The organism is Nioella ostreopsis, assembly GCF_004000255.1.
In the GTDB taxonomy this organism is placed as follows: domain Bacteria; phylum Pseudomonadota; class Alphaproteobacteria; order Rhodobacterales; family Rhodobacteraceae; genus Nioella; species Nioella ostreopsis.
Genome location: NZ_RCIQ01000009.1, coordinates 55,392 through 111,277, shown reverse-complemented (window position 1 = coordinate 111,277; position 55,886 = coordinate 55,392). Strand labels below are relative to the sequence as shown.

The 55,886-nt window shown below is 64.4% G+C and carries 55 protein-coding genes (2 of these 55 cut by a window edge); 43 read left to right on the top strand and 12 right to left on the bottom strand.

What is annotated here, in order from left to right; all coding sequences use genetic code 11:
* The 12 genes from EP237_RS11375 to EP237_RS11320 form a co-directional block, all read left to right on the top strand.
* Positions 1–206: the 3' end of a metallophosphoesterase family protein gene (locus EP237_RS11375; RefSeq protein ID WP_127561012.1), read on the top strand. Its footprint begins 394 nt before the window's first position; the window shows 206 of its 600 coding nt (coding positions 395–600); its start codon lies beyond the left edge, outside the window; it ends in the stop codon at positions 204–206.
* Entirely contained in the window at positions 203–745 is a 543-nt protein-coding gene (gene moaB, locus EP237_RS11370; RefSeq protein WP_127561011.1) for a molybdenum cofactor biosynthesis protein B, read from the top strand. The genes EP237_RS11375 and moaB overlap by 4 nt, the downstream gene beginning before the upstream one ends.
* 85 nt (positions 746–830) lie before the next feature.
* Positions 831–2,297, top strand: coding sequence for an efflux RND transporter periplasmic adaptor subunit (locus tag EP237_RS11365; protein ID WP_127561010.1), 1,467 nt, complete (start codon positions 831–833; stop codon positions 2,295–2,297).
* Positions 2,294–5,695: an efflux RND transporter permease subunit gene (locus EP237_RS11360; RefSeq protein WP_127561009.1), complete on the top strand. Its 3,402-nt coding sequence runs from the start codon at positions 2,294–2,296 to the stop codon at positions 5,693–5,695. The genes EP237_RS11365 and EP237_RS11360 overlap by 4 nt, the downstream gene beginning before the upstream one ends.
* Before the next feature lie 128 nt (positions 5,696–5,823).
* Complete coding sequence (locus EP237_RS11355) at positions 5,824–6,720, top strand: Hint domain-containing protein (RefSeq protein ID WP_164744687.1); 897 nt, start codon at positions 5,824–5,826, stop codon at positions 6,718–6,720.
* A gap of 68 nt (positions 6,721–6,788) precedes the next feature.
* Positions 6,789–7,031 carry a hypothetical protein gene (locus EP237_RS11350; protein ID WP_127561007.1) on the top strand — a complete coding sequence of 81 codons (243 nt, stop codon included), beginning with the start codon at positions 6,789–6,791 and terminating at the stop codon, positions 7,029–7,031.
* Between the two features lie 125 nt (positions 7,032–7,156).
* The gene (locus EP237_RS11345; protein WP_127561006.1) at positions 7,157–8,089 is read left to right on the top strand and encodes a Hint domain-containing protein; all 933 of its coding nucleotides are present in this window, start codon (positions 7,157–7,159) and stop codon (positions 8,087–8,089) included.
* 118 nt (positions 8,090–8,207) lie between these two features.
* Positions 8,208–9,089 carry a Hint domain-containing protein gene (locus EP237_RS11340; protein ID WP_127561005.1) on the top strand — a complete coding sequence of 294 codons (882 nt, stop codon included), beginning with the start codon at positions 8,208–8,210 and terminating at the stop codon, positions 9,087–9,089.
* A gap of 116 nt (positions 9,090–9,205) precedes the next feature.
* Positions 9,206–10,138, top strand: coding sequence for a Hint domain-containing protein (locus tag EP237_RS11335; protein ID WP_127561004.1), 933 nt, complete (start codon positions 9,206–9,208; stop codon positions 10,136–10,138).
* A gap of 208 nt (positions 10,139–10,346) precedes the next feature.
* Positions 10,347–11,264, top strand: a complete 918-nt coding sequence (locus EP237_RS11330; RefSeq protein ID WP_127561003.1) for a Hint domain-containing protein — start codon at positions 10,347–10,349, stop codon at positions 11,262–11,264.
* A 244-nt stretch (positions 11,265–11,508) separates the two neighbouring features.
* Positions 11,509–12,423, top strand: coding sequence for a Hint domain-containing protein (locus EP237_RS11325; protein WP_164744686.1), 915 nt, complete (start codon positions 11,509–11,511; stop codon positions 12,421–12,423).
* A gap of 230 nt (positions 12,424–12,653) precedes the next feature.
* Entirely contained in the window at positions 12,654–13,619 is a 966-nt protein-coding gene (locus EP237_RS11320; protein ID WP_127561001.1) for a Hint domain-containing protein, read from the top strand.
* A 21-nt stretch (positions 13,620–13,640) separates the two neighbouring features.
* Here the strand turns inward: EP237_RS11320 and EP237_RS11315 are convergent, their stop codons facing one another.
* Positions 13,641–14,471 (bottom strand): protein-disulfide reductase DsbD domain-containing protein, encoded by an 831-nt coding sequence (locus tag EP237_RS11315; RefSeq protein ID WP_164744685.1) that lies wholly within the window; start codon positions 14,469–14,471, stop codon positions 13,641–13,643.
* Between the two features lie 136 nt (positions 14,472–14,607).
* Between EP237_RS11315 and EP237_RS11310 the strand changes: the two genes are divergently transcribed.
* Positions 14,608–15,165 carry a YqgE/AlgH family protein gene (locus tag EP237_RS11310; RefSeq protein WP_127561000.1) on the top strand — a complete coding sequence of 186 codons (558 nt, stop codon included), beginning with the start codon at positions 14,608–14,610 and terminating at the stop codon, positions 15,163–15,165.
* A 170-nt stretch (positions 15,166–15,335) separates the two neighbouring features.
* Here the strand turns inward: EP237_RS11310 and EP237_RS11305 are convergent, their stop codons facing one another.
* Entirely contained in the window at positions 15,336–16,295 is a 960-nt protein-coding gene (locus EP237_RS11305) for an L-threonylcarbamoyladenylate synthase (RefSeq protein WP_127560999.1), read from the bottom strand.
* 104 nt (positions 16,296–16,399) lie between these two features.
* On the opposite strand from EP237_RS11305, the gene EP237_RS11300 reads away from it, so the two are divergent.
* From EP237_RS11300 to EP237_RS11275, 6 genes are all read left to right on the top strand, one after another.
* Entirely contained in the window at positions 16,400–18,097 is a 1,698-nt protein-coding gene (locus tag EP237_RS11300; RefSeq protein WP_127560998.1) for an acyl-CoA dehydrogenase, read from the top strand.
* 41 nt (positions 18,098–18,138) lie between these two features.
* Positions 18,139–19,122: an MBL fold metallo-hydrolase gene (locus EP237_RS11295; protein WP_127561063.1), complete on the top strand. Its 984-nt coding sequence runs from the start codon at positions 18,139–18,141 to the stop codon at positions 19,120–19,122.
* Positions 19,119–19,586 (top strand): DUF6173 family protein, encoded by a 468-nt coding sequence (locus EP237_RS11290; protein ID WP_206052283.1) that lies wholly within the window; start codon positions 19,119–19,121, stop codon positions 19,584–19,586. Before EP237_RS11295 ends, EP237_RS11290 begins: the two co-directional genes overlap by 4 nt.
* Positions 19,586–20,422, top strand: a complete 837-nt coding sequence (locus EP237_RS11285; RefSeq protein WP_127560997.1) for an endonuclease/exonuclease/phosphatase family protein — start codon at positions 19,586–19,588, stop codon at positions 20,420–20,422. Before EP237_RS11290 ends, EP237_RS11285 begins: the two co-directional genes overlap by 1 nt.
* Positions 20,423–20,509: 87 nt before the next feature.
* A complete protein-coding gene (locus tag EP237_RS11280) occupies positions 20,510–20,650 on the top strand; it encodes an aa3-type cytochrome c oxidase subunit IV (RefSeq protein WP_127560996.1) in 141 nt (46 codons plus the stop codon).
* The gene (locus tag EP237_RS11275; protein WP_127560995.1) at positions 20,647–21,297 is read left to right on the top strand and encodes a hypothetical protein; all 651 of its coding nucleotides are present in this window, start codon (positions 20,647–20,649) and stop codon (positions 21,295–21,297) included. The genes EP237_RS11280 and EP237_RS11275 overlap by 4 nt, the downstream gene beginning before the upstream one ends.
* Before the next feature lie 185 nt (positions 21,298–21,482).
* Here EP237_RS11275 and rpsU read toward each other — a convergent pair whose 3' ends face one another.
* Positions 21,483–21,689: a 30S ribosomal protein S21 gene (gene rpsU, locus EP237_RS11270; RefSeq protein WP_071673777.1), complete on the bottom strand. Its 207-nt coding sequence runs from the start codon at positions 21,687–21,689 to the stop codon at positions 21,483–21,485.
* Between the two features lie 113 nt (positions 21,690–21,802).
* Between rpsU and EP237_RS11265 the strand changes: the two genes are divergently transcribed.
* The 3 genes from EP237_RS11265 (at position 21,803) to EP237_RS11255 (ending at position 25,065) form a co-directional block, all read left to right on the top strand.
* Complete coding sequence (locus tag EP237_RS11265; protein ID WP_127560994.1) at positions 21,803–22,504, top strand: COQ9 family protein; 702 nt, start codon at positions 21,803–21,805, stop codon at positions 22,502–22,504.
* A gap of 3 nt (positions 22,505–22,507) precedes the next feature.
* Positions 22,508–23,497 carry an NAD(P)H-quinone oxidoreductase gene (locus tag EP237_RS11260; RefSeq protein ID WP_206052282.1) on the top strand — a complete coding sequence of 330 codons (990 nt, stop codon included), beginning with the start codon at positions 22,508–22,510 and terminating at the stop codon, positions 23,495–23,497.
* A gap of 239 nt (positions 23,498–23,736) precedes the next feature.
* A complete protein-coding gene (locus EP237_RS11255; protein WP_127560993.1) occupies positions 23,737–25,065 on the top strand; it encodes an MFS transporter in 1,329 nt (442 codons plus the stop codon).
* A 128-nt stretch (positions 25,066–25,193) separates the two neighbouring features.
* Here the strand turns inward: EP237_RS11255 and EP237_RS11250 are convergent, their stop codons facing one another.
* Positions 25,194–25,898 (bottom strand): HAD family hydrolase, encoded by a 705-nt coding sequence (locus EP237_RS11250; RefSeq protein WP_127560992.1) that lies wholly within the window; start codon positions 25,896–25,898, stop codon positions 25,194–25,196.
* 107 nt (positions 25,899–26,005) lie between these two features.
* Here EP237_RS11250 and clpS point away from each other — a divergent pair, with 107 nt between their 5' ends.
* From clpS to EP237_RS11235, 3 genes are read left to right on the top strand one after another with little or no spacing between them, the layout of a single operon-like run.
* Entirely contained in the window at positions 26,006–26,350 is a 345-nt protein-coding gene (gene clpS / locus EP237_RS11245; RefSeq protein WP_127560991.1) for an ATP-dependent Clp protease adapter ClpS, read from the top strand.
* Positions 26,351–26,373: 23 nt separating this feature from the next.
* Positions 26,374–27,381, top strand: coding sequence for a class I SAM-dependent methyltransferase (locus EP237_RS11240; protein WP_127560990.1), 1,008 nt, complete (start codon positions 26,374–26,376; stop codon positions 27,379–27,381).
* Between the two features lie 20 nt (positions 27,382–27,401).
* A complete protein-coding gene (locus EP237_RS11235) occupies positions 27,402–28,211 on the top strand; it encodes an SDR family NAD(P)-dependent oxidoreductase (RefSeq protein ID WP_071691284.1) in 810 nt (269 codons plus the stop codon).
* An 18-nt stretch (positions 28,212–28,229) separates the two neighbouring features.
* On the opposite strand, the gene EP237_RS11230 is transcribed toward EP237_RS11235, so the two are convergent.
* The 3 genes from EP237_RS11230 to EP237_RS11220 form a co-directional block, all read right to left on the bottom strand.
* The gene (locus EP237_RS11230; protein WP_127560989.1) at positions 28,230–28,808 is read right to left on the bottom strand and encodes a YARHG domain-containing protein; all 579 of its coding nucleotides are present in this window, start codon (positions 28,806–28,808) and stop codon (positions 28,230–28,232) included.
* Between the two features lie 102 nt (positions 28,809–28,910).
* Entirely contained in the window at positions 28,911–29,486 is a 576-nt protein-coding gene (locus tag EP237_RS11225) for a DUF4453 domain-containing protein (RefSeq protein ID WP_127560988.1), read from the bottom strand.
* A 109-nt stretch (positions 29,487–29,595) separates the two neighbouring features.
* Positions 29,596–30,348 carry a DUF1013 domain-containing protein gene (locus EP237_RS11220; RefSeq protein WP_127560987.1) on the bottom strand — a complete coding sequence of 251 codons (753 nt, stop codon included), beginning with the start codon at positions 30,346–30,348 and terminating at the stop codon, positions 29,596–29,598.
* Positions 30,349–30,479: 131 nt separating this feature from the next.
* On the opposite strand from EP237_RS11220, the gene EP237_RS11215 reads away from it, so the two are divergent.
* Entirely contained in the window at positions 30,480–31,112 is a 633-nt protein-coding gene (locus EP237_RS11215) for a ribonuclease T2 family protein (RefSeq protein WP_127560986.1), read from the top strand.
* A 6-nt stretch (positions 31,113–31,118) separates the two neighbouring features.
* Here EP237_RS11215 and EP237_RS11210 read toward each other — a convergent pair whose 3' ends face one another.
* Together EP237_RS11210 and EP237_RS11205 are read right to left on the bottom strand one after the other, a co-directional pair.
* Positions 31,119–32,027 carry a sugar kinase gene (locus tag EP237_RS11210; protein WP_127560985.1) on the bottom strand — a complete coding sequence of 303 codons (909 nt, stop codon included), beginning with the start codon at positions 32,025–32,027 and terminating at the stop codon, positions 31,119–31,121.
* Entirely contained in the window at positions 32,024–32,713 is a 690-nt protein-coding gene (locus EP237_RS11205; RefSeq protein WP_127560984.1) for a GntR family transcriptional regulator, read from the bottom strand. Before EP237_RS11205 ends, EP237_RS11210 begins: the two co-directional genes overlap by 4 nt.
* A 74-nt stretch (positions 32,714–32,787) precedes the next feature.
* On the opposite strand from EP237_RS11205, the gene uxaC reads away from it, so the two are divergent.
* Positions 32,788–34,194: a glucuronate isomerase gene (uxaC, locus tag EP237_RS11200; RefSeq protein WP_127560983.1), complete on the top strand. Its 1,407-nt coding sequence runs from the start codon at positions 32,788–32,790 to the stop codon at positions 34,192–34,194.
* Positions 34,191–35,627 (top strand): mannitol dehydrogenase family protein, encoded by a 1,437-nt coding sequence (locus EP237_RS11195; protein WP_127560982.1) that lies wholly within the window; start codon positions 34,191–34,193, stop codon positions 35,625–35,627. The genes uxaC and EP237_RS11195 overlap by 4 nt, the downstream gene beginning before the upstream one ends.
* Before the next feature lie 8 nt (positions 35,628–35,635).
* Here the strand turns inward: EP237_RS11195 and EP237_RS11190 are convergent, their stop codons facing one another.
* Positions 35,636–36,799, bottom strand: coding sequence for an amidohydrolase (locus EP237_RS11190; protein WP_338068170.1), 1,164 nt, complete (start codon positions 36,797–36,799; stop codon positions 35,636–35,638).
* Positions 36,800–36,904: 105 nt separating this feature from the next.
* On the opposite strand from EP237_RS11190, the gene EP237_RS11185 reads away from it, so the two are divergent.
* The 5 genes from EP237_RS11185 (at position 36,905) to EP237_RS11165 (ending at position 43,732) form a co-directional block, all read left to right on the top strand.
* Positions 36,905–37,801, top strand: coding sequence for a LysR family transcriptional regulator (locus EP237_RS11185; protein WP_127560981.1), 897 nt, complete (start codon positions 36,905–36,907; stop codon positions 37,799–37,801).
* A gap of 82 nt (positions 37,802–37,883) precedes the next feature.
* Positions 37,884–39,971 carry a hydantoinase/oxoprolinase family protein gene (locus tag EP237_RS11180; protein WP_127560980.1) on the top strand — a complete coding sequence of 696 codons (2,088 nt, stop codon included), beginning with the start codon at positions 37,884–37,886 and terminating at the stop codon, positions 39,969–39,971.
* Positions 39,964–41,670 (top strand): hydantoinase B/oxoprolinase family protein, encoded by a 1,707-nt coding sequence (locus tag EP237_RS11175; protein ID WP_206052281.1) that lies wholly within the window; start codon positions 39,964–39,966, stop codon positions 41,668–41,670. Before EP237_RS11180 ends, EP237_RS11175 begins: the two co-directional genes overlap by 8 nt.
* Positions 41,670–42,887: an NAD(P)/FAD-dependent oxidoreductase gene (locus tag EP237_RS11170; protein WP_127560979.1), complete on the top strand. Its 1,218-nt coding sequence runs from the start codon at positions 41,670–41,672 to the stop codon at positions 42,885–42,887. The genes EP237_RS11175 and EP237_RS11170 overlap by 1 nt, the downstream gene beginning before the upstream one ends.
* 17 nt (positions 42,888–42,904) lie before the next feature.
* Positions 42,905–43,732 carry an NAD-dependent epimerase/dehydratase family protein gene (locus EP237_RS11165; RefSeq protein WP_127560978.1) on the top strand — a complete coding sequence of 276 codons (828 nt, stop codon included), beginning with the start codon at positions 42,905–42,907 and terminating at the stop codon, positions 43,730–43,732.
* A gap of 88 nt (positions 43,733–43,820) precedes the next feature.
* On the opposite strand, the gene EP237_RS11160 is transcribed toward EP237_RS11165, so the two are convergent.
* Positions 43,821–44,873: an ABC transporter ATP-binding protein gene (locus EP237_RS11160; protein WP_127560977.1), complete on the bottom strand. Its 1,053-nt coding sequence runs from the start codon at positions 44,871–44,873 to the stop codon at positions 43,821–43,823.
* A gap of 24 nt (positions 44,874–44,897) precedes the next feature.
* Positions 44,898–45,677, bottom strand: a complete 780-nt coding sequence (locus EP237_RS11155; protein WP_127560976.1) for an IclR family transcriptional regulator — start codon at positions 45,675–45,677, stop codon at positions 44,898–44,900.
* Positions 45,678–45,814: 137 nt separating this feature from the next.
* Between EP237_RS11155 and EP237_RS11150 the strand changes: the two genes are divergently transcribed.
* The 10 genes from EP237_RS11150 to EP237_RS11105 form a co-directional block, all read left to right on the top strand.
* On the top strand, positions 45,815–47,077 hold the full coding sequence (locus EP237_RS11150; RefSeq protein WP_127560975.1) for an ABC transporter substrate-binding protein: 1,263 nt from the start codon (positions 45,815–45,817) through the stop codon (positions 47,075–47,077).
* A 124-nt stretch (positions 47,078–47,201) separates the two neighbouring features.
* Positions 47,202–48,113, top strand: coding sequence for a carbohydrate ABC transporter permease (locus tag EP237_RS11145; protein ID WP_127560974.1), 912 nt, complete (start codon positions 47,202–47,204; stop codon positions 48,111–48,113).
* 14 nt (positions 48,114–48,127) lie between these two features.
* Entirely contained in the window at positions 48,128–48,976 is an 849-nt protein-coding gene (locus EP237_RS11140; RefSeq protein ID WP_127560973.1) for a carbohydrate ABC transporter permease, read from the top strand.
* Positions 48,973–50,316 carry an alpha-glucosidase/alpha-galactosidase gene (gene melA / locus EP237_RS11135; RefSeq protein ID WP_127560972.1) on the top strand — a complete coding sequence of 448 codons (1,344 nt, stop codon included), beginning with the start codon at positions 48,973–48,975 and terminating at the stop codon, positions 50,314–50,316. Before EP237_RS11140 ends, melA begins: the two co-directional genes overlap by 4 nt.
* Positions 50,317–50,338: 22 nt before the next feature.
* Positions 50,339–52,048: an IlvD/Edd family dehydratase gene (locus EP237_RS11130; RefSeq protein WP_127560971.1), complete on the top strand. Its 1,710-nt coding sequence runs from the start codon at positions 50,339–50,341 to the stop codon at positions 52,046–52,048.
* A gap of 171 nt (positions 52,049–52,219) precedes the next feature.
* Positions 52,220–52,987, top strand: coding sequence for an SDR family NAD(P)-dependent oxidoreductase (locus EP237_RS11125; protein WP_127560970.1), 768 nt, complete (start codon positions 52,220–52,222; stop codon positions 52,985–52,987).
* On the top strand, positions 52,984–53,886 hold the full coding sequence (locus EP237_RS11120; protein ID WP_127560969.1) for a 2-dehydro-3-deoxygalactonokinase: 903 nt from the start codon (positions 52,984–52,986) through the stop codon (positions 53,884–53,886). Before EP237_RS11125 ends, EP237_RS11120 begins: the two co-directional genes overlap by 4 nt.
* Positions 53,883–54,488 carry a 2-dehydro-3-deoxy-6-phosphogalactonate aldolase gene (locus tag EP237_RS11115; protein WP_127560968.1) on the top strand — a complete coding sequence of 202 codons (606 nt, stop codon included), beginning with the start codon at positions 53,883–53,885 and terminating at the stop codon, positions 54,486–54,488. Before EP237_RS11120 ends, EP237_RS11115 begins: the two co-directional genes overlap by 4 nt.
* The gene (locus tag EP237_RS11110) at positions 54,485–55,336 is read left to right on the top strand and encodes an SMP-30/gluconolactonase/LRE family protein (RefSeq protein WP_127560967.1); all 852 of its coding nucleotides are present in this window, start codon (positions 54,485–54,487) and stop codon (positions 55,334–55,336) included. The genes EP237_RS11115 and EP237_RS11110 overlap by 4 nt, the downstream gene beginning before the upstream one ends.
* Positions 55,333–55,886, top strand: the 5' portion of a protein-coding gene (locus EP237_RS11105; RefSeq protein ID WP_127560966.1) for a beta-galactosidase. 1,342 nt of this gene lie beyond the right edge of the window; 554 of the gene's 1,896 nt are visible here — the first part of the coding sequence; the start codon lies at positions 55,333–55,335; its stop codon lies off the right edge, out of view. Before EP237_RS11110 ends, EP237_RS11105 begins: the two co-directional genes overlap by 4 nt.

Genomic DNA, 55,886 nt, shown 5'->3' with positions numbered 1-55,886 from the left:
ATTCGCCGCCCAAGGGTGTGGCGGATCGCACATCGGCGGGGCAGTCGGTGGGCTCGACCGCCATCCGCGCGGCGATAGAACGCATCCGGCCCCGGCTGGCGTTTTGCGGGCATATCCATGACAGTTGGGGGCAGGAAGGCCGGATCGGCGCGACGCGTGTCGTGAATCTCGGCCCGTGCGTCAACTGGTTTGAGATCGACCCATGAGCCGTATCGACGAGAGCAAGGACTTCATCCCGGTGCGCATCGCGGTGCTGGCCGTGTCGGACACCCGCAGTCTGGCCGATGACAAGTCGGGCGACGTACTGGAAGGGCGCATCCGCGAGGCGGGGCATGTGCTGGCCGACCGCAGGATCCTGCGCGATGAACGGGGCGAGATCGCCGATCAGCTGCGCGCCTGGTGCGCGGACCCGGAGATTGACGTGATCCTCACCACCGGGGGCACTGGTCTGACCGGGCGCGATGTGACGGTCGAGGCGCATCGGGACGTCTATGAGAAGGAGATTGAGGCCTTCGCCACGGTCTTTACCATGGTCTCCTACCAGAAGATCGGCACGAGCGCGGTGCAAAGCCGGGCGACGGGGGGCGTGGCCAATGGCACCTACCTCTTTGCGCTGCCGGGATCGTCGGGGGCCTGCAAGGATGCCTGGGATGAAATACTGCGCTGGCAGCTCGATTACCGGCACCGGCCTTGCAACTTTGTCGAAATTTTTCCGCGTCTGGACGAGCACAAGCGCCGGAAATGATCTGTTTGCCCGTGTCAGCTAATACTTGGCGGTTTTGCGCCGCCGCTCTATCTAGCTAGACAGGACGTCCATAAGGCCACGGCCCATGCGCTTTTTTCGCCGCTCCCTTGCGGGGCTTTTCCTCATTTCGCTCACGCTCGGGCTTCTGGTCTGGGCGGGGTCCACGATCTATGCGTCGTTGCAGGCGCGCTGGGCCGAGGAAGGCCGCCCCTCGATCGCGCGCGAGAGGGTGTTTTCGGCCGAGGTCGTGACTTTGACCTTGCAGGACGCAACGCCGGTTCTGACCGCCTTCGGAGAGATCAACAGCCGCCGCACGCTGGAATTGCGCGCCCCGGCAGCGGGTACGGTGCTGGAACTGGCCGACGGGTTCGAGAACGGCGGCGAGGTGGCCGAGGGCGCGCTGTTGCTGCGCATCGACCCGGCAGAGGCGCAATCGGCGCTTGATGTGACCGCGACGGATTTGCGAGAGGCGGAGAACACGCTGGCCGAGGCTGAAGCTGCCGTGGAACTGGCCCGTGAGGATGTGGAGGCCGCGCGCGCGCAGGCGGAGCTGCGCGACCGGGCCCTGGTGCGCCAGCAGGACCTGCTGGAACGCGGCGTCGGGTCGGCGGCGACGGTGGAAACGGCGGAACTGGCTGCGGCCAGCGCCCATCAGGCGGTGCTGTCGCGCAGGCAGGCTCTGGCGCAGGCCGAGGCGCAGCTGGATCAGGCGGGCACCGCGCTGGATCGCCGCCGGATCGCCTTGGCCGAGGCCGAGCGGGTGCTGGCGGAAACCGAGCTGCGCGCGGAGTTCGCGGGCGTGCTGGCCGATGTGACCGTCGTTCAGGGCGGGCTGGTCAATCGCAATGAACAGGTGGCAACGCTGATCGACGCGCAGGCGCTGGAGGTGTCGTTCCGCGTCTCGACCGCGCAATATGCGCGGCTGCTGGACGAGGCGGGCCGCTTGCCGCAAGCCGATGTGACGGTGGTGCTGGATGTGCTGGGGGTGGATATCACCGCCCCCGCCCGCCTGACCCGCGAAAGCGGTGCGGTGGAGGAGGGGCAGTCGGGCCGGTTGCTCTTTGCCGAGATGCTGGAAACGCGTGGCTTTCGGGCCGGGGATTTCGTGACCGTGCGGTTGCAGGAGCCCGAGTTGCAACAGGTCGCCATCCTGCCCGCCACCGCGCTGGATGCGGAATCGCGGGTGCTGGTCCTGGGTGAGGAAGATCGCCTTGAAGAGGTGCAGGTGAGTCTGCTGCGCCGTCAGGGCGACAACGTGATCATCCGCGCGCCGCCGCAGCTGGAAGGGGCCGAGGTGGTCAGCGCCCGCTCGCCCGCGCTGGGGGCTGGTATTCGTGTGAACCCGCTGCGCCCGGCGGTGGAGGGGGCAGAGGCCCCGGCGGAACCTGACACCATCGCGCTCGACCCTGAACGCCGGGCGCGGCTGATTGCCTTCGTGGAGGGCAACGGGTTTATCCCCGCCGATGTCAAGGAACGCATGCTGCGCCAGTTGCGAGAGGATGAGGTGCCGCTGCGCATGGTCAACCGTCTTGAAAGCCGGATGGGCGGATGAGACAGCTGCCCGACAGCGCCGGGGGGATCCTCTCCTACTTCACGCGCCACGCGACGGCGGCGAACCTTCTGCTGGTGGTTCTGATTGTCGTCGGGCTGGCAGTGTTTCCGCGCATGCGGGCGCAGTTCTTCCCTGATGTGGTGGTCGATAATGTCAGCGTCTCTGTCGCCTGGGACGGGGCGGGGGCAGAGGATGTGGATCAGGCGATTGTCGCGGTGCTGGAACCGGTGCTGCTGGCGGTCGAGGGTGTCACGGAAAGCAGCGCCACCAGCCGCGAGGGGCGGGCCAGCATAAGGCTGGAATTCGAGCCAAGCTGGGACATGGGACGCGCCGCCGATGACGTGCAGGTTGCGGTGGACAGTGTGTCCACGCTGCCCGAGGATGCAGACGACCCCGTGGTCCGGCGTGGGGTCTGGCGTGATCGGGTCACCGATGTGGTGATCTCGGGCCCCGTGGGCGTCGATCAGCTGGGGCGCTTTGCCGATGAGTTCATCGCGCGGCTGTTCGATCAGGGGGTGACGCGCACGACCATCCGGGGCGTGGCGGCGCCCGAGATCGTGGTCGAGGTGCCCTCGGCCGAACTGATCCGCAACGATATCTCCATGGCCGAGATTGCCGCTGCCATCGAAGCGGAGGTCGATACCTCGCCTGCTGGCGACGTGACCGGCGCGAATGCCCGTGTGCGCACCGGGGTGGCGCGGCGCTCGGCGGTCGATATCGCGGGGATCGTGCTGCGCTATAACGATGACGGATCGGCCCTGACCATCGGCGATGTGGCGACCGTGACCGAGGAAGGCATCGACCGGGAACGCGCCTATTTCGTGGGCGAGAACTCCGCGATCTCCATCCGCGTGGACCGGTCCGACCGGGGCGATGCCATCGGCATTCAGCGCACGGTGGAAGAGGTCGCTGCCGAGATGGAATTGACCCTGCCGGAAGGCGTTGCCATCGAGCTGATCCGCACCCGCGCCGAGGCCATTACCGGGCGTCTGAACATCCTGATGGATAACGGGCTGATGGGGCTGGGGCTGGTGGTTCTGCTGCTGTTCCTCTTTCTCAACGCCCGCACGGCCTTCTGGGTGGCGGCGGGGATTCCCGTGGCGATGCTGTCGGCGATCACGCTGATGTATATCGCCGGGCTGACGATCAACATGATCTCGCTTTTTGCGCTAATCATCACGTTGGGCATCGTGGTGGATGACGCCATCGTGGTGGGCGAACACGCCGATTTTCGCGTGCGGCGGTTGGGGGAAACCCCGGTTCAGGCGGCTGAGAACGCCGCTCGCCGCATGGCCGCGCCGGTGTTTTCGGCGACTGTCACGACGGTTCTGGCCTTTGCCGGGCTGGTGGCCATCGGGGGCCGGTTTGGCGAGTTGATCGCCGATATTCCTTTCACCGTCATCGCGGTGCTGATCGCGAGCCTTGTGGAATGCTTCCTGATCCTGCCCAATCACATGGCCCATGCGCTGGCCCATTCCGGCAAGCAGCACTGGTATGACTGGCCAAGCCGGGTGGTGAACCGGGGCTTCGGCTGGTTCCGCGATACACTCTTCCGCCCGTTGATGCGGCTGGTGATCTGGGCGCGCTACCCGGTGCTGGCGGGGGTGATCCTGATCCTGGCCAGCCAGATCGCAGTTTTCGTGCGGGGCGATGTGACCTGGCGGTTCTTCAACTCGCCGGAACAGGCGTCGGTTTCCGGCAATTTCGCCATGCTGGAAGGGGCCAACCGCGACGACAGCCTGGAAATGATGCGCGAGATGCAGCGCGCCACCGCCGCTGTTGCCGCCCGCTACGAAGAGGAATACGGGCTGAGCCCGCTTTTGTTCGTGCTGGCAGAGGTCGGCGGGAACACCGGGTTTGGCCTGTCGATTGCCGACAACAAGGATGCGGACCTGCTGGGCTCCATCGCTATCGAACTGATCGAGGCCGATCTGCGGCCCTATTCCAGCTTTCAGTTCGTGGCCGATCTGCAGGACGAGGTGCAGCAGCACCCGCTGGCCGAGGCCGTCAGCTTCCGTGGCTGGCGTGGCGGGCCCGGGGGCGATGCGCTGGACATCCAGCTGTTCGGGGCCGAGGCCGAGGTGCTGAAATCCGCCGCCATGGCGATCCAGACGGCGCTGGCCGCCTACCCGGAAGTGTCGGGGCTGGAGGACACGCTGGCCTATGACCGCGAGGAACTGATCCTGGAACTGACCCCGCAGGGGCAGGCGCTGGGCTTCGATATCGGGTCTTTGGGCAGGGTGCTGCGCAACCGTCTGAACGGGGTGGAGGCCGCGACCTTCCCCTCTGGTGTGCGCACGGCGTCGATCCGGGTGGAGCTGCCGCAGGATGAGCTGACCGCCGATTTCCTGGACCGCACCCTGCTGCGCACCGCGACGGGGGAATATGTGCCGCTGGCCGATCTGGTGTCCGTCACCTCGCGGATCGGCTTTTCCACCATCGAACGGGAAAACGGGCTGCGGTTGGTCTCGGTCACCGGCGATTTGTCAGAGGACGACCCGGCCCGCGCCGAACAGGTGATGCAAGAGCTGCGAGAGGTGATCCTGCCGCAGATCGAGGCCGATTACGGCGTCGGTTACCGGCTGGCCGGACTGGCAGAGCAGGAAAACGATTTCCTGAATGACGCGATGCTGGGCTTCGGCCTGTGTCTTGTCGGGATCTATCTGGTGCTGGCCTGGATCTTCGCCAGTTGGACGCGACCGGTTGTGGTGATGGCGATCATCCCCTTCGGGTTGGTGGGCACAATCTATGGCCATGCTGCGTGGGACGTGCCCTTGAGCATGTTCACCGTGGTCGGGCTGATCGGCATGACCGGTATCATCATCAACGATTCCATCGTGCTGATCACAACCGTGGACGATTACGCCCGCGACCGGGGGCTGGTGCCCGCGATTGTCGACGCGGTGGCCGACCGTCTGCGGCCCGTTTTGCTGACCACGCTGACGACGGTTCTGGGGCTGGCGCCGCTGCTTTATGAACGCTCTGCCGATGCGCAGTTCCTGAAACCGACGGTGATCACGCTGGTCTATGGGCTTGGCTTCGGGTTGTTCATCGTGCTGCTGGTGGTGCCGTCCATTCTGGCCATGCAACAGGACCTGGCGCGGCAGATGCAGGCGCTGCGCCGGGGGTTGAGAACGGCCGCCCGCGCACCGGTGATGACGGCGGCGGTCGGGCTGGCGGTTCTGGCGGTTGCCGGGGCCTTTGCCGCGACGCTTGGGGCTTTTGTGGCCACGGGGCAGGTGTGGGGGCCGCTGGCCGATCTGTTGCCAGAGCAAGGCGCCCGTGGCGCGCTGTTCGGGTTTGTCGCGGCTGCGGCGGCGATCTGCCTTACGTTGTGGCTGTCTAGCCTTCTGCTGGCGGGGGGACTTGCGCTGCGGCGACGGCTGGAGCGCGGCTGAGCCTTTCTCCAGGCTTTCCCCTGCACCTGGGATTTCAACTCGCCGAGCCGAACTTGTTGACGGAATGTGAAGGCCTCGGTAGCGTTTTTTTAAGTTATTCCAACTTTTTGTCGAAGGAATCGCTGGCCGTGGAAACCTACGATTATGACTATTTGATCAACTATAATCCTGTCTCGGGAACCAGTTACTCCCAATCCTACTCGTCAGGCCCACAGCCTCGCAGCCTAGGTGCCGGGCCGGATTCCACCTTCCAACTGGGCGAGCTGACATTCAATTCAAACTACCCGTTTCTTGGCAGTATCACTATCCCGCTGAGCGCAGGCGGTACGATCGAACTGCCGGTGACCGGAGGGGACGGTACCGAAATCCACCTTTACTTGCCCGCTGGCTTGACCCCGGCGGATGTCACGCTTCCAGCCTTTATCGACACCTCCACGCTGAACACCGCGAATCTCCCGGTCTGTTTCCTGGCCGGAAGCCTGGTCTCGATTCCGGGTGGAGCGCGGGCCGTTGAGGACTTGCAGATTGGCGATGAGGTGCTGGCATTGGATGGCCGGAAGGTGTCGATCAAATGGATTGGTCGACAGACGGTTTCTACACGCTTTGGCCCTGCCGAGCGCCTGATGCCGGTGCGCTTTGCCGCCGGGTCTCTGGGCGATGGTCTGCCGCAGTCCGACCTGACAGTGACCGCCGATCACGGCATGCTGGTGGATGGCGTGATCTGCCACGCGGGTGCTTTGGTGGACGGGACGACGATCACACGGGTGCCGCTGGAGGAGATGGGCGAGCGCTATACGGTCTATCATATCGAGACCGAGGCCCACGAGATCATCCTCGCCAATGGTGCCCCAGCCGAGACGTTTATCGACAATGTCTCACGCCGGACCTTCGACAATTATGCCGAGTTCGAGGCACTCTACGGCGATGTGCCCGAGATGGAGGAACTGCCCTATCCCCGCGCCATGAGCGCGCGGCAGGTGCCAGTGCGAATACTGGACGCGCTGGACACTCCGCGGTGCGCCTGATGGCGTGACGGAGAGGGAGGGGTGCAATCACCCATCCTGCACCAAACTGGGCGACGCGCGCACCGGTGATGGCGGCGGCGGTCGGGCTGGCGGTTCTGGCGGTTGCCGGGGCCTTTGCCGCCACGCTTGGGGCTTTTGTGGTCACGGGGCAGGTGTGGGGGCCGCTGGCGGGCCTTGTTCCAATGGAAGGCGCGCGCGGCGCTTTCCTGAGCTTCATGGCGGGGGCTACGGTTATCAGCCTGCTAATCTGGGTGCTTGGGTTGCTGGTTGCCGGTGGTCTTGTCCTGCGGCGGCGTCTTTCAGGTGTGTGAGCCATTGGCTGGATACTGCAGACTCGAAAAGCCTCGACTTCCATCACCATTGTTGACTTGGGGGCCAATGTCTTTACTGGATTTGCCCTGAGACGGACAATGGCAAAAAAGCAGGGAACGATGGGATGGCGGTCAACTACAGCACGGAAGGATACGTCGTTCTCCAAGGGGTTACGACTAGCGGTACGTTTGGAACATCTGGCAGCACAATCTCCTGGACTGGCGTAACGACCGGTGGGGATTCTGATTTCAATCACAACATCACCGACGATGACGAAGACGGGCTTCTGGATGTTGGAGTTGATACCTTTGCAAATCCGATCTTCGTTTTCTCAGGCTATACGATTGAGTCCGGGGGCGTTGACTACCCGGTATTTTATTACAGCACCACCAACGCATATCTCGTCGCACTGCCTCAGAACGGAACAACCCAGACCCTGATCTCTGCCCCGGGCACCTCCAATGTCTACCAGCCTGAGGCACCCGCCTATCTGTGCTTCGCCGCCGGATCACGGATTGCTACGCCAGAGTGTGAGCGGGTGGTGGAAGATTTGCAGATCGGTGACACTATCCTTACCAGCGATGGCCGGTCGGTGCACGTCAAATGGATCGGCTGTCAGACCGTGTCGACCCGCTTTGGCCCCGCCGAACGGCTGATGCCGGTGCGGTTCGCCGCCGGGTCTCTGGGTGAGGGTCTGCCGCATGCGAACCTGACAGTCACTGCCGACCATGGCATGTTGGTGGATGGCGTGATCTGCCACGCGGGGGCCTTGGTGAACGGGACGACGATCGCACGGGTGCCCTTGGACGAGATGGGCGAGACCTACACCGTCTATCACATCGAGACCGAGGCCCATGAGATCATCCTTGCGAATGGCGCGCCTGCCGAGACGTTTATCGATAATGTCTCGCGCCGGGTCTTCGACAACTTTGCAGAGTTCGAAGCCCTCTACGGTGACGTGCCCGAAATGGAAGAACTGCCCTATCCCCGCGCGATGAGCGCAAGGCAGGTGCCGGGACATCTACGCAATCGTCTCGCGGTTTTGTTGACGGCCTGAGTGTTCGCTCGCTAGACTGCATTTCGTCACATTCAAAGGTCGTACGGCGAGGACAGTCTCGCCAGCGCTCCTTTTCCGGTGTTGAGACGCACCACAGGCTTCGAAACGGGGGACGACCATGGCGAGCTACAGTTTTGCTTTCATCCATTTCATTGGGAGCAGCACGAACCTCCTAGAAGGGCCGGCATACAACATTACCGGCGCCTCCACGCCCACGACACCCCTAACCGAGGCGGACGTTACGATTGATGGATCGACCGCCGTCGGGGACGCCGTGGAATACAGCGGCTCCACCTTCTACTACAGGGGCACGACCGATCAGGGCGGTGTGATGATCTCGACCAGCCCGACCGGCGCAGGGCAGACATGGCTTCTGGCTGACAGCAACCTGTCTGGGCAGAACGTGTTCTTTGAGGCGACGGGCCCATACCTCTACTGCTTCCTTGCAGGGAGCCAGATCGCGACTCCAGCTGGGGAAGTGGCGGTGGAAGCCCTGCGCATCGGTGACACGATCCTGACTGCATGCGGTCGAGAGGTTCCCGTCAAATGGATCGGTCGCCAGGCCGTTGCGACCCGCTTCGGACCTGCCGAACGGTTGATGCCTATCCGCTTCGCCGCTGGGGCTCTTGGGGACGGCCTGCCTCATACCGACCTGACGGTCACGGCGGATCATGGGATGCTGGTCGACTGGGTCATCTGTCACGCAGGTGCGTTGGTGAATGGCGCGACCATCACCCGCGTGCCTTTGGCCGATATGGGCGAGACCTATACCGTCTATCATATCGAGACCGAGGAACACGAAATCATCCTCGCCAATGGTGCCCCAGCCGAGACGTTTATCGACAATGTCTCGCGCCGGAGCTTCGACAACTACGCGGAGTTCGAGGCCCTCTACGGTGACGTGCCGGAGATGGAAGAGCTGCCCTATCCCCGCGCCATGTCCGCGCGGCAGGTGCCGGAATGGATCCGGGACCGGATTTCGGGCCGCTGCGCGGCGTAGCCACCGCCTTGTTTTCAACTGACTCGGTGCCTGCGCCGGGTCGCTTCGATTGACAGACGGGTCCCTTCGCGGGCACTGTCGGCGCATATTTTTCTGGAAACCCGGGACGGGACGCCATGGCGAGTTTTCAATTCTACAGCAGTGCCTATTACGATCCGGGAACCGGCACCGTTCCCCTTGGCGGGTCGGGTACGAACGCGACGCTGCTTGAATTCGAGGAATGGACCGGCGACGGGTCGTCGGACGGCACGTTCCAGAGCACCGACACGATCATCTACAAGGTCAACGGGGTGAACAGCAGCAACGCCACCTATCTGGGCGACGTCGATATCTCCTTGCAGGGGGGCGGCACGGCGAACCTGCCGGTGCTGCAACTGGCGAACGGCTACACGGTGATCCCGGTCCCGGCAGGGGCGAACTTGGCGGATTACATCTTCCCCGCGACGCTCGATCTCAACGCGCTGACCGGAGATCCCTACCTGATCTGCTTCGCGGAAGGCACGATGATCGCAACGGAAGCGGGTCCGGTCGCAGTGGAGGGTCTGCGGATCGGGGACGTGGTGCTAACGGCAGATGGCCGGGATGTCCCCGTGAAGTGGATCGGGCGCCAGACCGTGTCCACCCGTTTCGGGCCTGCCGAGCGCCTGATGCCGGTGCGTTTCGCCGCCGGGTCTCTGGGCGATGGCCTGCCGAATGCCGACCTGACAGTGACCGCTGATCACGGCATGCTGGTGGGTGGCGTGATCTGCCACGCGGGCGCTCTGCTGAACGGGACGACGATTACGCGTGTGCCTCTGGCTGAAATGGGCGAGACATACACCGTCTACCATGTGGAAACCGAGGCTCACGAAGTCATCTTAGCGAATGGCGCGCCTGCCGAGACGTTTATCGACAATGTCAGCCGCCGCGCCTTCGATAATTACTCGGAGTTCGAGGCGCTCTATGGCGAGGTTCCCGAAATGCAGGAGCTTCCCTATCCCCGCGCCATGTCGCCCCGCCAGGTGCCGCCATTCATCAGGGCGCGGCTGGGGCTCGTCCGGGCGGCGTGATCGGGTGCGGGCAACAATGCGTTGATTGCCGCGATGTGAAGACCTAACGTTTCCCGGACCGCACATTGATCGCAGTTTGGGATAAAGAGAGACTCCTCAAGTCGGAATGGGCTCTGGCGCGAATTTCCGGGCGCGCCTGAATGGATGCGGCGGCGCAGGCCTATGTTCGGCTGAGGGGCGAATTGGCAAGTAAAAGGATACAGGCAGAATGGCGGCTCATACGACACTCGGTTGGTTTCAGTTAGGTGGCGTGGCAGTAAATGGCACGCTTGGCGGGGCAGGTAGCTCACTGACCTGGACATATGCGTTGGGGTGGGGAAACCCAGATTTCGACATTACCGATGTCGATGACAGCGGCACCCTGAATGCCGGCGTGGATTGGTGGGCGAATAACGCCATTACTTTTACCGGCTATACAATCACCTCCGGCGGGACGGAATACGGCGTGTTTAGTGATGGTTTTACGTACCGGGTACCCATTCACGAGGATGGCGATACCCAGACGACGATTCTAGCCTCTGGCACCACAAACGCCTATCAGTCCGAGGCCACGGCCTATCTCTGCTTTGCCGCCGACAGCCTGATCCGGACCCCCGGCGGCGAGGTGCGGGTGGATAGCCTTAATATCGGCGACGAGGTGCTGACCTGCGACGGCAAAGTGGTTCCGGTCAAATGGATCGGCCGCCAGACCGCGATGCCGGTCTTTGGCCTACCCGACCGCCTGAGGCTGATCCGCTTCGCTGCCGGATCTCTGGGCGAGGGCCTGCCGACCGCTGACCTGACGGTCACTGCCGATCACGGGATGCTGGTGGGTGGCGTCATCTGCCACGCGGGCGCGCTGGTGAATGGCACGACGATCACGCAGGTGCCTTTGCAGGAGATGGGCGAGAGCTACACGGTCTACCACATCGAGACCGAGGAACACGAAATCATCCTCGCCAATGGCGCCCCAGCCGAGACCTTTATCGACAACGTGAGCCGCCGGGTTTTCGACAACTATGCCGAGTTTGAGGCGCTCTATGGCGATGTGCCGGAGATGGAAGAACTCCCCCATCCCCGCGCGATGTCCGAAAGGCAGGTGCCGGAACGGATCAAGGTGAGCCTGTCAACGCGGGCTGCGGCATGAGGTCTGCGAAGACCGGGGCGCGGCCTGGACAGGGTGCGAAGGCAGGCCCCTCTGCTCAGGACTGTTGGGGCTTTCACAAGCGCCGTTGCCCTTTTGATGTTGCGCACCGGTCGATCCGGTCAGGCAAGGCCTTGTAAAGAATACCAGACTAGCCGCGCGCCCAAAGACCTGCGACAAGGGGATGTGTCCACTTGAAGCCGGTCAGATCCGGGTCAGATTCAGAGTACCAATTTTGGAGGGCGTCATGGCCAGCTACACTTTTGATCAATTGTTTTACTATTTCGGCGGCGCGACAACGGCCACTAACTCCGGGGTTGTGGGAATTGCCGACGATGTGGTGACGGATTCTCAGGCGGATGTCGAATTCGAGCCGGGTGTGGCTGTGACCGGTTCGTCGCATGGGGACAATTTCTACGGCACCTACGCCATGCCGCTTTCGGGTGGGGGCACCATGAACCTGCCAGTCCTGGCGGATACCTGGGACTTCTACATACTGATCCCCGACGGATTTCAGCCTACCGATTTCAACCCGCCAAATCCGTTGGTCTTGGCCGACATCGATACGGTGTCGACCTACACCGTCTGCTTCCTGCCCGGCACCGGCATCGCCGTGCCCGGCGGAACGCGCGCTGTCGAAACACTGGACATCGGGGATCTGATCCGGACCGCTGCTGGTCAGCTGGTTCCCGTCAAATGGATCGGGCGGCAGACCGTCTCGACCCGCTTCGGGCCTGCCGAGCGCCTGATGCCGGTGCGCTTTGCGGCGGGGTCTTTGGGCGATGGCCTGCCAACTGCCGACCTCACGGTGACCGCAGATCATGGCATGCTGGTGGAGGGCGTCATCTGTCATGCCGGGGCGCTTGTGAATGGCACGACGATTATACGGGTGCCTTTGGCCGATATGGGGGAGACCTATACGGTCTACCATATCGAGACCGAGGAACACGAGATCATCCTCGCCAATGGCGCCCGCACCGAGACCTTCATCGACAATGTCACCCGCCGGGCCTTCGACAATTTCGACGAGTTCGAAACGCTCTATGGCGACGTGCCCGAGATGGAAGAACTGCCCTATCCCCGCGCCATGAGCGCGCGGCAGGTGCCTGTCTGGGTCAGTGACCGGCTGCAGATCTTACAGTCCATGCGGAAAGCGGGCTGAACCTTCTCAACCCCTCTCCCGACATGACGGTTCACGCTAGGGGCCGTTGGCAGCGCTGTCCAAAAATGCAGCGGCTTCCTCAAGACGTGCAATCCGTGGAGTTCACAAAACATTTTCGCCTTTGGGACCGGCCGTGCATTGACGCGCAGCAACCTTAAAATAGATTAACAATTACATCAGGATGGGGGGCTCAACCCTCGATTGCGGACGGAAAAAGGGAGGGCTGAGCCATGGCTTCATTCACATATAACAACTACTACTGGTACAACGCGGACGATACGCTCTCGCCGTTTGGGCCGACCCATGCGATGACAGCCACCGGGACAATCACAGACGGCGACGCTGACCAGACTTTCACGCTCACCGGTCCGGATGGCTTCACCTTCAACGGCTCAACCGGTCCGACGAATTTCACGTCTGGCAGTTATCCTTGGGATGTGGAGTATGTCGGCTATATCCTCGACTACAATGGGGCACCCGCGCCGGTTTTCCTGTCCAATACCTATGAGAGCTATCTCAATAGCAGCAACGGCTACTATCTGGTGCTTTCGTCCGAGCCGTCGCCATCTACCCCGATTAACGTCAACTGGTCGACTGATCTGGTCCGGGCAGATTTCGACACCACGCTGCTGTGCTTTCACGCGGGAACCAGGATTGCTACCCCTTCTGGGGCCACTGTGGTTGAGGATCTTCGCATCGGTGACGACGTGCTGACCTCCGAAGGTCGCAGGGTGCCAGTGAAATGGATCGGCCGCCAGACCGTGTCCACCCGCTTTGGTCCGGCCGAGCGCTTGATGCCGGTGCGGTTTGCTGCCGGGTCTCTGGGTGTGGGCCTGCCGCATGCTGACCTTACCGTGACGGCGGATCACGGGATGCTGGTCGATGGGGTGATCTGTCATGCGGGCGCGCTGGTCAACGGCACGACCATCACTTGGGTGCCGCTCTCCGAGATGGGAGAGGCTTACACCGTCTACCATGTCGAGACAGAAGAGCACGAGATCATCCTCGCGAATGGTGCGCCTGCGGAAACCTTCATCGACAACGTGTCCCGCCGGGTCTTCGACAATTTCGCCGAATTCGAAGCGCTTTATGGTGACGTGCCGGAGATGGAGGAATTGTCTTATCCGCGTGCGATGAGCGCCCGGCAGGTGCCTGCGCGCATCGCTGCGCGCTTGAATGGGGCCGTTGCGGCCTGATCCCGTGTCCGGTGTCGGGGCCTACCCCTGGCAGCCGGTCAGTTCCACCGCTGTTCCTGCCGCCAGCACGGTCATCCTCAGGGAAGACCGGTCCATTGCGAAGGGGCCGGCATCGGGGGGGACGATATCGGCCGTGGCAGTGAGCGTGGCGCCGCTGCGCTCCACCATCGCTTCGGATATCCAGATCGACGGGTCGGGCAGTTCGAAGACCACGGTTTCGGCGCTGCCAAGACGGGGCAGGGGAATGCGGGCGACGACCCGCAGACCGTCGCTGATCGGGGTCAGGTCGCATGACACGCGCCCGGCCCCGGCTTCGGCCCCGGTCAGGGGACGGTCGGCCAGCGCCGCGGCGATCCGGGGGTCGGGACGCCCGCCCGCGGGCAGGGTGCCGCGCAGCGCAATCGAGACCGGCATGCAGATATCGTGACAGACGCCCAGGTCTATCCGGCCCGCGAGGCGCAGGGCCCCGGTGCCTTCGGCCAGGGTCAGTTCCAGCGGGAAGATCACGTCGGAACTGTAGCCGATGGATTGCATACCGTTCGAATGAAACACCTCCGGCACCGGCCAGTGCAGGGCGGCGGATAGCAGGCCGCTGCGGTCGCGCAATTGCAGGCGCGGGGGAATGCCCGCTTCGCCCGGCGCGCGCCAATAGGTTTTCCAGCCGGGGGTGAGCCGGATCAGGAGACCGGCCATATGGCTGCCATCGTCCCGCCGCCAGCCTTCCAGTAGCTCGATCTGGACCACGTCTTCCGGCACCACGCCGGATTGGGCGGAGGCCGCCCCGGGCGAGAGATGCAAGGCCAGAACGCAGGTCAGCGCCATCAGCGCGCGGGACAGGATGGATTTGTTCATGGTCTGTCAGGTATTGCCTCGGTCGATCAAAGGGAAGTCACGTTTTGGCGAATTGGCCCATGTCGGAGAGGTTTGCGCGCTTGCACCCATGCAGAATTCCGCACATGTTCATGGAGAGACACAAAAAATATCGGTCATGACCACATATCTGACGGGACAGCTTCTGATCGCCATGCCCGGAATGGGTGACCCCCGGTTTGCCGGGGCGGTGATCCTTCTGTGTGATCATTCCGATGACGGGGCCATGGGGCTGATCGTGAACAAGCCGGTCACGGAAGTCAGTTTTGCCGAGATGATCAGCCAGCTGGGAATCGAGGCCATGCAGCCGCCGAAGATCCCGATCCTCTATGGCGGGCCGGTCGAAACCGGACGTGGGTTTGTGCTGCACAGCGATGACTATGGCGACGAGGGCGGCACGATGCGGGTGCCCGGTGGCTTCGGAATGACGGCGACTCTCGATGTGCTGGAAGACCTTGCCAATGGCGAGGGGCCTGACAGGGCAGTCATGGCGCTTGGCTATTCGGGTTGGGCACCGGGGCAGTTGGAGGCCGAGATCGGCCAGAATGGCTGGCTGACCTGCGACGCGGATGCGGGGATCGTCTTCGGGACCGATATGGACGGCAAATGGGAAGCGGCCCTGGCCAAGCTGGGGGTGTCGCCCCTGATGCTGTCCGCCGAAGCCGGACGCGCCTGAGCAGCGTCGGCGCGGGGGAGCGGACCTCCTCAAGCCCCCCTTTCAGGGGAGCCATCGTCGGCCCGCGTTGCCACGGATTTGCGGATCTCGCAGGATGCCTGGTCGGAGGGTGCTGTGCGCCGAGAGGTCGGATGCCTCCGGCGGAGGTATTTGGGCCAAGATGAAGCCGATCAGCGCGGGGCTGCGGCGCGGGCAAGGCGGTCGTTGATGGCGCGGCCGAGGCCGTGATCGGGGATTGGCGCAATGTGGATCGCGGCGGCTTTTCGGGCCCGGGCGAGCGCATCTGCGGCGTGGAGTGTGGAGAAGAGATGCGCGGCGGCCTCGATCAGGTCGCCTGAGGAGGAGAGGCTCAGGTCAGCGTCGCCGGGCCCGAAGCTCACGTGGATCGCGTTCGGATCGGTCAGCCTGCTGTTCAGGAGAACCGGTGTCTGTGGCGCGTAGTGAGAGGACAATTGGCCCGGGGCCTGCACCTTTCCGGGCGTGGTGTCGGAGATCAGCGCGCCGGTCAGCGGCTCGATTGCCTCCCGCGGCAGGCCGCCTTCGCGCAGCAGCCTTGTGCCGGACCCGGATGGTGCGAGGATGGTGGATTCCAGACCGACACCGCAGGGACCGCCGTCGAGAACGGCGGCGATCCGGCCATCAAGGCCTGCCAGTACATGCGCGGCGGTGGTGGGGCTGATCCGGCCCGAGGGATTGGCGGAGGGCGCGGCGATGGGGCCGCCGAACGCGTCAAGCACGGCGCGCATCAGGGGATGGGCGGGCAGGCGGATGGCGACGGTCTCCAGCCCGGCGGTGACAAGCGGCGAGAGGCCATGGCCGTCGCGCAGCGGCAGGACCATCGTCAGCGGGCCAGGCCAGAAGGTGGCGGCCAGCGCGCGGGCGGTGTCGTTGAGGATCGCAATCCGTTCCACCGCGTCGAGGGACGGAAGATGCACGATCAGCGGGTTGAAGCGGGGGCGGCCCTTGGCCTCGAAGATCCGGGCACAGGCCATGTCGCTGGTGGCGTCGCCCGCCAGCCCGTAGACGGTCTCGGTCGGCAGGCCCACAAGCTGCCCGTCGGACAGAAGACCCGCCGCGCAAGCGATGCCTGCGGGGGTCGGGGAAAGCAGTTCTGTCTTGCCGTTGGACATGAGCGACGTAACGTTTCTGTTGATCGGGGCGGGTATGGCAAAATATCTGGCCCAAGGACAGGCCCATATCGCGCGGCCCGATCCCGTGCCAAGGAGGAGTGACCATGCCCTATACAGCGCCCGTGACGGAATTCGACTTCATCTTCGACAATATCGTCGGCCTCGACCGCGTTGCGGCGACGGACAGGTTTGCCGAGGCGACTCCAGACATGGTCACGGCGATCCTGACCGAAGCAGGCAAGATGGCGGAAACGGTGCTGGCGCCTTTGAACCGGGGAGGGGACCTGCAGGGAGCCTATCTGGAAAACGGCGTGGTGCGCACCAGCCCGGGCTTCGGAGACGGCTACCGGGCGATTGCCGAGGGCGGCTATGTGGGCATGTCGGCGGATCCGGACTTTGGCGGGCTTGGCCTGCCGATGGCGGTGACGACGGCGGTCAATGAGATGGTGGGCTCTGCCTGCCTGTCACTGCAGCTGAACCCCTTGATGACGCAGGGCCAGATCGAGGCGTTGGAACATCACGCGAGTGATGAGCTGAAGGCGATCTACCTGCCCAAGCTAATCTCGGGCGAGTGGAACGGCACCATGAACCTGACCGAGCCGCAGGCCGGGTCGGATGTGGGGGCGCTGCGATCCAAGGCAGAGCCAAATGGCGACGGCACCTATGCCGTGACCGGGCAGAAGATCTATATCAGCTGGGGCGACAATGATTTCACCGCCAATACCTGCCATCTGGTGCTGGCGCGGCTGCCCGACGGGGTGCCGGGGACCAAGGGGATCAGCCTCTTCATGGTGCCCAAGTTCATCCCCGATGCGGATGGCAATCCCGGAGAGCGGAACAGCCTGAACGTGGTGAGCCTGGAACACAAGCTTGGCCTGCATGGGTCACCCACTGCCGTAATGCAGTTCGATGGGGCACGCGGCTGGATGGTCGGCAAACCCCACGGCGGCATGGCGGCGATGTTCACGATGATGAACAATGCCCGGCTTGGCGTGGGGGTGCAGGGCCTTTGCGCCGCCGAGGGGGCCTATCAGCACGCGCTGGCCTATGCGCTGGAACGCAAGCAGGGGCGCAGCCCGGTTGAGGGCGGCACGGGCACCATTCTGGACCACGCCGATGTGCGCCGGATGCTGATGCAGATGAAGGCGGAGATTTTTGCGGCCCGTGCCATTGCGTTGGACAATGCGGTCTCGATCGACATGGCGACGGCAACGGGCGACGCGGCGTGGAAAGCGCGGGCGGCGCTGCTGACGCCGGTGACCAAGGCCTACGGCACCGAGACTGGCATCACCGTCAGCCAGTTGGGCATTCAGGTGCATGGCGGCATGGGCTTCATCGAGGAAACGGGCGCGGCGCAATATCTGCGCGATGTGCGGGTGACGGCGATTTACGAGGGCACCAATGGCATCCAGGCGATGGACCTTGTGGCGCGCAAGATGATGGATGGCGGCGCGGCGATGTACGCGCTGCTTGATGAGGTCGATGCGACGGCGGCGGCGGGGGATCATGCCGGGCTGGCGGCGGCCTCGACTGCGCTGCGCACGGCGACGGAAACGCTCGTGGGCATGGAAATGAATGACCGGTTCGCCGGTGCGGTGCCCTATCTGATGGCTGTGGCGCGGGTTCTGGGCGGGCACTATCACCTCAAGGCATCGCTGGCCGAGGGCGGCGAGGGCCCGCGCACGAAACTGGCGCGCTTCTTCCTTGGCCGGTTGCTGCCCGAGGCCCATGGCCTGCTGACGCAGGCGCTGGCCGGGGCGGAGGATGTCTATGCCCTCAGCGCGGACGAGTTCGCGGCGTGATCCGATACCCGTTTGAGACACCCCCCGCCCCCGGCGAGGCCATGGAGGTCGCCGAGGGCATCCTCTGGCTGCGCTTCCCGCTGCCGATGGCACTGGATCACGTGAACGTCTTCGCCCTGAGGGACGAGGACGGCTGGACCATCGTCGATACCGGGTTCGACAGCCGCAAGGGCCGCGCCATGTGGGAGGCCGTGCTGGCCGGACCTCTGGCCGGTCTGCCCGTTGCGCGGGTTCTGGTGACCCATCACCACCCCGATCATGTGGGGCTGGCGGGCTGGTTCCAGTCGCGCGGGGCGGAGCTGATCACCACCCGAACCGCCTGGCTGATGGCGCGGATGCTGGTGCTCGATGTGCAGGAGGCCCCGACCGAGGAAACGCTCGCCTTCTGGCGCGGCGCGGGGATGGACCCGGAGATTTACGCCAAACGCGCGGCGGAGCGGCCCTTCAACTTTGCCGATGTCGTGGCCCCGATGCCGCTTGGCTACACCCGCATCCGCGAGGGCGACCACCTGCGCATCGGCGGGCGTGACTGGGACGTGCGGATCGGCCACGGCCATGCGCCGGAACATGCGACGCTGTGGTGCCGGGATGAGGCTCTGGTTCTGGGGGGCGATCAGCTTTTGCCGTCGATTTCCCCCAACCTCGGCGTCTACGCGACCGAACCGATGGCCGACCCGGTGGCGGACTGGATCGAAAGCTGCGGGCACCTTGCTCGTTACGCACGCGCCGATCAACTTGTCCTGCCCGGCCACAAGCTGCCCTTCACCGGGCTGCCCGACCGGATGCACCAGTTGATCGAAAACCACCACGGCGCCCTGTCACGTCTGCGTGAGCATCTGGACCGTCCCCGCGTCGCCACCGACTGCTTCCTGCCCTTGTTCAAAAGGCAGATCGGCGAGGGCACCTATGGGCTCGCCATGGTCGAGGCGATGGCGCATCTCAATCATCTGCTTGCCCTGGGCGAGGTCACGCGCGAGAAACGGGAGGACGGCGCGTGGCTGTGGCAGCTCAGGGAGGGGACGTGACACAGGATATTCAGACATCGGCCGAGGCGATGGAGGCTGCGGCACTGCCCGATGCGGGCGTTGTGCATTGCGACCCCTGTACGCCGAAAACGCCGGAACAGATGCCCCTGCCAGACAGGTTGCAGGACAAGCCGGTGGAAGAGAAATCTCCCGCTGAATGGGCCTATGAGCGGATCATCCTCTACATCCAGAATTTCGAAGAGCAACTGGATGCGGAACACGAGGTCGCCATGGGTTTCACCGGGTCCGACAGCGGTGTGATCCGGATCGAAGGAATGGGCTTTTTCGGCCCTGATATCCTGACCTTCTACGGCAGCGACGATGTGGGGATCAAAACCCAGATGATCCAGCATGTGAGCCAGTTGAACGTCACCCTGCGGGCGCTGCCAAAACTGCCCGACCGGCCCGCGCAGCGGATCGGTTTTCGTCTGGCCGGTGATCTGGAGGCCGAGGCTGCAGGCTGATGCGTGTCCTGTGCCTGAATGCCTGGGGCGGCAAGCTGCATGACGCGCTGATCGCGTATCTCTCGGATGCGTCCCCGGATATTCTGTGTCTGCAAGAGGTGACCCACAGCCCCGAAAGCGACAAGGACTGGCTGACCTATCGCGACGGCGATCATGTGCTGAACCAGCGTGCCAATCTGTTCCGGGACATTGCCGCCGCGCTGCCGGGTCATGCGGGGCAGTTCTGCCCGGCCGCGCAGGGTGTGCTGTGGGACGGGGACCGCCCGGTGCCCTCGCAATGGGGGCTGGCGACGTTCGTGCGGCGGACGCTGCCGGTGATCGGGCAGGTGCAAAGGTTCGTTCACAAGGGCTATGGGGCGCAGGGGTTCGGCGACCATCCGCGGTCCAGAAATGCCCATGGCGTCCGGGTCTGGGACCATGCCCGCGACCGGGCGCTGACCGTCGTTCACATGCACGGGCTGCGTGATCTGTCTGGCAAGGGCGATACCCCCGAACGGCTTGCGCAGGCGAAGCGTCTTGCGGCCCTGATCGAAGGCTTGGCCGAGCCAGGGGATGACGTTGTGGCCTGCGGCGATTTCAATGTTCTGCCCGACAGCGACACCTTCGATCTTCTGGCCGGGATCGGGCTGCGCGATCTGGTCACGGGCCGGGGCCATGACGGCACCCGCACCGGGCTCTACCCCAAGCCGAGCAAGTTCGCCGATTACATGCTGGTCAGTGAATCGCTGGCGGATGCCGGGTTCGCCGTCGTCCGCGACCCGGAGGTGTCGGATCATTGTCCGCTATTGCTGAGTATCGCCGCCCGCAAGGCGGGTAAAACGGTCACATTAGGCTGAATCCGGGGGTGAAAGCCGTGACAGGCGTGGCGAAATCGGCTAACTCGAATCGCGACGAAACACACAGGACGAATGGGAACACACCCGATGGCAGACAACACCCACAAGCACGGTGAAATGGAGATCCAGGACCAGGAAGCGACCTTCAACGGCTTCGTGAAGTTCCTGACCAACAGCATCATTGCCTGTCTGGTGGTGGTGGTGATTCTGGCGGTGTTCTTCCAATGATCTTCCGGCGCGCGTTCCTGGCCCTCGGGCTTCTGCTTGGCCTGGCCGCCTGTGGCGCGGAACCGGTCTGGGCCCCGGACGAGGCCGTTGCGCGCGCCAGATACGTTCCCGCCGGTCCGCCGACGGTGACGCTCTATACCATGATTTCGAACACCTCGGGGGCGGGTGGCCATTCCGCTCTGATGATCGACGGGGAGCAGCGGCTGCTGTTTGACCCGGCCGGAACATGGCACCACCCGCAGGCCCCGGAACGCAATGACGTGTTCTTCGGGATGAGCCCGCAACTGCATGACTTCTACATGGATTACCACGCACGCGAGACCTATCACGTCGTGGTGCAGGAGGTGGAAGTGACACCCGCTATTGCGGCGCAGCTGAGCCAGGCTGTGCTGTCTTACGGCGCGGTGCCCAAGGCGCAGTGCTCCTTCTCGATCTCTCATATTCTCAGCCAGGTTCCCGGCTGGGGCCACATCCAGCGATCCTATTTCCCGCGCCGGACGATGGAATCCTTCGCTGAAATCCCCGGTGTGCGCGAAGAACGGGTTTATGACGATGATACCGACAACAACCGCGAGATTCTGGCACGACAGGCGGCGGTGGAACTGCGCAATCAGCGGGTGGCCGAGATTATCGCAGATGGCGGCTGATCGGCGCCGCCGGGTCTGACCGCTTTCGCACCCCGCGCCATCCGGTAGCGGGGTGTTTTCTTGCGCCGTCATCGCTGCAAGACTGATCTGCCATATGCTGCCAAAGAAAAACCCCCGGGCCGGGTGGCGCGGGGGCGTCGTTCGGGCGGCAAGCCGCCCCTTGGTTCGCAAAGCCTGAAGGGAGCTTAGAGCATCCCTTCGCGCTGCGCTTTCTTCCGAGCCAGCTTGCGAGCACGGCGAATTGCTTCGGCCTTCTCACGCGCTTTTTTCTCGGACGGTTTTTCGTAATGCTGCTTGAGCTTCATCTCACGAAAAACACCCTCACGCTGCAGCTTTTTCTTCAGAGCCCGGAGGGCCTGATCGACATTGTTGTCACGAACGCTAACCTGCATGTGGTTTTCACCACCTTTCTAAGTTGGAGTTGCAAGAATTTGCAGGAGGTGGCGCTATAGCAAAGGCCCGACTATATGTCCAGCATCTGCCCGCGTATGACCGGAGGCCCGCCATGACCGATCTGAAAGACCAAATCCTCGATGCCGCCCTGATGCATGTCGTCTTTGACGGCTGGTCCGAGGCGACGCTTTCTGCGGCAATTGCGGATGTCGGCGCGGATGCGGGCGAGGCGCGGGCGCTGTTTCCGCGCGGCCCGGTCGACCTGGCGCTGGCCTTCCATCGCCGGGGCGACGACGCGATGGTGGCGGCGCTGACGCCTGCGGCGCTGGCGGGCCTGAAGATCCGCGAGAAGATCACCCATGCGATTCGGCTGCGGCTGGAATTGATGGAGATGGACAAGGAGGCGGTGCGGCGCGGCACGACCCTGTTCGCCCTGCCGATCCATGCCGCAGACGGGGCCAAGGCCCTGTGGGAAACCGCCGACAAGATCTGGACCGCGATCGGGGATACCAGTGAGGATTACAACTGGTACACCAAGCGCATGACACTGTCGGGGGTCTATTCCTCGGTGGTGCTCTACTGGCTTGGGGACCACTCCGAGGGGCACGAGGCGACATGGGCCTTCCTCGACCGGCGGATCGAGGATGTGATGCGGTTCGAGAAATTCAAGGCGCAGGCGCGGGAGAGCAAGCTGCTGAAACCGCTGATGGCGGGGCCGGAATGGCTGCTGAGCCAGATCAAACCGCCGTCGAAAGGGGGCATGGCCGACATGCCCGGATATTGGGGCCGGCGTGACGGCCAGGGGGAAGGATAAGCGATGAACCTGCCAGAGACGATGCGCGCGGTTGAGATTGCAGGGTCCGGCGGGCCGGAGGTGCTGCGCCCGGTGGATGTGCCGGTACCGACCCCCGGCGCGGGGCAGATCCTGATCGCGGTGGACTATGCGGGGGTGAACCGCCCCGACGCGCTGCAACGCGCGGGCAGCTACGCGCCGCCGCCCGATGCCTCGCCCCTGCCGGGGCTGGAGGCCGCGGGGACGGTTGCCGCCGTGGGGCCGGGCGTGTCGCAGTGGCAGGTGGGCGACAAGGTGACGGCGCTGCTGCCCGGCGGCGGCTATGCCGAATACGTTCTGACCTTCGCGGACCACGCGCTGCCGGTGCCGCAGGGCATGGCGATGGACCGCGCGGCGGCGCTGTGTGAGACCTTCTTCACCGTCTGGTCCAATGTCTTCATGCGCGGCGGGTTGCAGGCGGGGGAGCGGTTCCTTGTCCATGGCGGATCGTCGGGCATCGGCACGACGGCGATCCAGCTGGCGCGCGAATTCGGCGCGCGGGTCTTTGCGACGGCAGGATCAGCCGAGAAATGCGCGGCCTGCGAGGACCTGGGTGCAGAACGGGCGATCAACTACCGCGAGGAGGATTTCGCCGAGGTGCTGCGCGGGATGGGCGGTGCGGACCTGATCCTCGACATGGTAGGCGGGCCTTACATTGCCAAGAACCTCAAGGCGCTGGCCGATGACGGGCGGCTGGTGCAGATCGCGTTCCTGCAAGGCCCCAAGGCCGAGGTGAACTTCGCGCAGCTGATGACACGGCGGCTGACCATGACCGGATCGACCCTGCGCCCGCAAAGCGTGCAGGCCAAGGCGCGCATCGCGGCGGAACTGGCGGCCCATGTCTGGCCGTTGCTGGAGGCGGGGAAGATCGGGCCGGTGATGGATTCCGAATTCCCGCTGGAGGATGCCGCAGGGGCCCATGCGCGGATGGAAAGCTCCGCCCATATCGGCAAGATCGTCCTGAAGGTCCGCTGACGCGGTTTCGCCGCCTGCGGCGTCGACCCGGGAGCGGCCCTCGTCATGCCCCTTCGGGGCCCTCCTCGGGCCGCGTTGCCACGGGACGGGGGTGAGGCAGGTTTGGACCGGTGGGGTGTGCTCTGGGCCGAACGGGAGGCGGGTCGCGCGCGTGCGTCTTGCCGGTACCAGGGATTGCTGCCGGGCCGCTTTTGTCGCTGAATACGTGGCATATGGCCCGGTCCGAGGAAGAAACTGCCATGTTGCGCATTCTGAAACATCCCGTTTTTGCCCGGTTGTTCGCGGCGCAGGTCGTGGCGCTGCTTGGTACCGGGCTGTTGACCGTGGCGCTGGCGCTGCTGGCCTATGATCTGGCGGGCGATCGGGCGGGCACGGTTCTGGGCACGGCGCTGACGCTGAAGATGGTGGCCTATGTCGTGTTATCACCAGTTCTGGCCGCCGCATTGGCGCATCTGCCACGCAAGGTGGTGCTGGTGGGGGCGGACCTGATCCGGGCGAGCGTGGCTCTGGCGCTGCCCTTCATCGACGGGGTTTGGCAGATCTACGGGCTGATCTTCGTGTTGCAGGCGGCGTCGGCCAGCTTCACGCCCGCCTTTCAGGCCACCATCCCCGATGTGCTGACAGATGAGGCCGATTATACCAACGCCCTGTCGCTGTCGCGGCTCGCCTATGATCTGGAAAACCTGCTCAGCCCGACGATTGCCGGGCTTCTGCTGCTCGTCATGAGCTATTCGATGCTGTTCGTCGGCACCGTTGCGGGGTTCCTGATCTCGGCGGCTCTGATCCTGAGCGTGTCTCTGCCTGCACGGGCCAGTGGAGCGCAGAGACCCTTCCGGGAGCGCCTGACGCGCGGGACGTTCATTTACCTCGCCACGCCCCGCTTGCGGGGGTTGCTGGCCCTGAACATGGCCGTCGCCGCCGTCATCGCCTTCGTGCTGGTCGATACGGTGGTCCTGGTGCGGGGGCGATTTGACGGAGGGGAGCGGGAGGTGGCCATTGCCATGGCGGCCTTCGGGGCGGGGTCGATGCTGGCGGCGCTGGTGCTGCCCCGGTTGCTGATCCGGCTGGCTGACCGGGCGGTGATGCTGGCGGGAGGAACCGGGCTGGCCCTGATCGGGTTTGGCTACGCGCTGGTTCTATGGGGCGAGGGGCAAAGCTGGGGCCTGTTGCTGGCGGTCTGGGCGGTGCTCGGCCTGTGCAATTCGGCGGTGATGACGCCCTCGGGCCGGTTGCTGCGCCGATCCGCCCATGAGGAGGACCGTCCGGCGATCTTCACGGCACAATTCGCGCTGTCCCATGCCTGCTGGCTGCTGGCCTATCCCGCGGCCGGGTGGTTGGGTCCGTGGCTGGGGCTTGAGACGACGCTCGCCTTGCTGGCGCTGGTCGCGGGCGGTTCGGTTTTGCTGGCAATGCGGGTCTGGCCCGCCAGCCGCCCCGAAATGATTGAACACAGCCACCCGGATCTGCCGCCCGATCACCCGCATCTGCGCGCCCATGGTGGTGCGCGGCGGCACAGTCATCCGATCATCATTGATGATGAACACTTGCACTGGCCTTCGCAGGGCTAGGAAGGGAAGGGGCGCCGCTCTGCGCGTGTTGCCGCGGGATGGGCAAAATGAGGTGGTCGAGCTTGGGGCCGTGCCGGCGAAAACAGAGGATGCCTCCGACGGGAATATCTGGACCAGAAAGAAGGGGATCAGGTTTCAATACTGTCGATCAGCGCGGGCAGGGCGGAGAGATCAGAGATTTCGCGGAAGCGGGGATGGGTGTCAGGGGCATCCGCATGTTCCAGCTCCCATGTCAGCCCGTGGGGCACATAGGTGCCGAAGGCCCCGGCTTCGATCGCGGGCACCACGTCGGATTTCATTGAATTGCCGACCATCATGGCGCTTTCGGGGCCGGTGCCATGACGGGCGAAGGCGCTTGCATAGATCGCGGGGGTCTTGTGCGAGACGATTTCGACGCCATGGAACAAATCCCCAAGCCCGGATTGTGCCAGCTTGCGTTCCTGATCCAGAAGATCGCCCTTGGTGATCAACACGATCCGGTGGCTATCGGCCAATGTCTCCACCGCCGTCTGCGCATGGGGCAGCAGGTGAATCGGGTGGCTCAGCATATCCTGCCCGGCGGCAAGGATTTCGGAGATCACGCTGGCGGGCACCTGGTGGTCGGTGACCTCGATGGCGGTTTCGATCATCGACAGCATGAAGCCCTTGATGCCGAACCCGTAGCGACCGATATTGCGCTTTTCCGCCTGTAACAGCCGGTCCATCAGGTGATCGCGTTCCGTGAAGTCGGCCAACAGCTCGGCAAATCGGGCCTGGGTGATGCGAAAGAACGTTTCATTCTGCCAAAGCGTATCATCCGCGTCGAAACCGATTGTTTGCAATTTCACCGGCATTCTGCCCCCCTGATACGTGACCGCGTGACAATCCCCCCCTTTTCTGCGAGGGGGAGCAGCTTATATAGTGACCCCTACCGAAACTCTGCGACTCCCGGAACCCTGTGATGGCAATCGACACCCCGACATATCTGGCGGACAAGACTGCCCCCGGCAATGATGCCGATCTGCTGACGCAGACCAAGCCCAAGACTCAGCGGCCGCCGATGTACAAGGTGCTGCTGCTGAATGACGATTATACCCCGATGGAATTCGTCGTGCATGTGCTGGAACGGTTCTTCGGGATCGGCCACAGCCAGGCGGTGGAAATCATGCTGACGGTGCACAAGAAGGGGCTGGCTGTTGTGGGCGTGTTTTCCTACGAGATCGCAGAAACCAAAGTGGCGCAGGTGATGGATTTCGCCCGCCGCAATCAGCATCCCCTGCAATGCACCATGGAGAAAGAGGAATAGCCGCCCGGGCCGTTCCCTGACCTATGACCCCCGATCGTTGGACCCTCGCGCTGGAAGACGGCGACATGACTTGGCCGGAAGCCGGTGCCGTTCTGGTGCTGCGTGCCCAGGCCGAGGCGGATTTTTCAGCGCTTGGCCGGGACCGGGTGCAGGCGGTGCAGGGTTTTGCCCCCGATCATGACCGGCTGGCGGCGCGCGAGCTCGATGCGCGGGTGGAGCCGGAAGGGGAGTTCGCTGCCGCGCTGGTGCAGATCGTCAAAAGCAAGGGCGAGAGCCTGTCGCTGGTGGCCGAGGCGCTGACAATGGTCCGCCCCGGCGGGGTGATCGCGGTGGATGGGCAGAAGGATGAGGGGATCGAGTCGATCCTCAAGGCGGTGAAGAAGCTGCTGCCGCTGGACGGGACGCTGTCCAAGGCGCATGGCAAGCTCTTCTGGCTGACCAGGCCGGACGTCCTGCCCGACGGCGTGGCCGACTGGATTGCGGAACCGGGCGAAACCGAGGATGGCTTCGTGACCGCGCCGGGCATGTTTTCGCCCGATGGTGCCGATCAGGGGTCGGAGGTTCTGGTGGCGCTGGTGCCGCAGCTCAAGGGACGGGCGGCCGATCTGGGGGCGGGCTGGGGCTATATGTCGGCGGTGCTGCTGGACGAGCAGGAGAGCATCGCGGCGATGGACCTGATCGAGGCGGAATACTCCGCATTGCAGGCCGCGCGGGCCAATGTGGACGATCCGCGCGCGCGCTTCTTCTGGGCCGATGCAACGGCGTTCGAGCCGGAAGAGCGCTACGACGCCATTATCTCGAACCCGCCGTTCCACACCGGACGGGCCGCCGACCCCGCGCTTGGGCAGGCCTTTATCGCGGCGGCCGCGCGGATGCTGAAACCCACGGGGCAGTTCTTCATGGTGGCGAACCAGCATTTGCCCTATGAAGCGACGCTGAAAGCGCATTTCGGCACCGGCAAGCTGCTGGCGGAAATTGCGGGCTACAAACTCTATCAGGCGGGCAAGCCCAAGGGCACGCGCCGCGGCTGAGGGACGAACGGAGACGGACCATGTCGCTTTCCATCCAGGGCAAAACGGCCATCATCACCGGCGCGGCCAATGGCGTCGGGCTGGCGATTGCCCGCCATTTCATCGAACGCGGCGCCAAGGTGATGCTGGCCGACCGGGACGAGACACGCCTTGCCGATGTTGTCGGGGATTTCGTGAAGGAAGAAAGCCGGGTGCGCTATTTCGCCGGTGATCTGCGGGAAAGGCTGACCGTGGCCAATCTGCTGTCGGCCACTATCGACGCCTTCGACCGGGTCGATATCCTTGTGAATGCGTCGCGTCAGGTGATGTCATCCGACCCGCTGGACCCGTCCGACAAGACGGTCGAGACGCTGATGGAGCAGAATATGTTCACCGCGCTGCGGCTGTCTCAGGCGGTGGCCAAGCGGATGATCGCGCAGGCAGAGGAAGATGGTGTCGAAGAGGGCCCGATCGGGGCGATCGTCAACCTGTCCTCCATCGCCGCACGGCGCACCCATCCCGATCTGCTGGCCTATTCGATCAGCGCCGCGGCGCTGGATCAGGCCACGCGCAGTCTGGCCGTGGCGCTGGCCCCGCACCGGATTCGCGTGAACGGTGTGGCCTTCGGGTCGCTCATGTCGAACAGCCTGAAGGAATCGCTGAAGGACAATCGCGACCTGCGGCAGGAGATCAAGCATTGCACGCCCATGGGCCGCATTGCCTCGGCGCGCGAGGTCACGGGCGCGGTGCAGTTCCTGTGCTCCGATGGCGCGGCCTTCGTGACCGGCGAAGTGATCACCGTGGATGGCGGCCGCACGCTGCTGGATAGCGTCGGAACGGCGGCCCACTGAGGCGCGACCGATAGGCCGCTAACCCGCGATCTCGCGGCATTGTGGCTGTTGCTGCCCCAGTTCGACCCAGCCGGATGGGCCGGGCGGGCCTTCCCACCCGTTGGGGTGCACGGTAACGAATTCCCACCCATTCTCCGGCAGGAAGTCGAACAGGATGCTGCTCTCCCGCGTCAGGTAGCCCATGACCGGTCCTCCATATGCCTCCGGTGCAACCAGCAGCGGCAGCTCCGGGCCGAGATAGCCGATACAGCCGCTGGCGGCGTCGACAGGGATCGGCAGCACTGCGAAGCGACGCAGCTGGTCAAGCTCTGGCAAAGTGACCAAGGTCCTGACCGATGTGTCCATGTCGCAGTTCAGCCAGCTCTCCAGTTCTCTGATCCGGGCAACCGCGTCTCGGTCGCGTTCTGAAAGCGTCACATCGGTTCCGGTGCAGTCCGCATTGTCGAAGATTGCCTGCCCAAGCGGTGAGGAGAAACAGTATCCGGCGCGGTCGAATATCAGGTTGCGAATGAACCAGGGTTCCTCGCAATAGGGCTCGTTTGCAAAAACCGGGCCTGACAGGCCAAGCAGGGCGAGCGCAAAGACAAGACGGGGCATGGCATTCCTCCGGTGCGACGTTTGTTGCAAGTATAGAGTACCGGCCTGTTCAGTGCAAAAACGCGCTGAAATCCGGCGCTTTGCACGTCGTGGACCGATGGGCTACCCGGCATACATCTCGCACTCGATGCGGCCCAGTCCGACCGGCGCCCATCCCGCGTCGCGCAGCGTTGACATGTCGTCCGGATCGTTGATCAGCACGTAGTCCCAGATGCCTTCATTCAGAAAGATGAAGCCGACATTGTCACCGGGGCGCAGTTCGCCGATCACGCGCGCATCTGCCTGCGGCGCGGCGCGCAAGGGCAGGACCGGGCCGGTATATCCGATGCACCCGCTTTCATGTTCAACCGGGGCGGGCACCACGTCGGCATTCCGCAGATGTTCGAAATGGGACAGATGTTCCAGACGGGGGGCACTGCTGTCGATGGCGCAGCTCAGCACCTCTTCCAGATCGAGGATATGATCAATGGCGGCGCGATCCCGCTCTGACAGGGTCACATCCGATCCGGTGCAGCCGGTGTTGTCGAACGTCGCACGCCCGAGCGGGGAGGCAAAACAATACCCGGCCCGATCGAAGATCAGGTTGCGGGCGAACCATGGCAGCTCGCAGAAAATATCATCTGCAACGGCGGGACCCGGCAACAGGGCAAGCGCGGCACAAAGGGCAACTCGTTTCATCAATGACTCCGCTTCCAAATGGCATGGAGCCAGTCTAGCGCGGAGCCGGGCCAAGAAAAAACCCCCGACCGCGTTGCGACCGGGGGCTATTGCGCCAGATCCTCAAGGATCAGGGCTGTTCGTCTTCGTCGTCATCCCCGCCGGAGGGCAGGTTGAAGAAGCTGTCGGCATCCAGCAGGTCGCCCTTGTCGTCGTCCTCGGACTCGTTGTCGGAGAGCGAGAAGGTCTCCAGCCCCGAAATCGACGACGGGATGCGCGGTTCCGTATCCATGCCGAGCGAGGTTTCTGTCGAGACCAGCTTGCGCCGTTCATCATCGCTCATTGCGCCGCCTTCCCGGGCGGCCTTGGCGGCGGCCTTCTGCACGGCGGCATCAAGTTCGGACTGTTTGCACAGGCCAAGCGCCACCGGGTCGATGGGCTGCATGTTGGAGATGTTCCAATGGGTGCGTTCACGAATCGACTGAATGGTCGGCTTGGTGGTACCGACCAGCTTTGCGATCTGGCTATCGGTCAGTTCGGGGTGGAACTTGACCAGCCACAGGATCGAGTTGGGCCGGTCCTGACGCTTGGACAGCGGAGTGTAGCGCGGGCCACGGCGCTTTTCCTCACCGACGGCGGCGGCGTAGAATTTCAGCTTGAGCTTGTGCGCCGGGTCTTTCTCGGCCGCGTCGATTTCATCCTGAGTCAGCTGGTTGTTGGCAACGGGGTCAAAGCCCTTGACGCCGACTGCCACATCGCCATCGGCGATGCCCTGGACCTCCAGCTCGTGCAGGCCACAGAAATCGCCGATCTGCTTGAACGAAAGCGTGGTGTTGTCCACCAGCCAGACGGCTGTGGCTTTTGCCATGATCGGTTTGTTCATCTCGGTCGCTCCTTCGCGAAAACAAATCTCCCCTGTGCCGTGACTCGGCTGGCGGGGCGGGCCCCGCGCTTCCTTATTGTAAGGGAGGTCGAGGCGTATATAAGCGGGAAGGCACGACTTGGGAAGGGCAAATGATCAGAGCAATCCTGGCATTTCTCATGCTGGCAGGCATGGCACGGGCCGACGGGGAACCGGCGGGCGACTTCGATTACTACGTCATGGCGCTCAGCTGGACGCCATCCTGGTGCGCCATCGAGGGCGACGGGCGCGAGTCGCCGCAATGCGATCCGGGGCAGGGCTTTGGCTTTACCCTGCACGGGCTCTGGCCCCAATACGAAGACGGCTGGCCTGCCTTCTGCCCCACCGTCGAACGCAACCCCTCGCGCGGGATGACCAACGCCATGGCCGATATCATGGGCACATCCGGCCTGGCCTGGTATCAGTGGAACAAGCATGGCGTCTGCTCGGGCCTGTCGGCCAGCGATTATTACGCCCTGTCGCGGCTGGCCTATGACAGTGTCGAACGCCCCGCCCTGCTGCGCCAGCTGACCCGCGAAGTGCGCCTGCCCGCCGAGGTGATCGAAGAGGCATTCCTGGAGGCCAACCCGCAGCTGAACGATGACATGCTGACCGTCACCTGTCGCGCGGGACGGGTGCAGGAGGTGCGCATCTGCCTGACCCGAGAGCTGGAGCCGCGTGCCTGCGCACCGGACGTGGCGAGGGACTGCACCCTGACCGACGCGCTGTTTTCACCGATGCGGTGACGCGGATCAGGTTCGGGCGGTTTTGACCGGCACCAGGGCACCGCGCGCCCTGATCACCTGAGCGGCCACGTCGCATCCCGCTTGAATGCTGTCCGTCAGGGATGCACCCGCAAGTCGCGCACTGAGGAAACCACCGTTGAAGGCATCGCCGGCGGCGGTTGTATCGACCACGGCAGGGATTGTCGGCGGGTGAACCGTTACCGCAGGTGCCTCCCCCTCGGACGCCATCACAGGGCCCGCCCCGTTCTTGACCACAACGCTTGCAGCCCCCGCCGCGCGGTAGCGGGCGAGCGTGGCCTCGGGCGTGGCATCGCCGAAATGGGCGGCCTCATCGTCGAATGAGGGCAGGACAAGGTCTGACAGCGCAGCCGTCCTCATGATCTGGCGGCGCATCTCACCGGCGTCGGTCCACAGACGCGGGCGGATATTGGGGTCGAGCGCGACCAGCACCCCCCGCGATTTCGCTTCGTGCAGCAGCCCAAGCAGCCGCGCGCGCCGGTCATCGTCCAGAATGGCCAGCGTAATGCCAGAGACCAGAACCCAGTCACCGGACACCAGCCCCGGCAGGCGGTCCAGCCCGTCCGTCAGCCGCCGCGCGGCGGAATCCGAACGCCAGTAGGAAAAGCTGCGCTCCCCGTCCTTCAGCGAGATCAGGTAGAGCCCGACGCTTTTGCCCGGCACCACGGATAGCAGCGGCTCGACCCCCGCCGCGCGGATGAAGTGCTCCATTTCGCCCGACACGGCGTCGTCCCCTGTGGCAGACAGGAAGGCCACGCGCAGCCCATTCCCCGCAATCTGCCGTGCGTACCAGGCGCTGTTGAACATGTCCCCGGCGAAGCCCATGGCAAAGCGCCCGTCGTCGCCCGGCGCCATTTCCACCATGCATTCTCCGATGGTCATCAGGGTGCGGGTCATGTGCCAGTCTCCTCGAAATAGGCCGGGTGGTCGCACCGCAGCCGGTCCATGGCGCTTTTCACGCGGCCCAGATGCTGCCTCATGACCGTTTCCGCGCTGTCCCGGTTCTTCGCGCGCAGCGCTCGCAACAGGTGTCGGTGGTCGTCCAGCGCGTCGGCGCTGCCGATGGCCAGAGAAAGAAAGCGCACCCGGTCCATATGCGCCTTTTGCTCGCGGATCAGATCCCAGGCATAGCCGTGCCCGGCAATCTCGCAGATGCGGCGGTGGAACCGGTCATCCAGCGCATGAAAGCCGGGCCGGTCCCCGGCAGCGATGGCATGGTCCTGCGCGGCGATATCGGCGGCCAGATTGTCCAGATCGGCTGCGGTCAGGCGGGGCAGGGCAGCGTTCAGGCAGGCCAGTTCCAGCGCCGTCCGGATGAAGGCCGCGCGCAGAACGGCGGCCTCTGATATGCGCGTGACCAGGGTGGCCCTCTGCGGACGGACCGTCAGGAACCCCAGTTTCGACAGCCGAAAGAACGCATCGCGCACCGGCTGGCGAGAGACGTCGAGCGATCTGGCGATCTCGGCTTCCGAAATTTTCGAACCCGGCGGCAGGTCCAGCGACACCACGGCGTCATGAAGCCGGTCAAAGACCATGTCCGTGGTGCTGGCAGGCTGGATCGGGGACAGGGGGGCAAGGGGCATCTGGTTCGGCTTTGACAGGTCTGATAGACTAGCATATTAGTTGGCGAACCACCGTTGCTCAAGGATGTATTCGCATGGCGCTGACCGACCCGGATCGCCTTTTCCCGCTCGATCCCGGTGCGCGCGGGTTGGCGCGGGCGCTTTATGATCAGATCGCCGATCTGCCGATCATCAGCCCCCATGGCCATTGCGACCCGGGCTGGTTCGCAGGGAATGATCGTTTCCCGAACCCCGCCGCGCTGTTTGTGATCCCCGACCATTACGTATTTCGGATGCTCGTGTCGCAGGGAGTCTCACTGGCCGATCTGGGCGTGCCCTCTGCCGATGGCCGCCAGGTGGAAACCGATCCGCGCGTGATCTGGCGGCGTTTTGCCAGCCAGTTCCACCTGTTTCGCGGCACCCCGTCGGCCCTGTGGCTGAACCATGCGTTCGAGCATGTCTTTGGACTGACCGAGCCCCTGACCGCCGAAACCGCAGACGCCGCCTATGATCAGATCGAGGCGCTGCTGGCTCAGGACAGTTTCCGCCCCCGCGCCCTGTTCGACCGGTTCGGAATCGAGTGCCTCGCCACCACCGACAGCGCGCTGGATGACCTCTCGTCCCATGCGGCGATTGCCGCCAGCGGCTGGTCGGGCCGGGTCATTCCCACCTACCGGCCCGACACGGTCGTGGACCCCGAAACGCCGGGCTTCGCATCCCAGATCGACCGCCTTGGCGCGCTGACGGGCGAAGATACGCGCTCATGGCAGGGGTATCTCGCCGCGCATCGCGCCCGGCGGGCGTATTTCAAGCGCCACGGCGCCACGGCCAGCGATCATGGCCATGCCAGCGCCCGCACCGCCGACCTGCCCGCGGCGGAGGCCGCTGCGCTGTTTCAGAAAGCGTTGACCGGGGTCTGCACGGCGGAGGAAGCCGATCTCTTCCGGGGCCAGATGCTGACCGAAATGGCGCGGATGAGCCTCGATGACGGGTTGGTCATGCAGATCCACCCCGGATCGTGGCGCAACCATTCCGGCCCGGTCTTTGCGCAGTTTGGCCGGGACCGGGGCTTCGACATCCCCATGCGGGCGGATTTCGTTGGCGGGCTGAAACCGCTGCTGGATGCCGTGGGGATGGAACCGGGTCTGACGATCATCCTGTTCACCCTCGACGAAACCACGCAATCGCGCGAGCTTGCCCCGCTGGCGGGCGCCTATCCGGCGCTGAAGCTCGGCCCGCCCTGGTGGTTCTATGACAGCGCAGAAGGCATGCGCCGGTTTCGCGAGGCCACGACCGAAACCTGCGGCTTCTATAACACTGTCGGCTTCAACGACGACACCCGCGCCTTCTGCTCGATCCCCGCCCGCCACGACGTCGCCCGCCGCGTGGATTGCGCCTATCTGGCGACGCTGGTGCGCAGCGGGCGGCTACGGGAAAGTGAGGCGGTCGAGCTGGCCCATGATCTGTCCTACCGGCTGGCGAAGGAGGCCTACCGCCTGTGACCCATCCCCGTCTGTCCCGCAAAGACCCCGCCGCCCCTGTGGGCATCGTCCATCTGGGCCCCGGTGCCTTCTTCCGCGCCTTCAACGCGGTCTATACCGCCGATGCGATGGCTCGCGATGGCGGCGATTGGGGGATTTGTGCCGTCAGCCTGCGCAGCCCTGACGCGCGCGATGAGCTGGACCCGCAGGGCGGGGTCTATACCGCCGTGTCGCTTGGTCCGGATGGGCCAGCGCCGCGCGTCATATCCTCTGTGTCAGAGGTCTTGGTCGCCCCGGAATACCCCGCCGCCGTGCTGGCCCGGATGACCGCGCCGGCCACGAAAATCGTGTCGCTGACGATCACCGAGAAGGGCTACTGCCACAACCCCGCGACGGGTCGGTTGCGGCTCGAACATCCCGACATTCTGCATGACCTGGCACATCCCGCGCACCCCCGCAGTGCGCCGGGCTTTCTGGTCGAAGCGCTGGACCGCCGCCGTCAGACAGGCACCGCGCCCTTTACGGTCCTGTCTTGCGACAACCTGCCCTCCAACGGCCCTTTGGCGCGCGGTGTGGTGCTGGCTTTTGCCCAGGCCCGCGACCCCGAAATTGCCGATTGGATCGCACAGCAGGTGAAGTTCCCCGCCACGATGGTCGACCGGATCACACCCGCGACCACGCCCGAGGATATCGAGCGGCTGGCTGCGCTAACCGGCTTTCACGACCCGGCCTGCGTCTGGCACGAACCCTTCCGCCAATGGGTGATCGAGGATAACTTCACCGACAACGCCCGCCCCGGCTGGGACGCGGGCGGGGCGCAGTTCGTGCGCGATGTGTCGGCCTTCGAGACGATGAAGCTGCGCTGCCTGAATGGCACCCATTCGGCGCTGGCCTATCTGGGCTATCTCGCGGGCTATGAGACCGTGTCGGACACTGTTTCCGATCCCGCTTTCGCGGCCCTGTGTCAGAAGCTCTGGCGGGACGAGATCCTGCCGACGGTGCCGCAGCCAGAGGGTGAAGACCTGACCGCTTATACTGACGCCTTGTTGACCCGATATCGCAACCCAGCCATTCGGCACCGGACATGGCAGATCGCCATGGATGGCTCGCAAAAGCTGCCGCAACGCATTCTCGGGCCGGTGGCCGAGAACCTCGCGGCAGAGCGCCCGGTGCCAGGGCTGGCGCTCGTGGTGGCGGCCTGGATGCGCTATGTGGGCGGGGTGGACGAGGCGGGCCAGTCGATTGACGTGCGCGACCCGCTGGCGGATCATCTACGCGCTGTCTCGGACGGGGTGGATGACCCCGCCTCCAAAGTCGCGGCGCTTCTGGCGGTCGATCAGGTCTTCGCCCCGGCGCTGGCTGCGAATCCAGCGTTCCGCGAGGCCGTCACCCGCGCCTATCTCGGCCTCTGCCAGTACGGTGCGGCCGCCAGCGTCGCGGGCTATATCGCCTAGATCAGGCGTCAGTCGCCCAGTATTTCCCGCAAAATCGCACTGAACAGCGCCATGCCGGTCCCGATCAGGTCATCGGGAAAGTCGTAGTCGGGATTGTGCAGGTCGGGGCCGTCCATACCTGCCCCAAGCAGGATGAAGGCGCTTTCCGCCCCTGTGGCCATGCCGAAACGGCCGAAATCCTCCGAGGGGCGCATTGGCAACAGGCCCGGCCCCGTGGGCAGCCCTGCCCGCGCCCCGGCCCGGCGGACGATATCCGCCGCCTTGACAGAGTTCGCGCAGGACGGAAAGATGTCGTGGTAGTCGATGGACAGGCCCAGGTCGCCCGCAGCTTCCCGCGCCATGGTTTCGGCCTCCCTGATCAGCCGCTCCATGCGCGGATCGGTCAGGCTGCGCAGGGTGGCATAAAGTTCGGCCTCTCCCGGTGCGATGCCGAAAGCCGGTTCACCAAGCCGTGCGTGGCAGACGGTGACCAACGCGAAATCGGGGTCGGTCAGGTCTGCCCCTTGGGACAGGTCGGGCAGGTCCAGCATCAGCCGCGCCAGGGCAGGGGCAGGGGAAACGCCCGTCTCGGGCTGCGACGCATGGGCCGTCCGCCCCGTCAGCCGCACCCGCATCCCGCGAGAGGCGCAGCTTGCCGGGCCGTCGACCACACCCACATGGCCAAGCGGCATGCCGGGGAAATTGTGGATGGCGAAGGCGTAGTCGGGCCTGAACGCGGCAAAGCCCGGATCGGCCACCACCCGCGCCGCGCCCTCGCCGGTTTCCTCGGCGGGCTGGAACATCAGCACGACCGATCCCTTCGCAGGTCGCCGCCGCCCCAGAAGCCGCGCCATGCCCGCCAGCATCGCCATATGCCCGTCATGGCCGCACAGATGCCCTTTCCCGTCGATCCGGGACCGGTGGGGACGATCCGACAGCTCCTGTATCGGAAGCCCGTCCAGTTCACACCGCAGCAGCACGCACGGGCCGGGCTTCCCGCTGTCATACAGCGCCGCCACCCCATGCCCGCCAAGCCCGGTCACGATCCGGTCAGGGGCGGTCGGCTCCAGCATCTTGTGAACGGTGCGCGCGGTCTCGGCCTCCTCGCCTGACACTTCAGGCCGCTGGTGCAGGGCACGCCGCCAGTCGGTGAGGTCCGCAAGGTCGGAATTTGTCAGTCTGAGGTCCATCATGGGGCCATGTTTGCGCCGTGCCCATGGGCGGTGCAAGGGCAGATCGGGCATGGACATTCACGGCTCGACGGGGAACCCTGCCGCCAGACAGCGGACCCGGACCAGATGCCCAAATTCAATCTCAAGCATATCGAAGCCTTCGTGCATGTGGCCGATCTGGGCAGCTTCCGGCGGGCGGCAGCGCGGCTGAATACGACGCAGCCCAATATCTCGAACCGCATTTCGCAGCTGGAACATCACCTGCGCCTGACCCTGATGGACCGCGACGCGGGGTCGGTGCGCCTGACACGCGAGGGGCGGCAACTGCTTGGCCCTGCCCGGCGCATTCTGGCCGCCGTGGACGGGTTTCTGGAGGCCACAGGCGATGGCACGGTGTTTGACGGGCTGTTGCGGCTTGGCGTGACCGAACTGGTGGCCCAGACATGGCTGCGCCCCTTCCTGATCCAGATGAAAGACCGGTTCCCCGCCGTCGATGTGGAACTGACCATCGACCTGTCGGAGAACCTGTCCAATCTGCTGTTCGCGCGCGAGATTGACCTCGCCTTCCAGAACGGCCCCTTCGACCAGCGCACCCCCAACACCGAGCCTCTCGGCCAGTCGCCCTATATCTGGGTCGCGGCCCCCGCCCTGGGGTTTCCCGCCGGCCCGGTTGCGGCGGACCAGATCGCGCGGCATCGCATCCTGACCCATGCGCGCGGATCCTATCCTTTCACTCAGCTTGACGCGCATTTCCGCCAGATCGAACAGCCCGTGCGGCTGGTGCCCTCGTCCAATATCGCCGCCTGCCTGCAAATGGCCAACGACGGGTTGGGCGTGGCCTGCGTGCCTGCGTTGATGGTGGCTGAGGCGTTGGCCGCCGGGCGGTTGCAGGTGCTGGACTATGACTGGCACCCCGAAGACCTGCACTTCGCCGCCCGCTGGCTGGTCGATCCGGCCCCAACCTTCCTGATCGCGGCGGTGGCGATCGCTGCGGGACTCTACCCACCAGAGGATCACGATTAGTTATTCAATCCATATGATCATTCGATTTTTCCAAATACTTCCGGTCGGCTATCCTACCCCCATCACGTAAGCGGAGGTCAAAATGGGCGAGTCGTACAGATTGGGGGCCGATATCGGCGGCACCTTTACCGATCTGGTGCTGGAAGGGCCGGGGGGCCGGTTTTCCACCAAGGTGCTGACCACCTATGCCGCGCCTGAAAATGCGATCATCGAAGGCATGCATCGGGTCTGTCACAAGGCCGGGGTCGCGCCCTCTGCGATTTCGCAGGTCATCCATGGCACGACGCTGGCCACCAATGCGCTGATCGAACGGCGCGGGGCCAAGACGGCGCTGATCACGACCGAAGGCTTCCGCGACGTGATCGAGATGCGCACCGAAAGCCGGTTCGAGCAGTATGACCTGAACCTGAAACTGCCCGATCCCCTGCTGCCCCGCAACCGCCGCTACACCGTGCGCGAGAGGCTCGACGCCGATGGCGCCACGCTGATCCCGCTGGACCGGGCCGAGGTGGAGCGGCTCGCCGATGACCTGCGTGACGCAGGTTACGAAAGCATCGCCGTGGGCCTGCTGCATTCCTACGTGAACGACGCACATGAACGGCTGATTGCCGAGGTTCTGGCCGAGAAACTGCCGGGCGTGATGGTTTCGCTGTCCTCGCAGGTCAGCCCCCAGATGCGGGAATATGAACGCTTCAACACCACCATCGCCAACGCCTATATCAAGCCGCTGATGAAGTCCTATCTGGGCCGCCTCAAGGGCAGGCTGGCGCAGGAAGGCGCCGATTGCCCGGTTTTTCTGATGCATTCCGGTGGCGGCATCATCGACATCGACACGGCGGCGAATTTCCCCGTGCGGCTGGTGGAATCCGGCCCCGCAGGCGGTGCGGTCTTCGCCGCCGACATCGCCGCGCGGCATGGGCTGGACAAGGTGCTAAGCTTCGACATGGGCGGCACCACGGCCAAGATCTGCCTGATCAAGCACCAGACGCCCAAAACCGCCCGCGTGTTTGAAGTGGCCCGCAGTTACCGCTTCAAGAAGGGCTCCGGCATGCCGATTTCGATCCCCGTGATCGACATGGTGGAAATCGGGGCCGGGGGCGGCTCGCTCGCCCATGTGGATGCGCTGAACCAGATCCGCGTGGGGCCGGAAAGTGCCGGATCGGAACCCGGCCCGGCCTGTTACGGGCGCGGGGGCGACAGGCCCGCCGTGACCGATGCCGACCTCGTGTTGGGCAAGCTTGATCCGGCCCATTTCGCGGGCGGCTCCATCCCGCTTTATCCCGACCGGTCCGAGGCGGCGCTGAAAGCCCACCTTGCCGACCGGTTGGATATGGACGCGACCGAAGCGGCCTTTGGCCTTGCAGAGGTGGTCGACGAAAACATGGCCAACGCCGCCCGCGTTCATGCGGTCGAAAACGGTGAGGACCTCAGCACCTACACCATGATCGCCTTTGGCGGTGCGGCCCCCCTCCATGCCGCGCGGCTTTGCGAAAAACTGGGCATCGACCGCTGTCTGGTGCCTGTCGGCGCGGGCGTGGGGTCCGCCATCGGCTTCCTGCGCGCGCCGTTCAGTTTCGAGGCCAACCGGTCCGTCTTCACCAAGATGTCCGCCTTCGACCCCGCCCGCGTGAAAGCGCTCTTCGCGGAAATGGAGGAGGAGGCGCGCAGCTTCGTCCGCTCCTGCGATGCCAACGCCGACATTCTGACCGATTACAAGATCTACATGCGTTATGCCGGGCAGGGCTGGGAAATCCCCGTGCCGCTGACACCCGAGGACGCCGCCAATCCCGATGCGGAAAGCTTCCTCAAACGGTTCGAGGAGGATTACACGCGCCTCTTCGGCCGCTCCGTCGACGGGATGGTGGCCGAAATCACCGTCTGGTCGGTGAACGCCTACACGCCCACGCCGCCGGTGGACCGCATTACGCCCGCCGAAACCGCCGAGGCCCCCGCAGAACAGGGCACCCGCGATCTGTTCGATCCGGCGCTGGCCAAACGTACCCGCGCCGCGATCCACCCGCGTGCCCACCTGCCAACCGGGTCCTCCGTTCAAGGGCCTGCCGTGATCACCGAGGATGAAACCACCATCGTCCTGCCCTCCAGCCGACAGGCCACCGCGCAGCCCGATGGCTGCATCGACATCCGTGTGAAGGAGCCCCGCCATGACTGAACTGAGCAAAGTCGCCTACCAGGTCATGTGGACGCGCCTGATTTCCGTGGTCGAGGAACAGGCGCAGGCGCTGGTACGAACGGCATTTTCCACCTCCGTCCGCGAGGCGGGGGATCTTTCCGCCGGGGTCTATAACGACAAGGGCGAGATGCTGGCGCAGGCCGTCACCGGCACGCCCGGCCACGTCAACGCCATGGCCGATGCCGTCGGCCATTTCATCCGCCGCATCGGGCGCGAGACGATGGCCGAGGGCGATGTCTACATCACCAATGACCCGTGGGAGGGCACCGGCCACCTGCATGACATCACCGTAGTGACGCCCTCCTTCCACAAGGGGCGCCTGATCGGTTTCTTCGCCTGCACCGCGCATGTGACCGACATTGGCGGGCGTGGCTTCGGGGCCGATGCGAATTCTGTCTATGAGGAAGGGCTCTACATCCCGATCATGCGCTTTGCCGACAAGGGCGAAGTGGACCGCACCCTGCTGGCGATGATCCGGGGCAATGTGCGAGAGCCCGATCAGCTTGTAGGCGATCTCTATGCGCTGGCCACCTGTAACGAGATCGGCCACCGGCGCCTGTCGGACATGATGACGGAGTTCAACCTTGCAGACCTCTCCGGCATTTCCGATTTCATCCTGACCAATTCCCGTCAGGCCACGCTCGACCGTATCAACGCGCTGACACCGGGCCGGGCGGACGGGCATATGCAGATTGACGGTTATGCCAAGCCGATTGACCTTTGCGTCAGCCTGTCCATCGAAAATGACCGCATCCGCTGCGATTGGGCGGGCACTAGCGGTGTGGACAAGAAGGGCATCAACGTGCCGCTGGTCTATACCAAGGCTTATGCCTGCTATGCACTCAAATGCGCCATCGCGCCCGAGATCCCGAACAATGCAGCGAGCCTCGCGCCCTTCGAGATCACTGCGCCGGAAAACACCATCGTCAACGCCCCGCATCCGGCGCCCGTCGCGCTGCGCCACGTCATCGGCCATATGGTGCCCGACACGGTCTATGACGCGCTCGACAAGCTGCTGCCCGATACGGTTCCGGCGGAAGGCGCGGGCTGCCTGTGCAACTTCCAGCTCAGCCTGCGCCCACGCACCGATGCGCCCGCCCCCGAAGGCGCAAGACGGGCCGAGGTGTTGATTTTCAACTCCGGCGGGTCCGGCGCGCGGCCCACTCTTGACGGGATGAGTGCCACCGCCTTCCCCTCGGGCGTCATGACCATGCCGGTGGAGGCCACCGAACAGGTTGGCCCCGCGATCATCTGGCGCAAGGAGCTGCGCCCCGATTCGGGCGGCGCGGGCAAGTATCGCGGCGGTCTGGGTCAGGTCATGGATGTGGGCGCGCGTGAGGGGCACGAGATGGACTTCTCCGCCATGTTCGACCGTGTGAACCACCCCGCCCGAGGCCGTCGCGGCGGCGCGACCGGCGGCCCCACCACCATCGGGCAGGACGACGGAACGCCGATGAAGGGCAAGGGCAAGCAGTTCGTCCCCCATGGCCGCGTGGTGCAGATGGGTTTCCCCGGCGGCGCGGGCTATGGCGATCCGTCGGAACGACCCCATGCAGATGTGCTGAGAGACCTTGCCCACGGCTTCATTTCGCCCGAGGCTGCGGCAGAGCACTACAACCTCGACCGGGCCACCATCGACGACACACTGGCCCGCGCCAAACGCGGAGACATATTCTGATGCCGCCCAAGGGCTTTTCCCAGACGCCGCAGCGAGACAGCTATGACGTGGTCATCATCGGCGGTGCGATCATGGGGTCCTCGCTGGCGTGGTGGCTGACGGAGAATGCCGATTTCGACGGGTCCGTTCTGGTGGTGGAGCGCGACCCGAGCTACCTGAAATGCGCCTCGACCCTGTCCAACTCCTGCATCCGCCAGCAGTTCTCGACCGAGCTCAACGTGCGTATCTCGCAGTTCACCGCCGATTTCTGTCGCAACCTGCGCGCCAATATGGGTGGGGATGACAGGGTGCCAAACCTGGAGGTGCACAATTTCGGCTATCTCTATCTGGCCGATACCGAAGACTTTGCGGATGTCCTGCGCGCCAACCAGACGGTGCAACGGGCCGCCGGGGCCGACACCCGCCTGCTGACCGCGGACCAGATCGCCGCCGACTACCCGTTCTACGACCTCGACGGCATCGTTCTGGGCAGTATCAATACCCGGGACGAGGGATATTGGGACGGCGGTACCTTGTTCGAATGGTTCCGCCGTTCGGCGCAGTCCCGTGGCATCGAATATGTCGCGGGCGAGGTGGTGGCCCTGTCGCGGCAGGGCGGGCGCATCGGCGGTGTGACGCTGGCCTCCGGCCAGACCGTCGCCTGTGGGCAGGTCGTCAATGCCGCGGGCACACGGGGCGCGCGCATCGCCGCCATGGCCGGACTGCCCCTGCCGGTGGAGCCGCGCAAGCGCTACACTTGGGTCTTCACCGCCGAAACACCGCTGGACCGTGCCCTGCCTCTGACCATAGATCCTTCGGGTGTCCATGTGCGCACAGACGGGCCGCAAACCTATCTGGCAGGGTGCAAAGGCGACCCGGACCCGGCCGCCGACCCCGACGATTTCGCCATGGATCACGGATTGTGGGAAAACCACGTCTGGCCCATCCTCGCCACCCGCATCCCGGCCTTCGAGTCGATCCGTGTCGTCACCGAATGGGCGGGGCAGTATGACTACAACACGCTCGACCAGAACGCCGTTCTCGGCCCGCATCCCGAGGTGGAGAATTTCCTCTTCATGAACGGGTTTTCCGGCCACGGGCTGCAACAGTCGCCCGCCATGGGACGGGGGCTTGCCGAATGGATCACCCACAACGAATACCGCAGCCTTGACCTGACGCCCTTCAGCTACGCCCGCGTGGCGGCGGGCGAAGCGATGGTCGAAGGCGCGGTCATCTGACATTGCAGGAGACCAAAATGAAAAAAATCGTCCTCACTGGCGCCGCCGGTCGGCTTGGCACCATCTTGCGCGGACCGCTGTCGCAGCTGTGCGACACGCTTGTCAGCTCCGACATCGTCGAAAGCCTCAAGGACCTGCGCCCGAACGAAACCTATATCTGCGCGGATCTGGCCGACAAGGCGGCCATCATGGCGCTGCTGGAGGGGGCCGACATGGTCGTGCATTTCGGCTCCATCGTCGATGAGGCCCCGTTCGAGGAATTGCTCGGCCCGAACTTCATCGGCGCCTACAATATCTGGGAAGCGGCCCATCAGAACGGTTTGAAACGCGTCGTCTACGCCTCGTCGATCCATGCGGTCGGCATGTATCCCAAGAACGAATGCATCGGGCTGGATGCCCCGCACCGGCCCGACACGTTCTACGGCCTCGCCAAGTGCTTCGCCGAGGATCTGGGCCGCATGTACTGGGAAAAGCGCGGGCTGGAGGCCGTCTGCATGCGCATCCTGTCCTGTGCGCCGGTCGGCAATGCGCGCGCCTTGGGCAGCTGGCTGTCGGACGGGGACCTCGTGCATCTCGTGGAACGGGCCATCGACACGCCGGTGACCGGCTTTTCCATCATCTATGGCGTGTCCGCGAATGACCGCTGCCCGGTGGACAATTCCAAGGCGTCGTTCCTGGGCTACCGGCCCAAGGACAACGCGGAACAATTCGCGGATCGGATTCTGGCCGAGGCCGGCCCGCACGATCCGCAGGATGTGGGGCAGATGTGCCATGGCGGGCCCTTCGCCAGCATCGAGCTGGGGCAGGGGGCCAAGGCGCTGCTGAACATCCCGGAAGAAGACTGACCGCGACCGGACAGGATCGTTGCGCATCGGGCGGCGATCCTGTCCTCGCATCCGGGTCGCGCAGGGCGAACGCCTGCACGGAAGTCCTCTATCGCAACCGGTTGCCGTTTTCGGCGTCAAAGAACAGCGCGGCACCGTCGGCCACGCTCAGGCCCACCTTGCTGCCGGGCTTCGGCGCGCTCTGGTCATGGGCTTCGACCGTGATCCGGGTGCCGTCGCCCGCCACAAGGTAGTGATAGGCCACGCCGCCCAGTTGTTCCGACAGATCGACTTTGTGCGTATCTCCCTCCGCCAGCCGCAGCATCTGTGGGCGCACGCCGACCGTGATCGGCCCGTCGCTGGCTGATCCCGGCGCATCGAGCTCCATCACCCCAAGCCCCGGTACGCGCACCTTGCCGCCCGCCACGCGACCGGGGAAAAAGTTCATCGCCGGGCTGCCGATGAAGCCCGCAACGAACTGGTTGTCGGGGTTGTTATACAGGTCCAGCGGCTTGCCCGCCTGCTCGATCACGCCGCCGCGCAGCACCACGATCTTGTCGGCCAGCGTCATCGCCTCGACCTGATCATGAGTGACGTAGATCATCGTCGCGCCGATCTCGTTGTGAAGCCGGGCGATTTCCACCCGCATCTCGACGCGCAATTCCGCGTCAAGGTTCGACAAAGGCTCGTCGAACAGGAACACTTCCGGTCCCCGCACGATGGCACGTCCGATGGCGACCCGCTGCCGCTGCCCGCCGGACAGCGCCTTGGGCTTGCGCTTCAGATACTCGTCCAGCTTCAGTACGCGGCTCGCCTCTGCCACCTTGGCCTTGATCTCGGCCTTGGGATGGCCGTTCATCCGCAGGCCAAATCCCATGTTCTCTTCAACCGTCATATGCGGGTAGAGCGCATAGGTCTGGAACACCATCGCCACGCCGCGCTCGGCAGGGTCCATCCGGGTCACATCCCGCGGGCCGATGGCGATCTGGCCACCGGTGGTTTCCTCCAACCCCGCGATCATCCGCAGCAGCGTGGACTTGCCACAGCCCGAAGGCCCGACGAAGACGCAGAACTCCCCGTCTTCAATTTGCAGATCGACCCCATGGATCACCTGCGTTTCACCGTATTTCTTGATGACCTTGTTCAGCGTTACACCGGACATGTCCTTGGTCCTCCCAGACTGGGGTCAATTGACGGTGGGGAATTGCCACGCGGTGGCCTCTTCCCCGATCTTGCGGGCGGTTTCGAGCAGATCGGGCTCAAAGGCGCGGATACTGTCGAGCGAATGGCGGGTGGTGGAGGTGGCAATCGACAGCGCCCCGATGACGCGCCCCCCATTGGTCAGGATCGGCGCGGCGATCGAGATTATGCCGGCCTCGTGTTCTTCCCGGTCGAAGGCGACGCCCTCGGCGCGGATCTGCTCCAGTTCCTTCAACAGCGTCTCGGGGCATGTGTGGGTCGCGGGCGTGTTCTGCAGAAACAGCTGCTGGCGCAGGGCACGCTCCAGCCGCTCGGGCGTCATATGGGCGAGGATCGCCTTGCCCACCCCTGTGCAGTAGCCCGGCGCGACCTTGCCGGTTTGCGCAAGTGTTTCGAACCGGTCGCTCATCTTTTGCTTGTCGACGAACAGAACCTGCCCCAGTTCCATCTGCGCCAGGTGGATGGTTTCGCCCACCTTTGCGGCCAGAACATCCACATAAGGACGCGCAACAGTGGCCAGCGTTGCCTGCTTCCACGCCGAATGGGCCAGCTTCACCAGCCGCAGGCCAAGCGTATAGCTGCCCGTGTCGGGGTCATGCGACAGCATCCCCTGATTCGTCAGCGTCTGCAGCAGCCGGTAGAGCGTGGCCTTCGGGTGGTCGCTGTTTTCCAGCAATTCGGTGAATTTCACCGGATGGCCCGCCGCCGCAACGGAATCCAGGACGTCCAATGCCTTGCCGACCGTCCCGTCGCCTGACTTCGCCATGAAAGACCTCCCCTGCGCATCCCCGGGCACCGAGGAAACTGTTGACACAGTATCCGGCGTCCTGCATGTTTTCAACTATAGAAACTTAGTTTCACATAATGGAACTGATTTTGCAAATGGAACCAAGGGAGGACACTATGCGTTCCATCATCAAGACACCGCTGGCCGTGCTGGCGGCGACAACGATGCTTTCCGGTATGGCAATGGCCGATGGCCACGGCCTGACCGGCGACCTTCGCATCTTCTCGGACATGTCGAACCCGGCGCCCCGCGCGATCATGGAAGGGCTGGTCGAGGAATTCGGGGAACTGCACCCCGGCCTTGAGATCGAGCTGACCGTCGTTGACCGCGAAGCGTGGAAAACCCAGATCCGCAACGCACTGACGGCGAACCCGCCGGATGTGGTGAACTGGTACGCCGCCAACCGTATGGGTCCCTATGTGGATGCGGGCCTGTTCATGGATATCACCGACATGTGGGACGCGGGCGATTTCGCCGGTCTGGAATCGGTGCGCGGCGCGATGACCATCGACGACCGCCAGTGGGGCGTGCCCTATACCTACTACCAGTGGGGCATCTATTACCGCGAAGACATCTTCAACGAGCTTGGCCTGTCGGAACCCACCACCTTCGAGGAAGAGATCGCCAACTGTCAGGTGATCGTCGATTCGGGCCGCAGCTGCTACACCATCGGCTCGCGCTACCTGTGGACCGCAGGCGGCTGGTTCGACTACCTGAACATGCGCACCAACGGCTTTGACTTCCACATGGAACTGGCCCGCGGTGAAGTGGCCTGGACGGACGAGCGCGTGCGCGAAACCTTCGCCAACTGGCGCCGCCTGATCGACATGGGCGCCTTCATCGACGACCACCAGACCTATTCCTGGCAGGAGGCGCTGCCCTTCTTCGTCAACGGCGAAGCCACCGCCTACCTGATGGGCAACTTCGTTGTGCCGCACCTGCGCGAAGCGGGTCTCAGCGATGACCAGATCGACTTCTACCAGTTCCCGGCCATCGTCGAAGGCATGCCGATGGGTGAAGACGCCCCCACCGACACGTTCCACATCCCCTCGGGTGCGCAGAACGTGGCGGCGGCACAGGAATTCCTGCGCTTCGTGACCTCGGCGGACGTTCAGGCCCGGATCAACGGCCCCGATGGCCTTGGTCAGCTGCCGGTCAACGCAAACGCGGAAGTGGCGGATGATGAATTCATCCAGCAGGGCTTCGAGATGCTCAGCCAGAACGCCACCGGCGGCATCGCGCAGTTCTTCGACCGTGACTGGCCGGCGGAAATGGCGTCGATCGGCATGGAAGGCCTTCAGGAATTCATGGTCTTCCCGGACAACCTGGACGATATCCTGGAACGCCTGGAAGACGCGCGCCAGCGCATCTACGAATAATCTCTGATAGACTGCGCCTCGCCCCCCAACCGGGGCGGGGCGCGCACCGCCCCCCGCGTATCCGCAAGCCGCGCCATAGCCTCGCGCGCGGTTTCCGAATGCGCTGTCCAACGGAGGATAGGACATGACCCCCGCCACCGACACCCGCAGCTGGCTGCAAAAGAACCGCATGACGGTCACGCCGCTGCTGTTCCTGCTGCCGGGTCTGCTGTTCTTCGTGGTCTATGTGATCAGCCCGATCTTCCAGTCCTTCAACATCTCGCTCTATGACTGGGACGGCCTGGGTGAGGCGACCTATATCGGCCTCGACAACTACCGCGAACTAGTCGACGATCGCGCTTTTGAAACCTCGCTCTGGAACAATCTCAAATGGCTGGCGCTCTACCTGCTGGCGATTCCGGCGGGGCTGTTCATTGCCCTGTTCCTGAACCAGACGGTCACCGGCATCCGGCTCTATAAATCGCTCTTCTTCTTTCCCTTCGTGCTGAGCCAGGTGGTCGTCGGGCTGGTCTTTTCGTGGTTCTACCTGCCGCGCGTGGGGCTGCTGAACGCGGTGCTGACGTTCTTCGGGCTGGACTCGATCAACGTGTTGGGCGACCCCGACCTTGCCACCTACGGCATCATCGCCGCCGGGCTCTGGCCGCAGACCGCCTATTGCATGATCCTCTACCTCACGGGCCTCAATGCCGTGGACCCCGAACAGATCGAGGCCGGGCGGCTGGACGGGGCCAAGGGCTGGAAGATGCTGTGGCACGTGGTTCTGCCGCAACTGAAACCGGCCACGTTCATCGCCTTCGTGGTGACGATCATCGGCGCATTGCGCAGCTTCGACCTGATCTCGATCATGACCAATGGCGGCCCCTTCGGGTCGACCCGCGTGCTCAGCTTCATGATGTTCGAACAGGCCCTGTCCGAATACGGCTTCCGCATGGGCTATGGATCCGCCATCGCGGTGGTGCTGTTCCTGATCATGCTGGTCTTCATCGGCTACTTCCTGTGGCAGATGTGGCGCGACGAACGCGCCGCGCGGCACTGAGCGAGGAGAGACAGATGTTCCCGACCCCGATCCAGAAACGCAGCCGCGCCACGCAGATCACCTATCAGACCCTGCTGCCGCTCGCCTTGATCATGTGGCTTCTGCCCTTGCTGGCCGTGATGCTGTTCTCCATCCGCCCGCTCAGCGACTTCACCAATGGCAATTACTGGGGCATTCCCTCGTCCTTCGACCTCTTTGCCAATTATGGCCGGGTGTTCTTCGAGTCTGACATGCCGCGCTACCTGCTGAACTCGGTCTTCATCACCGTGCCCACGGTCATCGGCGCGGTGGCGCTGTCCTGCATGACCGGCTTTGCGCTCGGCATCTACCGGTTCCGGGGCAACCTGCTGATCTTCTTCATGTTCATCGCGGGCAATTTCGTGCCCTTCCAGATCCTGATGGTTCCGGTGCGCGACCTGACTGTGTCGACCGGGCTTTATGACACCAAGACCGGGCTGGTCCTCTTCCACATCGCGTTCCAGACCGGGTTCTGCACGCTCTTCATGCGCAACTTCATCCGGGCGCTTCCTTATGAACTGATCGAGGCTGCGCGGGTCGAAGGCGTCGCCGAATGGCGCATCTTCTGGTATGTCGTCCTGCCCCTGATGCGGCCCGCCATCGCCGCGCTGTCCGTGCTGGTCTTCACCTTCATCTGGAACGACTATTTCTGGGCCATCGTCCTGACCCAGGGCCCCGGCGCACAGCCGGTCACGGCAGGCATCACGTCCTTCAACTCTCAATTCGTGGCGCAATACCACCTGATGAGCGCGGGCAGCATCGTCGCCGCCATCCCGCCGGTGGCCATGTTCTTTGCCATGCAACGCCACTTCATCGCAGGTCTGACACTAGGGGCCGTCAAATGACCAAACTCACCTTTATCGGGGCCGGGTCCACCATCTTCATGCGCAACATCGTGGGCGACATGCTGCATTTCGAGGCGCTCGGCGATGCCGAGATCGCGCTGATGGATATCGACCCCGATCGCCTTGCCGAATCCGAACAGCTCGCCCGCCGCATGATCGCCACCATGGGCACCGGCGCGCGCGTCACCACCCACACCGACCAACGCCGCGCGCTGGAGGGGGCCGATTTCGTCGTCACCGCCTTCCAGATCGGCGGCTACGACCCCTGCACCATCACCGATTTCGAGATCCCCAAGGCCTACGGGTTGCGCCAGACCATCGCCGACACGCTCGGTGTCGGCGGCATCATGCGCGGCCTGCGCACCGTGCCGCATCTGTGGAAGGTGGCCGAGGACATGGCCGCCGTCTGCCCCGACGCGCTGCTGATGCAATATGTGAACCCGATGGCGATCAACACCTGGGCGCTGGCGGAACGATTCCCCCGGATCAGACAGGTGGGCCTCTGCCATTCCGTGCAGAACACCGTGCAGGAACTGGCCCACGATCTCGACATGGCCGAGGCCGATATCCGCTACAAGGTCGCGGGCGTCAATCACGTCGCCTTCTTCCTGCGGCTGGAGGACAGCACCGGCACCTCGCTCTACCCCCGCCTGCGCGACGGCTACCGCAACGGTACCTTGCCCAAACCTCCGCTTCTCATGCCCCGCTGCGCCAACAAGGTCCGCTACGAGGTGATGGACCACCTTGGCTATTTCTGCACCGAAAGCAGCGAGCACTTCGCAGAATACGTCCCGTGGTTCATCAAGGACGGCCGCGAGGATCTGATCCGCGACTTCTCCATCCCGCTCGACGAATACCCCAAACGCTGCGTCGAACAGGTGGCCGAGTGGAAGACCCAGGCCGCAGAACTGGCCCAACAGGCCAGCATGGACGTGCCCAAAAGCCATGAATTCGCCGCCGAGATGATGAATGCCGTGGTCACCGACCGCCCCTTCACCGCCTATGGCAACCTGCCCAACCGGGGCCAGATCCCGCAGCTGCCCATGGGTGCGGCGGTCGAAACACCCTGCCTTGTGGACATGAACGGCGTGCAGCCCTCCGTCGTCACCGATATCCCGCCGCAGCTGGTGGCGCTGATGCGGACCCAGATCAACGTGCAGGAACTGACCGTCCGTGCCCTGCTGGACGAAGACCCCGAACATATCTACCACGCGGCCATGATGGACCCGCATACCGCCGCCGAACTGGACTTGCGTCAGATCCGCAGTCTGGTGGACGATCTGCTGGCCGCCCATGGCGACTGGCTGCCAGCCTGGGCGCGGGTGAAGAGAGCGGCCTGAAGGCCAGAACGGAAGACCGACGATGACCAAGACAAGACGCAGCGCAGCGTGGTACGGCAAGCTCGACCGCGACGGGTTCATTCACCGCAGCTGGATGAAGAACCAGGGCTTCCCCGATCACGCTTTCGACGGCCGCCCCATCATCGGCATCTGCAACACCTGGTCGGAACTCACCCCGTGCAACTCGGGCCTGCGCGACCTCGCCGAAGGCGTCAAGCGCGGCGTGTGGGAGGCGGGCGGGTTCCCCGTCGAATTCCCGGTGATGAGCCTTGGCGAAACCCAGATGAAGCCCACGGCGATGCTGTTCCGCAACCTGCTCGCCATGGATGTGGAGGAATCGATCCGCGCCTATGGGATCGACGGTGTCGTGCTGCTCGGCGGCTGCGACAAGACCACGCCGGGCCAGCTGATGGGCGCGGCCTCGGTCGATCTGCCGACCATCGTTGTCAGCTCCGGCCCGATGCTCAATGGCAAGTGGAAGGGGCAGGATATCGGCTCCGGCACCGATGTCTGGAAGTTCTCAGAGGCCGTGCGCGCGGGCGAGATGACCTTGCAGGATTTCATGGCCGCCGAATCCGGCATGTCGCGCAGCAAAGGCGTCTGCATGACCATGGGCACCGCATCGACCATGGCCTCACTGGTCGAAGCCATGGGCATGTGCCTGCCCACCAACGCCGCGTTGCCTGCCGTGGACAGTCGCCGCATGGCGCTGGCGCATCTCACCGGCAAGCGCATCGTGGAGATGGTCGACGAAGACATCAAACCCTCTGACGTCATGACCCGCGCAGCGTTCGAAAACGCCATCCTCGCCAATGCTGCCGTGGGCGGCTCGACCAATGCGGTTGTGCACCTTTTGGCCATGGCAGGCCGCGTCGGCGTGGACCTGACATTGAAGGATTTCGAGCTTGGCGGCGACATCCCCCTGCTGGTGAACTGCATGCCCTCGGGCACATACCTGATGGAGGATTTCTGCTACGCCGGTGGCATGCCCGTGGTGCTGAACGAATTGGGCGACCGGCTGCGCAGCGCCAAAACCGTCCTCGGCGGCGATATCTCCGCCTATGCGGACGGGGCCGAATGCTACAACCGCGACGTGATCCGGTCCTTCGACGATCCGCTGAAACCGGCCGCAGGCCTGCGCGTTCTGCGCGGCAATCTCGCCCCCGATGGCGCGATCATCAAACCCTCTGCCGCCACCGACGCTCTTCTGGAACATGAAGGCGAGGCCTACGTCTTCGAGTCGATCGAGGACTTCAAGGCCAACGTGGACCGCGACGACCTGCCGGTGACACCCGACACGATCCTCGTGCTCAAGGGCTGCGGCCCCAAGGGCTACCCCGGCATGCCAGAGGTCGGCAACATGCCCATCCCCAAGAAACTCGTCCAGCAGGGCGTGCGCGACATGGTCCGCGTCTCTGACGCCCGCATGTCCGGCACCGCCTACGGCACGGTTGTCCTCCATGTCTCGCCCGAGGCGCAGGCCGGCGGCGCGCTCGCGCTGGTCAAGACCGGCGACCGCATCCGCCTCTCCGCCAAAGAAGGCCGGCTGGAACTGCTCATTTCGGACGAAGAACTCGCCACCCGCCGCGCCGCATGGCAACCCGACCCACCCCATTACACCCGTGGATACGCAAAGATGTATGTCGATCACGTCCTGCAGGCAGACAAGGGGGCCGATCTCGACTTCCTCGTCGGAAAGGATACCCGCCCCGTCACCCGCGAAAGTCACTGACCGCGCCCCTTTCATCTTGGTAAAAATACCTCGGGGGGTGCGGGGGGCTGGCCCCCCGCGGGTCGACGCGCGATGCGCGGCGAAACCATGTTTGATATGCACGGGGGGTGTACAGGGGGTGTACGCCCGGTGCACGGGGGGCACCCCCCCATTTTCGAAGGATAAGAACCGATGACGCATCCCACCTATCCCGACCTCGACGGCGCGTCCGTTTTCATCACCGGCGGCGGCTCCGGCATCGGCGCGGCGCTGACCGAGGGCTTCCTCAGGCAAGGCGCGAAAGTGGCTTTCGTCCAGCGCTCCGACGCCTCGGCGTTTGTTGACGAGATGGGGGCAAGCACCGGAAATCGCCCGCTTTTCCTGCCTTGCGACATCACCGACATCGCCGCCCTGCAAGGCACGATTTCCCAAGCGGCAGAGGCGCACGGCCCCCTCGACGTGCTGGTGAACAACGCCGCCAATGACAAGCGCCACACGACCGAAGAGGTGACGGAGGACTTCTGGGACTGGTCCCAGTCCATCAACCTCAAGGCCTATTTCTTCGCCTGTCAGGCTGCCGCCAAGTCTATGAAAGAAAACGGAAAAGGCGCGATCATCAACTTCTCGTCGATCTCCTACATGATGGGCAATTCCGGCTATCCCGCCTACACCACCGCCAATGGCGGCATCACCGCCATGACCCGCAGCCTCGCGCGCGAATTCGGCCCCGATCGCATCCGCGTCAACGCGCTGGCACCGGGTTGGGTTCTGACCCAGAAACAGAAGGAGCTCTGGGTCACGCCAGAAGGCCTCGCTGCCCATCTGGACCGGCAGTGCCTGAAGGATACACTGGCCCCCGAAGACATTGTCGGCGGCACGCTGTTCCTGGCCTCCGACAGTTCAAAAATGATGACAGGTCAGGTACTTGTCATAGATGGCGGGGTCGTGGTGACGGGATGAGCAAGACGGATTGGATCGCGGTCGACTGGGGCACCTCGCACCTACGCGCCTGGGCCATTGGTGCGGATGGCGCGGTGCTGGACAAAGCCGGGTCAACGGACGGCATGGGCAGCCTTTCGCGGGCAGATTTCGAACCCGCCCTCCTGCGCCTGATCGATCCGTGGCTGAGCGAAAGTCTGACCGATGTCATCGCCTGCGGTATGGTCGGCGCGAAACAGGGCTGGGTCGAGGCGCCCTATCGCCCAGTGCCCTGCAAACCCGGCGAGGCCGCGCCGATCACGCCCCCCGTGCAGGACAGCCGCATCCGGCTCCATATCCTGCCCGGCGTCAGCCAGGACAGCCCCGCAGACGTGATGCGGGGGGAGGAGACGCAAACCGCTGGAGTCATTCACGAAAATCCGCAGTTCGACGGCATCCTCTGCCTGCCGGGCACTCATACGAAATGGATCCACATCTCGGCGAAAGAGATCGTCAGCTTCCGCACCATGATGACCGGCGAACTCTTCGCGCTGCTCTCGCAGCACTCCGTCCTGCGCCATTCCGTGGGCGGCGACGCGTTCGACCGCGATGCATTTGACAGTGCCGTGGCCGAGACCCTTTCCCGCCCCGAACGTCTGGCGCAATCGCTCTTTAACATCCGCGCGGAAGGGCTGCTTCATGGCCAATCAAACGCCGCCGCCAAAGGCCGCCTTTCCGGCCTTCTGATCGGCGCCGAACTGGCCGCCGCGAAACCCTACTGGCTCGGCCAGCAGGTGCTGATCGGCGGCGCGCCAGCGCTGGTGGCGCTCTATGCCCGCGCGCTGGAAATGCAAGGCGTTCAATGCCTGACCCGCGACGCGGAAACCCTGACCCTCGCGGGGCTGCGCCTCGCCCATGCCAAGCTGACGGAGGCATCATGAGCCGCCCCATCATCGCTATCCTGCGCGGGATCACCCCGCCCGAGGCCGTTCCCATCACCGAGGCCCTGATCGCCGCCGGGATCACCCGGATCGAGGTGCCGCTGAACTCCCCCAAGCCATTGGAAAGCATCGCCGCCATGGCCCATGCGTTCTGTGATCACGCGCTGATCGGCGCAGGCACTGTGACGGCCCCCGACGAGGTGCGGGAGGTGGCCGATGCGGGCGGGCGGCTGGTCGTGTCGCCCAATACCGACGTCGAAGTCATCGCGGAAACCAAGCGGCTCGGCTTGCAAAGCTTCCCCGGTGCGATGACGCCGACGGAGTGTTTCGCCGCGCTCAAGGCCGGGGCGGACGGGCTGAAGATCTTCCCCGCCAGCCTGATCGGGCCTGCGGGCGTGAAGGCGATCCGCGCGGTGCTGCCAAAAGGCACGCAGGTCTACGCGGTCGGCGGCGCCGGGCCGGAAAACTTCGCGGAGTGGTGGCGGGCTGGCGTCGACGGGTTTGGGATCGGCACGGCGCTTTACACGCCCGGCCTGTCGGTCGGGGAGATCACCAAGCGCGCCAACGTACTTGTCCAAGCCTTTGACGAGGCCACCAAATGACCGCGCATGTCTTCGACAGCCGCCCCTGCGATCTTGGCGAAGGGCCGCTCTGGCACCCGGAACGGGGGCAGCTTTTCTGGTTCGATATCAACGGCAAGCGGCTTCTCACCCCGGGGCAGGAATGGGTGTTCAACCGCCATGTCTCGGCCGCCGGGTGGATGGGGCGAGACGCGTTGCTGGTGGCGACGGAGACCGACCTGATCCGGCTCAACCTCGAAACCGGCGCGCAGGAGGTCATTACGCCGCTGGAGGCCGACAATCCGGTCACCCGCTCGAACGATGGTCGCGCCGATCCGTGGGGCGGGTTCTGGATCGGGACCATGGGCAAGCAGGCGGAACCCGATGCGGGGGCGATTTACCGCTATTATCGGGGCGAACTTCGCAAGCTTTTTGACAGGGTCACCATTTCCAACGCGATCTGCTTCGCGCCGGACGGCAGCTATGCCCATTTCGCGGACACGGCGCCCGGAACGGTCTGGCGGCAGCGCCTGTCGGAGAAGGACGGGTGGCCGGTTCGGGAGCCGGAGATTTTCCTCGACCACGGTCCCGATGGCCCCAATCCCGATGGTGCAGTGCTGGATGTCGAGGGCAATTTCTGGTGCGCCGAATGGGGATCGTCGCGGGTGCGGGCCTATGCGCCCGATGGCAGCGTGCTGCGCGACGTGACACTGCCCGTGTCGCAGCCCTCCTGCCCGGCGTTCGGCGGGCCTGATCTGCGCGATCTCTTCATCACCACCGCCCGGCAAAGCCTGGCGGAGGGCGACCTGGCAAGGGAACCGCTGGCGGGGCAGGTCTTCGTCGCCGCTGACGTCGCCAAGGGACAACGCGAGCACGAGGTCATCCTGTGAAACGCACGCTCGGAACCTGTTACTACCCCGAACACTGGCCGGAAGCCCAGTGGCAGGAGGATGCCGCCCGAATGGCAGGGCTTGGCCTGACCTGGATCCGCATCGGCGAATTCGCGTGGTCACGGCTGGAACCCACACCGGGCGATCTGCGCTTCGACTGGCTCGACCGGGCGATCGGGACACTTGGGGCGGCGGGGCTGAAAGTCGTACTCGGCACCCCCACGGCCACACCGCCGCGCTGGATGCTGGACAAGCACCCTGATATGCTGGCGGTGGACGCAGAGGGCCGTCCGCGTGGCTTCGGCTCCCGCCGGCATTACTGTTTCAGCCATGACGGCTACCGTGAAGAAAGCGCGCGGATCACACGGCTGCTGGCGGAACGCTACGGGCGCAACCCCCATGTTGCCGCGTGGCAGACGGATAACGAATACGGCTGCCATGACACGGTGATTTCCTATTCCGACGCGGCGCGCATGGCCTTCCGGGAGTGGTGCAAGGATCGTTACGGCAGCATCGAGGCGCTGAACGGAGCTTGGGGAAATGTCTTCTG

What these genes read in the sequence shown, in the direction of transcription:
- EP237_RS11220 (WP_127560987.1), bottom strand. Translation starts at nt 30,348, where the DNA reads ATGAACAAACCGATCATGGCAAAAGCCACAGCCGTCTGGCTGGTGGAC.
- EP237_RS11190 (WP_338068170.1), bottom strand. Translation starts at nt 36,799, where the DNA reads ATGATGGACCTCAGACTGACAAATTCCGACCTTGCGGACCTCACCGAC.
- EP237_RS11350 (WP_127561007.1), top strand. Translation starts at nt 6,789, where the DNA reads ATGGCGGCGGCGGTCGGGCTGGCGGTTCTGGCGGTTGCCGGGGCCTTT.
- EP237_RS11300 (WP_127560998.1), top strand. Translation starts at nt 16,400, where the DNA reads ATGCCCTATACAGCGCCCGTGACGGAATTCGACTTCATCTTCGACAAT.
- EP237_RS11170 (WP_127560979.1), top strand. Translation starts at nt 41,670, where the DNA reads ATGCCGCCCAAGGGCTTTTCCCAGACGCCGCAGCGAGACAGCTATGAC.
- EP237_RS11310 (WP_127561000.1), top strand. Translation starts at nt 14,608, where the DNA reads ATGACCACATATCTGACGGGACAGCTTCTGATCGCCATGCCCGGAATG.
- EP237_RS11345 (WP_127561006.1), top strand. Translation starts at nt 7,157, where the DNA reads ATGGCGGTCAACTACAGCACGGAAGGATACGTCGTTCTCCAAGGGGTT.
- EP237_RS11285 (WP_127560997.1), top strand. Translation starts at nt 19,586, where the DNA reads ATGCGTGTCCTGTGCCTGAATGCCTGGGGCGGCAAGCTGCATGACGCG.
- EP237_RS11325 (WP_164744686.1), top strand. Translation starts at nt 11,509, where the DNA reads ATGGCCAGCTACACTTTTGATCAATTGTTTTACTATTTCGGCGGCGCG.
- EP237_RS11205 (WP_127560984.1), bottom strand. Translation starts at nt 32,713, where the DNA reads ATGCCCCTTGCCCCCCTGTCCCCGATCCAGCCTGCCAGCACCACGGAC.
- EP237_RS11130 (WP_127560971.1), top strand. Translation starts at nt 50,339, where the DNA reads ATGACCAAGACAAGACGCAGCGCAGCGTGGTACGGCAAGCTCGACCGC.
- EP237_RS11255 (WP_127560993.1), top strand. Translation starts at nt 23,737, where the DNA reads ATGTTGCGCATTCTGAAACATCCCGTTTTTGCCCGGTTGTTCGCGGCG.
- EP237_RS11320 (WP_127561001.1), top strand. Translation starts at nt 12,654, where the DNA reads ATGGCTTCATTCACATATAACAACTACTACTGGTACAACGCGGACGAT.
- EP237_RS11240 (WP_127560990.1), top strand. Translation starts at nt 26,374, where the DNA reads ATGACCCCCGATCGTTGGACCCTCGCGCTGGAAGACGGCGACATGACT.
- EP237_RS11295 (WP_127561063.1), top strand. Translation starts at nt 18,139, where the DNA reads ATGGAGGTCGCCGAGGGCATCCTCTGGCTGCGCTTCCCGCTGCCGATG.
- melA (WP_127560972.1), top strand. Translation starts at nt 48,973, where the DNA reads ATGACCAAACTCACCTTTATCGGGGCCGGGTCCACCATCTTCATGCGC.
- EP237_RS11155 (WP_127560976.1), bottom strand. Translation starts at nt 45,677, where the DNA reads ATGGCGAAGTCAGGCGACGGGACGGTCGGCAAGGCATTGGACGTCCTG.
- EP237_RS11175 (WP_206052281.1), top strand. Translation starts at nt 39,964, where the DNA reads ATGACTGAACTGAGCAAAGTCGCCTACCAGGTCATGTGGACGCGCCTG.
- EP237_RS11160 (WP_127560977.1), bottom strand. Translation starts at nt 44,873, where the DNA reads ATGTCCGGTGTAACGCTGAACAAGGTCATCAAGAAATACGGTGAAACG.
- EP237_RS11275 (WP_127560995.1), top strand. Translation starts at nt 20,647, where the DNA reads ATGATCTTCCGGCGCGCGTTCCTGGCCCTCGGGCTTCTGCTTGGCCTG.
- EP237_RS11140 (WP_127560973.1), top strand. Translation starts at nt 48,128, where the DNA reads ATGTTCCCGACCCCGATCCAGAAACGCAGCCGCGCCACGCAGATCACC.
- EP237_RS11280 (WP_127560996.1), top strand. Translation starts at nt 20,510, where the DNA reads ATGGCAGACAACACCCACAAGCACGGTGAAATGGAGATCCAGGACCAG.
- EP237_RS11165 (WP_127560978.1), top strand. Translation starts at nt 42,905, where the DNA reads ATGAAAAAAATCGTCCTCACTGGCGCCGCCGGTCGGCTTGGCACCATC.
- EP237_RS11250 (WP_127560992.1), bottom strand. Translation starts at nt 25,898, where the DNA reads ATGCCGGTGAAATTGCAAACAATCGGTTTCGACGCGGATGATACGCTT.
- clpS (WP_127560991.1), top strand. Translation starts at nt 26,006, where the DNA reads ATGGCAATCGACACCCCGACATATCTGGCGGACAAGACTGCCCCCGGC.
- uxaC (WP_127560983.1), top strand. Translation starts at nt 32,788, where the DNA reads ATGGCGCTGACCGACCCGGATCGCCTTTTCCCGCTCGATCCCGGTGCG.
- EP237_RS11335 (WP_127561004.1), top strand. Translation starts at nt 9,206, where the DNA reads ATGGCGAGTTTTCAATTCTACAGCAGTGCCTATTACGATCCGGGAACC.
- EP237_RS11360 (WP_127561009.1), top strand. Translation starts at nt 2,294, where the DNA reads ATGAGACAGCTGCCCGACAGCGCCGGGGGGATCCTCTCCTACTTCACG.
- EP237_RS11330 (WP_127561003.1), top strand. Translation starts at nt 10,347, where the DNA reads ATGGCGGCTCATACGACACTCGGTTGGTTTCAGTTAGGTGGCGTGGCA.
- rpsU (WP_071673777.1), bottom strand. Translation starts at nt 21,689, where the DNA reads ATGCAGGTTAGCGTTCGTGACAACAATGTCGATCAGGCCCTCCGGGCT.
- EP237_RS11150 (WP_127560975.1), top strand. Translation starts at nt 45,815, where the DNA reads ATGCGTTCCATCATCAAGACACCGCTGGCCGTGCTGGCGGCGACAACG.
- EP237_RS11185 (WP_127560981.1), top strand. Translation starts at nt 36,905, where the DNA reads ATGCCCAAATTCAATCTCAAGCATATCGAAGCCTTCGTGCATGTGGCC.
- EP237_RS11115 (WP_127560968.1), top strand. Translation starts at nt 53,883, where the DNA reads ATGAGCCGCCCCATCATCGCTATCCTGCGCGGGATCACCCCGCCCGAG.
- EP237_RS11305 (WP_127560999.1), bottom strand. Translation starts at nt 16,295, where the DNA reads ATGTCCAACGGCAAGACAGAACTGCTTTCCCCGACCCCCGCAGGCATC.
- EP237_RS11265 (WP_127560994.1), top strand. Translation starts at nt 21,803, where the DNA reads ATGACCGATCTGAAAGACCAAATCCTCGATGCCGCCCTGATGCATGTC.
- EP237_RS11110 (WP_127560967.1), top strand. Translation starts at nt 54,485, where the DNA reads ATGACCGCGCATGTCTTCGACAGCCGCCCCTGCGATCTTGGCGAAGGG.
- EP237_RS11215 (WP_127560986.1), top strand. Translation starts at nt 30,480, where the DNA reads ATGATCAGAGCAATCCTGGCATTTCTCATGCTGGCAGGCATGGCACGG.
- EP237_RS11225 (WP_127560988.1), bottom strand. Translation starts at nt 29,486, where the DNA reads ATGAAACGAGTTGCCCTTTGTGCCGCGCTTGCCCTGTTGCCGGGTCCC.
- EP237_RS11365 (WP_127561010.1), top strand. Translation starts at nt 831, where the DNA reads ATGCGCTTTTTTCGCCGCTCCCTTGCGGGGCTTTTCCTCATTTCGCTC.
- EP237_RS11235 (WP_071691284.1), top strand. Translation starts at nt 27,402, where the DNA reads ATGTCGCTTTCCATCCAGGGCAAAACGGCCATCATCACCGGCGCGGCC.
- EP237_RS11125 (WP_127560970.1), top strand. Translation starts at nt 52,220, where the DNA reads ATGACGCATCCCACCTATCCCGACCTCGACGGCGCGTCCGTTTTCATC.
- EP237_RS11260 (WP_206052282.1), top strand. Translation starts at nt 22,508, where the DNA reads ATGAACCTGCCAGAGACGATGCGCGCGGTTGAGATTGCAGGGTCCGGC.
- EP237_RS11180 (WP_127560980.1), top strand. Translation starts at nt 37,884, where the DNA reads ATGGGCGAGTCGTACAGATTGGGGGCCGATATCGGCGGCACCTTTACC.
- EP237_RS11315 (WP_164744685.1), bottom strand. Translation starts at nt 14,471, where the DNA reads ATGAACAAATCCATCCTGTCCCGCGCGCTGATGGCGCTGACCTGCGTT.
- EP237_RS11340 (WP_127561005.1), top strand. Translation starts at nt 8,208, where the DNA reads ATGGCGAGCTACAGTTTTGCTTTCATCCATTTCATTGGGAGCAGCACG.
- EP237_RS11145 (WP_127560974.1), top strand. Translation starts at nt 47,202, where the DNA reads ATGACCCCCGCCACCGACACCCGCAGCTGGCTGCAAAAGAACCGCATG.
- moaB (WP_127561011.1), top strand. Translation starts at nt 203, where the DNA reads ATGAGCCGTATCGACGAGAGCAAGGACTTCATCCCGGTGCGCATCGCG.
- EP237_RS11230 (WP_127560989.1), bottom strand. Translation starts at nt 28,808, where the DNA reads ATGCCCCGTCTTGTCTTTGCGCTCGCCCTGCTTGGCCTGTCAGGCCCG.
- EP237_RS11210 (WP_127560985.1), bottom strand. Translation starts at nt 32,027, where the DNA reads ATGACCCGCACCCTGATGACCATCGGAGAATGCATGGTGGAAATGGCG.
- EP237_RS11120 (WP_127560969.1), top strand. Translation starts at nt 52,984, where the DNA reads ATGAGCAAGACGGATTGGATCGCGGTCGACTGGGGCACCTCGCACCTA.